General features: G+C 53.2%; 54 protein-coding genes, 1 tRNA gene and 2 pseudogenes (1 of these 57 cut by a window edge). 33 read left to right on the forward strand and 24 right to left on the reverse strand.

Translation table 11 applies throughout. The features are described 5' to 3' along the window. Positions 1-234, forward strand: partial view of a sulfate adenylyltransferase gene (gene sat, locus L5470_RS03655; RefSeq protein WP_099798662.1) — the 3' end only. It extends 963 nt beyond the left edge of the window; the window shows 234 of its 1,197 coding nt (coding positions 964-1,197); its start codon lies off the left edge, out of view; its stop codon occupies positions 232-234. 616 nt (positions 235-850) lie between these two features. Beyond that, complete coding sequence (locus L5470_RS03660) at positions 851-1,384, forward strand: TolB family protein (protein ID WP_499498227.1); 534 nt, start codon at positions 851-853, stop codon at positions 1,382-1,384. A gap of 8 nt (positions 1,385-1,392) precedes the next feature. Here the strand turns inward: L5470_RS03660 and L5470_RS03665 are convergent, their stop codons facing one another. Continuing rightward, entirely contained in the window at positions 1,393-1,536 is a 144-nt protein-coding gene (locus L5470_RS03665) for a nicotinate phosphoribosyltransferase (RefSeq protein WP_099798664.1), read from the reverse strand. 231 nt (positions 1,537-1,767) lie between these two features. On the opposite strand from L5470_RS03665, the gene L5470_RS03670 reads away from it, so the two are divergent. After that, positions 1,768-3,321 (forward strand): glycoside hydrolase family 3 N-terminal domain-containing protein, encoded by a 1,554-nt coding sequence (locus L5470_RS03670; protein WP_099798665.1) that lies wholly within the window; start codon positions 1,768-1,770, stop codon positions 3,319-3,321. Between the two features lie 247 nt (positions 3,322-3,568). Further along, complete coding sequence (locus tag L5470_RS03675; RefSeq protein ID WP_099798666.1) at positions 3,569-4,903, forward strand: hemolysin family protein; 1,335 nt, start codon at positions 3,569-3,571, stop codon at positions 4,901-4,903. 9 nt (positions 4,904-4,912) lie between these two features. Here L5470_RS03675 and L5470_RS03680 read toward each other — a convergent pair whose 3' ends face one another. From L5470_RS03680 to L5470_RS03700, 5 genes are all read right to left on the reverse strand, one after another. Then, a complete protein-coding gene (locus tag L5470_RS03680) occupies positions 4,913-6,742 on the reverse strand; it encodes a protein kinase domain-containing protein (RefSeq protein ID WP_499498230.1) in 1,830 nt (609 codons plus the stop codon). A 61-nt stretch (positions 6,743-6,803) separates the two neighbouring features. Next, positions 6,804-8,111 (reverse strand): RNA-guided endonuclease InsQ/TnpB family protein, encoded by a 1,308-nt coding sequence (locus tag L5470_RS03685; RefSeq protein WP_499498232.1) that lies wholly within the window; start codon positions 8,109-8,111, stop codon positions 6,804-6,806. Positions 8,112-8,664: 553 nt separating this feature from the next. After that, the gene (locus tag L5470_RS03690) at positions 8,665-9,123 is read right to left on the reverse strand and encodes a S4 domain-containing protein (protein WP_499498234.1); all 459 of its coding nucleotides are present in this window, start codon (positions 9,121-9,123) and stop codon (positions 8,665-8,667) included. A gap of 12 nt (positions 9,124-9,135) precedes the next feature. Further along, entirely contained in the window at positions 9,136-9,453 is a 318-nt protein-coding gene (locus tag L5470_RS03695; protein WP_499498236.1) for a bacterial transcriptional activator domain-containing protein, read from the reverse strand. Positions 9,454-9,703: 250 nt separating this feature from the next. Next, positions 9,704-10,936, reverse strand: coding sequence for an OFA family MFS transporter (locus L5470_RS03700; RefSeq protein ID WP_499498238.1), 1,233 nt, complete (start codon positions 10,934-10,936; stop codon positions 9,704-9,706). Positions 10,937-11,241: 305 nt separating this feature from the next. On the opposite strand from L5470_RS03700, the gene cysH reads away from it, so the two are divergent. From cysH to L5470_RS03715, 3 genes are read left to right on the forward strand one after another with little or no spacing between them, the layout of a single operon-like run. Then, positions 11,242-11,952, forward strand: coding sequence for a phosphoadenosine phosphosulfate reductase (cysH, locus tag L5470_RS03705; RefSeq protein WP_499498240.1), 711 nt, complete (start codon positions 11,242-11,244; stop codon positions 11,950-11,952). Positions 11,953-11,956: 4 nt separating this feature from the next. Next, complete coding sequence (gene glyQ / locus L5470_RS03710; RefSeq protein WP_198405918.1) at positions 11,957-12,838, forward strand: glycine--tRNA ligase subunit alpha; 882 nt, start codon at positions 11,957-11,959, stop codon at positions 12,836-12,838. 20 nt (positions 12,839-12,858) lie between these two features. After that, positions 12,859-13,713 carry a polysaccharide deacetylase family protein gene (locus L5470_RS03715; RefSeq protein WP_099798832.1) on the forward strand — a complete coding sequence of 285 codons (855 nt, stop codon included), beginning with the start codon at positions 12,859-12,861 and terminating at the stop codon, positions 13,711-13,713. Between the two features lie 301 nt (positions 13,714-14,014). On the opposite strand, the gene L5470_RS03720 is transcribed toward L5470_RS03715, so the two are convergent. The 5 genes from L5470_RS03720 to L5470_RS03740 are packed head-to-tail and all read right to left on the reverse strand — an operon-like array spanning position 14,015 to position 19,596. Then, positions 14,015-15,190 (reverse strand): glycoside hydrolase family 10-like protein, encoded by a 1,176-nt coding sequence (locus L5470_RS03720; RefSeq protein WP_499498243.1) that lies wholly within the window; start codon positions 15,188-15,190, stop codon positions 14,015-14,017. A gap of 4 nt (positions 15,191-15,194) precedes the next feature. Further along, positions 15,195-15,842, reverse strand: coding sequence for an energy-coupling factor ABC transporter ATP-binding protein (locus tag L5470_RS03725; RefSeq protein ID WP_099798834.1), 648 nt, complete (start codon positions 15,840-15,842; stop codon positions 15,195-15,197). Between the two features lie 21 nt (positions 15,843-15,863). Then, the gene (locus L5470_RS03730; protein ID WP_099798835.1) at positions 15,864-17,108 is read right to left on the reverse strand and encodes a dihydrolipoamide acetyltransferase family protein; all 1,245 of its coding nucleotides are present in this window, start codon (positions 17,106-17,108) and stop codon (positions 15,864-15,866) included. A 59-nt stretch (positions 17,109-17,167) separates the two neighbouring features. Then, positions 17,168-17,602: a YlqD family protein gene (locus tag L5470_RS03735; RefSeq protein WP_227517288.1), complete on the reverse strand. Its 435-nt coding sequence runs from the start codon at positions 17,600-17,602 to the stop codon at positions 17,168-17,170. Positions 17,603-17,619: 17 nt separating this feature from the next. Further along, a complete protein-coding gene (locus L5470_RS03740; protein ID WP_499498246.1) occupies positions 17,620-19,596 on the reverse strand; it encodes a long-chain fatty acid--CoA ligase in 1,977 nt (658 codons plus the stop codon). 118 nt (positions 19,597-19,714) lie between these two features. Between L5470_RS03740 and L5470_RS03745 the strand changes: the two genes are divergently transcribed. The 3 genes from L5470_RS03745 (at position 19,715) to L5470_RS03755 (ending at position 20,816) form a co-directional block, all read left to right on the forward strand. Further along, the gene (locus L5470_RS03745) at positions 19,715-20,314 is read left to right on the forward strand and encodes a Maf family protein (protein WP_499498248.1); all 600 of its coding nucleotides are present in this window, start codon (positions 19,715-19,717) and stop codon (positions 20,312-20,314) included. A 52-nt stretch (positions 20,315-20,366) separates the two neighbouring features. Continuing rightward, positions 20,367-20,729 carry a 50S ribosomal protein L19 gene (gene rplS / locus L5470_RS03750; RefSeq protein WP_099798839.1) on the forward strand — a complete coding sequence of 121 codons (363 nt, stop codon included), beginning with the start codon at positions 20,367-20,369 and terminating at the stop codon, positions 20,727-20,729. A gap of 14 nt (positions 20,730-20,743) precedes the next feature. After that, positions 20,744-20,816 (forward strand) — tRNA-Trp (locus tag L5470_RS03755). Here L5470_RS03755 and L5470_RS03760 read toward each other — a convergent pair. From L5470_RS03760 to glcD, 3 genes are read right to left on the reverse strand one after another with little or no spacing between them, the layout of a single operon-like run. Further along, positions 20,817-23,156 (reverse strand): NAD-binding protein, encoded by a 2,340-nt coding sequence (locus L5470_RS03760; protein ID WP_499498250.1) that lies wholly within the window; start codon positions 23,154-23,156, stop codon positions 20,817-20,819. Positions 23,157-23,171: 15 nt separating this feature from the next. Further along, a complete protein-coding gene (gene cobW, locus L5470_RS03765; RefSeq protein WP_499498252.1) occupies positions 23,172-24,188 on the reverse strand; it encodes a cobalamin biosynthesis protein CobW in 1,017 nt (338 codons plus the stop codon). Continuing rightward, positions 24,188-25,651, reverse strand: coding sequence for a glycolate oxidase subunit GlcD (gene glcD, locus L5470_RS03770; RefSeq protein WP_499498254.1), 1,464 nt, complete (start codon positions 25,649-25,651; stop codon positions 24,188-24,190). The genes cobW and glcD overlap by 1 nt, the downstream gene beginning before the upstream one ends. Before the next feature lie 270 nt (positions 25,652-25,921). Here glcD and L5470_RS03775 point away from each other — a divergent pair, with 270 nt between their 5' ends. Continuing rightward, a complete protein-coding gene (locus L5470_RS03775) occupies positions 25,922-26,197 on the forward strand; it encodes a hypothetical protein (protein ID WP_499498256.1) in 276 nt (91 codons plus the stop codon). Between the two features lie 125 nt (positions 26,198-26,322). On the opposite strand, the gene L5470_RS03780 is transcribed toward L5470_RS03775, so the two are convergent. Then, positions 26,323-26,658: a carbon dioxide-concentrating mechanism protein CcmK gene (locus tag L5470_RS03780; protein WP_099798844.1), complete on the reverse strand. Its 336-nt coding sequence runs from the start codon at positions 26,656-26,658 to the stop codon at positions 26,323-26,325. A gap of 250 nt (positions 26,659-26,908) precedes the next feature. Between L5470_RS03780 and L5470_RS03785 the strand changes: the two genes are divergently transcribed. Beyond that, positions 26,909-27,628, forward strand: coding sequence for a peptidylprolyl isomerase (locus L5470_RS03785; protein ID WP_099798845.1), 720 nt, complete (start codon positions 26,909-26,911; stop codon positions 27,626-27,628). Here the strand turns inward: L5470_RS03785 and L5470_RS03790 are convergent. Further along, a complete protein-coding gene (locus tag L5470_RS03790) occupies positions 27,588-28,124 on the reverse strand; it encodes a DUF2062 domain-containing protein (protein WP_099798846.1) in 537 nt (178 codons plus the stop codon). The two genes, L5470_RS03785 and L5470_RS03790, sit on opposite strands and share 41 nt — an antisense overlap. Before the next feature lie 458 nt (positions 28,125-28,582). Between L5470_RS03790 and rpoB the strand changes: the two genes are divergently transcribed. The 12 genes from rpoB (at position 28,583) to L5470_RS03850 (ending at position 45,113) form a co-directional block, all read left to right on the forward strand. Then, on the forward strand, positions 28,583-31,915 hold the full coding sequence (gene rpoB / locus L5470_RS03795; protein ID WP_099798848.1) for a DNA-directed RNA polymerase subunit beta: 3,333 nt from the start codon (positions 28,583-28,585) through the stop codon (positions 31,913-31,915). A 71-nt stretch (positions 31,916-31,986) separates the two neighbouring features. Beyond that, on the forward strand, positions 31,987-33,855 hold the full coding sequence (locus L5470_RS03800; protein WP_099798849.1) for a DNA-directed RNA polymerase subunit gamma: 1,869 nt from the start codon (positions 31,987-31,989) through the stop codon (positions 33,853-33,855). Between the two features lie 13 nt (positions 33,856-33,868). Continuing rightward, positions 33,869-37,867 (forward strand): DNA-directed RNA polymerase subunit beta'', encoded by a 3,999-nt coding sequence (locus L5470_RS03805; RefSeq protein ID WP_499498338.1) that lies wholly within the window; start codon positions 33,869-33,871, stop codon positions 37,865-37,867. Positions 37,868-38,264: 397 nt separating this feature from the next. Further along, positions 38,265-38,846 carry a thioredoxin family protein gene (locus L5470_RS03810; protein ID WP_099798851.1) on the forward strand — a complete coding sequence of 194 codons (582 nt, stop codon included), beginning with the start codon at positions 38,265-38,267 and terminating at the stop codon, positions 38,844-38,846. Positions 38,847-38,995: 149 nt separating this feature from the next. Continuing rightward, positions 38,996-41,020: a BamA/TamA family outer membrane protein gene (locus tag L5470_RS03815; protein ID WP_499498259.1), complete on the forward strand. Its 2,025-nt coding sequence runs from the start codon at positions 38,996-38,998 to the stop codon at positions 41,018-41,020. A gap of 11 nt (positions 41,021-41,031) precedes the next feature. Next, positions 41,032-41,913, forward strand: a complete 882-nt coding sequence (gene lpxC, locus L5470_RS03820) for a UDP-3-O-acyl-N-acetylglucosamine deacetylase (protein ID WP_448527719.1) — start codon at positions 41,032-41,034, stop codon at positions 41,911-41,913. A 33-nt stretch (positions 41,914-41,946) separates the two neighbouring features. After that, positions 41,947-42,411, forward strand: a complete 465-nt coding sequence (gene fabZ, locus L5470_RS03825; RefSeq protein WP_099798853.1) for a 3-hydroxyacyl-ACP dehydratase FabZ — start codon at positions 41,947-41,949, stop codon at positions 42,409-42,411. A gap of 12 nt (positions 42,412-42,423) precedes the next feature. Continuing rightward, positions 42,424-43,230: an acyl-ACP--UDP-N-acetylglucosamine O-acyltransferase gene (lpxA, locus tag L5470_RS03830; protein WP_499498340.1), complete on the forward strand. Its 807-nt coding sequence runs from the start codon at positions 42,424-42,426 to the stop codon at positions 43,228-43,230. A 22-nt stretch (positions 43,231-43,252) separates the two neighbouring features. Continuing rightward, positions 43,253-43,747, forward strand: a complete 495-nt coding sequence (locus tag L5470_RS03835; protein WP_448514127.1) for a tRNA (cytidine(34)-2'-O)-methyltransferase — start codon at positions 43,253-43,255, stop codon at positions 43,745-43,747. Positions 43,748-43,780: 33 nt separating this feature from the next. Beyond that, positions 43,781-43,936 (forward strand): DUF3285 domain-containing protein, encoded by a 156-nt coding sequence (locus tag L5470_RS03840; protein ID WP_099798855.1) that lies wholly within the window; start codon positions 43,781-43,783, stop codon positions 43,934-43,936. A 2-nt stretch (positions 43,937-43,938) separates the two neighbouring features. After that, complete coding sequence (gene ybeY / locus L5470_RS03845; RefSeq protein WP_499498263.1) at positions 43,939-44,460, forward strand: rRNA maturation RNase YbeY; 522 nt, start codon at positions 43,939-43,941, stop codon at positions 44,458-44,460. A gap of 200 nt (positions 44,461-44,660) precedes the next feature. Further along, a complete protein-coding gene (locus L5470_RS03850) occupies positions 44,661-45,113 on the forward strand; it encodes a diacylglycerol kinase family protein (protein WP_448525890.1) in 453 nt (150 codons plus the stop codon). A 54-nt stretch (positions 45,114-45,167) separates the two neighbouring features. Here the strand turns inward: L5470_RS03850 and L5470_RS03855 are convergent, their stop codons facing one another. Genes L5470_RS03855 through L5470_RS03865 form a run of 3 tightly spaced genes read right to left on the reverse strand, consistent with a single transcriptional unit; the run spans position 45,168 to position 46,158 of the window. Further along, positions 45,168-45,380: a zinc ribbon domain-containing protein gene (locus L5470_RS03855; protein WP_227517514.1), complete on the reverse strand. Its 213-nt coding sequence runs from the start codon at positions 45,378-45,380 to the stop codon at positions 45,168-45,170. Continuing rightward, a complete protein-coding gene (locus tag L5470_RS03860) occupies positions 45,313-45,918 on the reverse strand; it encodes an RNA-guided endonuclease InsQ/TnpB family protein (protein WP_499498266.1) in 606 nt (201 codons plus the stop codon). Before L5470_RS03860 ends, L5470_RS03855 begins: the two co-directional genes overlap by 68 nt. Positions 45,919-45,924: 6 nt before the next feature. Further along, positions 45,925-46,158 carry a helix-turn-helix domain-containing protein gene (locus L5470_RS03865; protein WP_227517516.1) on the reverse strand — a complete coding sequence of 78 codons (234 nt, stop codon included), beginning with the start codon at positions 46,156-46,158 and terminating at the stop codon, positions 45,925-45,927. Between the two features lie 144 nt (positions 46,159-46,302). Between L5470_RS03865 and L5470_RS03870 the strand changes: the two genes are divergently transcribed. The 7 genes from L5470_RS03870 (at position 46,303) to L5470_RS03900 (ending at position 52,002) form a co-directional block, all read left to right on the forward strand. After that, positions 46,303-46,455, forward strand: coding sequence for a CAB/ELIP/HLIP family chlorophyll-binding protein (locus L5470_RS03870; RefSeq protein WP_448527112.1), 153 nt, complete (start codon positions 46,303-46,305; stop codon positions 46,453-46,455). Between the two features lie 52 nt (positions 46,456-46,507). Continuing rightward, the gene (locus L5470_RS03875; protein ID WP_099798094.1) at positions 46,508-47,599 is read left to right on the forward strand and encodes an ABC transporter ATP-binding protein; all 1,092 of its coding nucleotides are present in this window, start codon (positions 46,508-46,510) and stop codon (positions 47,597-47,599) included. Between the two features lie 94 nt (positions 47,600-47,693). After that, complete coding sequence (sds, locus tag L5470_RS03880) at positions 47,694-48,665, forward strand: solanesyl diphosphate synthase (RefSeq protein WP_099798096.1); 972 nt, start codon at positions 47,694-47,696, stop codon at positions 48,663-48,665. A 94-nt stretch (positions 48,666-48,759) separates the two neighbouring features. Then, a complete protein-coding gene (gene lepB / locus L5470_RS03885) occupies positions 48,760-49,323 on the forward strand; it encodes a signal peptidase I (RefSeq protein ID WP_099798098.1) in 564 nt (187 codons plus the stop codon). 80 nt (positions 49,324-49,403) lie between these two features. Further along, positions 49,404-50,126 carry a DUF4079 domain-containing protein gene (locus tag L5470_RS03890; RefSeq protein WP_499498270.1) on the forward strand — a complete coding sequence of 241 codons (723 nt, stop codon included), beginning with the start codon at positions 49,404-49,406 and terminating at the stop codon, positions 50,124-50,126. 64 nt (positions 50,127-50,190) lie between these two features. Then, positions 50,191-51,021, forward strand: coding sequence for an undecaprenyl-diphosphate phosphatase (locus L5470_RS03895; protein ID WP_099798102.1), 831 nt, complete (start codon positions 50,191-50,193; stop codon positions 51,019-51,021). A gap of 189 nt (positions 51,022-51,210) precedes the next feature. Then, positions 51,211-52,002, forward strand: a complete 792-nt coding sequence (locus L5470_RS03900) for an RNA polymerase sigma factor SigF (RefSeq protein WP_499498273.1) — start codon at positions 51,211-51,213, stop codon at positions 52,000-52,002. A gap of 336 nt (positions 52,003-52,338) precedes the next feature. On the opposite strand, the pseudogene L5470_RS03905 reads toward L5470_RS03900, so the two are convergent. From L5470_RS03905 to L5470_RS03925, 5 genes and pseudogenes are all read right to left on the reverse strand, one after another. Continuing rightward, positions 52,339-52,519, reverse strand: a pseudogene (locus L5470_RS03905) (DUF502 domain-containing protein); the annotation flags it as partial. A 55-nt stretch (positions 52,520-52,574) separates the two neighbouring features. Further along, entirely contained in the window at positions 52,575-53,672 is a 1,098-nt protein-coding gene (locus L5470_RS03910; RefSeq protein ID WP_499498275.1) for a tetratricopeptide repeat protein, read from the reverse strand. Positions 53,673-53,745: 73 nt separating this feature from the next. Further along, positions 53,746-54,207 (reverse strand): transposase, encoded by a 462-nt coding sequence (locus L5470_RS03915; protein WP_099798942.1) that lies wholly within the window; start codon positions 54,205-54,207, stop codon positions 53,746-53,748. Positions 54,208-54,223: 16 nt separating this feature from the next. Beyond that, a complete protein-coding gene (gene bioF / locus L5470_RS03920; protein ID WP_499498277.1) occupies positions 54,224-55,393 on the reverse strand; it encodes an 8-amino-7-oxononanoate synthase in 1,170 nt (389 codons plus the stop codon). Positions 55,394-55,417: 24 nt separating this feature from the next. After that, positions 55,418-55,888, reverse strand: coding sequence for a hypothetical protein (locus L5470_RS03925; RefSeq protein WP_499498279.1), 471 nt, complete (start codon positions 55,886-55,888; stop codon positions 55,418-55,420). A gap of 217 nt (positions 55,889-56,105) precedes the next feature. Between L5470_RS03925 and rph the strand changes: the two are divergent. Both rph and L5470_RS03935 read left to right on the forward strand, forming a co-directional pair. After that, positions 56,106-56,768, forward strand: a pseudogene (gene rph / locus L5470_RS03930) (ribonuclease PH); the annotation flags it as partial. After that, positions 56,761-57,372: a DUF8166 family protein gene (locus tag L5470_RS03935; RefSeq protein WP_499498281.1), complete on the forward strand. Its 612-nt coding sequence runs from the start codon at positions 56,761-56,763 to the stop codon at positions 57,370-57,372. The pseudogene rph and the gene L5470_RS03935, both read left to right, overlap by 8 nt. Positions 57,373-57,671: the final 299 nt, after the last annotated feature.

Genomic DNA, 57,671 nt, shown 5'->3' on the forward strand with positions numbered 1-57,671 from the left:
GCTCTTGGCATTGTCCCCTTAAAATTTGAGCACGCCTTCTACTGCACCCGCACCCAGTCTATGGCCACAAGCAAAACCAGTCCTAGTAAACCAGAGGAGCGGATCCATCTGTCTGGCACTAAAGTGCGAGAAATGTTACGCCGGGGTGAACTGCCGCCTCCAGAATTTTCTCGCCCTGAGGTGGCTGCTGAACTGGCTCGGGCAATGCGACAACCGCACCTGAGCGCTCTGTGATCTAGCACAGGGGGTGGGGGACACTGCCTCCGTCTCTGACATTAGCAAAACGAGGGGGTCAAGTTGACGGCAACCTGACCCCTACAGCTGTTAGCAACGATAGTTTTTACTCAACAACTAGTGTGGACAAAATGTGGCTTTTTGTAACAACTCAGACCCCTCTTCGCATCTTAACCGATTAGGCTTGGAGTCGTGCACTCTTGGCTGTCTTTCAGCGTACTCTCTGTGTCAACGTTGACGGTACTTTAATGTGCTAGCAACTATTATTAACTGAAAGTTAGCTAAGCTTGCCTTAACCTCCCTGTTTGCAACAACGTGGGGACTTCGACAACAACCACTAAACGACAAGGCTGGACAAAGCATGAAAAGAAACAGTGATCGCGGACATGAACTACATGGGTTGAACACTACTCTCAAGACAGAACTCTCAAGATAGAGCTGAATTATCTTGCAGTAGCCTTGCTTTATCCTGAACCCAAGAGCGAGGCGGCACAAGCTCTAAGTTCACTCTTGTCGTTAACTTGTTATTTACTGTGCCTACTTTTAAGTTAGCATAGCCGTTTTGAATCTGCCAAACGTTAAGTTGAAATTAAATATCTGTTATATTCCTTAACCTATGCTGCAACATGGTGTTAACCTGCTCTTTTACGGGCTATTGCTGGTATTATTAGGCGGCTGTTGGGGCGGTAGCTATCTATTACTCCCCACGGAACCTTTGGGTGGTGGCTTGAATTCCTTGGCACGCGAAGAATCACCACAGCTTTCCTATGATGGCCGTTATCTCGTCTTTGTGAGCGATCGCCCCGGGTATCGTGCCATTTTTCTATTTGATGTAGCGCAGCGGCAACTGATCCCCTTGCCCGGCTTAAACCGCCCGGGCATTGTCCAAGATCAACCAAGTATTAGTGGTGATGGTCGCTATATTGCGTTTCGCTCAGAAGCCCGCGGCAGGTCAGATATTGTGGTGTACGATCGCCTGACGCGGCAGMAAGACATTATTACCGCCACATGGCAAGGAGAGGTACAATTTCCGGCAATTAGCGGTGATGGCCGCTTTGTGAGCTTCCAATCTGACCGTAATGGCCAATGGAATATTGAAATTTATGATCGCGGTGTACGCTCTCCGCTACCTGTGGCACCGGATAATTGAGACATTAACTAGCTTTTGCGGGGACGAGTTCCCGAAAAGGGTTGCACCCCAGTGGAGGGATAATGGTCATTGCGAGGGGTAAAGATCCGCCCAAAGGCTTCCATCAAGAACTCCATCATCCCCTGTAGTTTTTGTCGTAATGATTTCAACATAGGTCAACTCCTAAGCAAGCAATTCACGCTCTACTTTTACTATAGAAAATTGATCCCCGTTGCTGAGAAGGGCTGAGATAATTGTTGATAAGTTCCCTAAGGAAGGTATTGATATGTAAAAGAAGGTATTGATATGTAAAAGAGTATTGTGTTATGTTTCGTGCGGCTCGGCGGTAGAATAAAACAGCGGTTGTACGCTAGGAGTCCAACATTGATTGAGTGCCATCCTACATGACAAATTTGAACGTATGGGATCATCTCTCCCTTGCCCAGCAGGTTGCGCAAATGGTGGTGGTGCGAGCCAGTGGTTATCGCTACGATCGCCAGATTCAGTATCCGGCTTGGGAACCCGATGCCACCACCCTCCAGACATGGGTGCAAGAGTTAGGGGTAGGGGGTGTGATCCTTTTGGGGGGCAGTGCAGTTGAAGTGGCCGAGCGCTGTCGTCAATTGCAAGGATGGGCCAACCTACCGCTGTTGCTAGCAGCTGATATTGAAGAAGGCGTGGGTCAACGTTTTAGTGGTGCCACGGAATTCCCGCCCCCAGCGGCATTAGGGGCAATTGCGCAGCGAGATCTAAATCGCGCCATTGAACTGGCAACGGCCATGGGAGCCTCTACCGCAGCGGAAGCCCTTGCCTTGGGGCTGAACTGGGTGTTAGCGCCGGTGGTGGATGTCAATAATAATCCGGCTAATCCGGTCATTAATGTCCGCGCCTTTGCGGAAACCCCAGCCTTGGTGAGTGCCCTTGCCCAAGCCTTTATTCGTGGTGCCCGTCAGTTCCCAGTTCTCACGGCGGCGAAGCATTTTCCGGGGCATGGCGATACCGCCACCGATTCCCACTTAGAACTGCCAGTTCTCCCCCACGATCGCGATCGCCTTGACGTCATTGAATGGCCTCCCTTTCAAGCAGCCATTACCGCCGGGGTAGATAGTGTTATGAGTGCCCATGTGCTCTTACCCGCCTTGGATGCAGAGTATCCAGCCACACTCTCATCTGCCATCTTGACGGGAATTCTGCGCCAAAAGATGGGGTTTGAGGGGTTAATTGTCACCGATGCGCTGGTGATGGGGGCGATCGCCAATACCTATGGCACCGCCGCCGCTGCCGTCAAAGCCGTGGAAGCGGGTGCCGATATTTTACTGATGCCCCCAGATCCGCCTGCCGCCATTGCGGCGGTGGTAGCAGCAGTGGAGTCGGGGCGGATCTCCCCAGACAGGATTCAGGCCTCGCTGCAGCGCATCCAAAAGGCAAAAGCTCGTTTGCATAACCTAGCGATTGATTTAGACTACTGCCAGACTACGCCTGCGGTGGCCATTGCAACCGCCATCCAAGAGGAAAGCTTACAGCGCGCCGGCAAAGAACTCTTAGCGGTGCCCCTTGGGGTGAACTGCCTGATTGTGGATGATGCCCTGCGAAGCAGTTTTTTACCCCGCACCTGCCCTGCCCTCACCCTTCCCCCCCAGTGGGGCTTTCAAGAACGACTGGTCATCGATCAATTCACGCCCGTGGATGCCATTACCGCCCTAGCGGCTAAACCTACCCTTGTGCAAGTATTTAGTCGCGGCAATCCCTTTCGCGGCAACGCTGGACTCAGCACGAGCGCGATCGCCACTCTCCAGCATTTGCAACAGCAAGGGGCAGTGGCAGCGTTAGTAGTCTATGGCAGCCCCTATGTCTATAGAGAACTCACTGGTGCATTGCCAGCCAACCTGCCAAGGGTGTTTAGCTATGGTCACTCACCCGCTGCCCAAGCCATCGCCCTGCCAGCTCTTGCAGGCTAGTGGGGCAGCCTTCTGCACTGGAATGTTACATCGCAGCCACACTGAACTGGCTTGAAAGTACCCCTTGTAGAGACTCGAAGATTCCAGTATCCTGACTGCTATAGCAAATCTGGCAGAGGAGATCCCCTTAGAGCATCATGGAGATAGACATCGGCAGCAGATGTAGCAGTGCCTCAAGTCCTCCTGAGCACCAACAATGCTGTAGAGGAACGTTTACTCTGGTGGTATCTCTAGAAGAGTAACTGGGATGTCTGCCGCTGGCCTTGAAGTATTGTTCGTGCTGCTGCTCATCATTGCGAATGGCGTGTTTGCAGGGGCTGAAATTGCCGTTGTCTCCGCTCGTAAAATCCGTCTTGAACAGTTGGCAAAGCGCGGCAAACGCAAAGCTAAAGTTGCTCTGAAGCTGGCCAATGCGCCCAATAGTTTTCTCTCGGCAGTGCAAATTGGCATTACCCTCATTGGCATTCTCAGTGGTGCAGTGGGAGGGGCAACCCTTGCCCAGCGGTTAGAGGGGGCACTGGCTCCGGTGCCATGGCTGGGGCAGTACAGTCAGCCCTTGAGCATTGCCATTGTGGTAACGGGCATTACCTATCTTTCGTTGGTGATTGGCGAGCTAGTCCCCAAGCGCATTGCCATGACCTATCCCGAAGTGATTGCCTGTAACATTGCCAAGCCAATGATGTGGCTCACGAAATTGGCTGCCCCGATTGTCCATCTCCTGAGTGTATCTACCGACGGTATTCTGCAAGTGTTGGGAATTTCCACAACCGCAGAACAAACCGTCACCGAAGATGAAATTAAGGTGTTGATTGAGCAAGGCGCACAGGCGGGGTTGTTTGAAGTGGCGGAACAGGATATGGTGGCGCGCATTTTCAACCTCGGCGATCGCCCTATTCAATCCATGATGACCCCACGCACCGATATTGTCTGGTTAGATATTGAGTCCCCGATTGAGGAAATTGAAGCAGAGATTCTGGGGACGTTTCACTCCCGCTTTCCAGTGGCCGAGGAAACGATTGACCAGTGCCTTGGTATTATTTCTGCAAAGGATTTCCTAGCGGCACGGCTCACCCAGCAGGAGGTGAACCTGAAGGAACTGTTGCAGCCTGCCCTGTTTGTGCCTGAAAGTCGTCGCGCGCTTGATGTCCTCGAGTTATTTCGCCAGTCTAGTCAGCACATGGCTCTGATCACCGATGAGTACGGCGGCATTGAGGGACTAGTGACCCTGAATGACTTGATTGAAGCAATTGTCGGCAGCCTCCGCCATGAGGAAGGGGAAGAACCCCAGATTATTCAACGCGAAGATGGCTCGTGGTTGTTGGATGGCTTGCTCTCGGCCTATGAACTGAAGGAACTCCTGCGGCGAGAGACGTTGCCAGAAGAAGAGAGTGCTAATTACCACACCCTTGGGGGGTTGATTATTACCCTCTTTGGCCGTATCCCCCAATCTGGGGATTACATCGAAACCGATGGACTACGGTTTGAAGTGGTGGATATGGACGGCAACCGCGTTGATAAGGTGTTGGTGAGCGAACTGCTGGGGGAGGACGACCCACAGGATGAACAGGATCATCAGGATTAGGGCGGCAAGTTAGCGCAACTGCTCCCATACAGCTACAGTTCCCTGCGCTGTTGCGATCGCGATCGCAGTTCCCTGAACAGCCATACAGGTGATGTCGGTGCAGCCTGTGTCCCAAGCCTCCTGTAGTGTGTTAGCGGCATAGCGATACACCACCCCTTGGCGATCGCCGCGCAATATCCCACGATCGCACCACACCCCCACCCCCTTAAAGGTATCCTCCAGTGGTTCCAACTCGGCCAGTTGTGTTGGCGGGTTCACTTGCCAGTGTTGCCAGCGGCCATCCCCTAATTCAAGGAGCACTTCTGTGCCCTGGGGTGCCCAGCATAGGGTTTGTACATTGGGAATAGGCAGTTCCCACCCCGCGAGAAAACMCCCTGCCACTGCGTTAACGAAGAGAACGCTTTGGGGGGTGGCGATCGCTAGAAGTGCGGCATCCTCCGACCAGCCTATCGCTTGCGGGATGTGGCTTAATTCGTCTAACGCTACCGAGCGTTGGGGGCTATTTTTGTGCACAGCCCACTCTAGGAGTTGGCGATCGCTGCCAAAACTGCGTAGCCCTTGCCCATCCGGCGTAAACTGTATCCCTAAAACGGGTGCGGTGTGCCCCCGTAAGGTTCGCAACAGCTTGCCAGTGGCCACCTCCCACAGGTGAATCAGTGGGTCGCTCCCGGCACTAGCCAGATAGCCGCTCTCAGGGTGGGTTGCGAGATGCTTGACAACCGTTGGCTCTGCCATGGCCATACGCGGTACCCATGCTGGGGCGTGCCGACTCTGCCACACCACGTCACCTGTGTTGGCGGCAAAGGCCACCACATCGGCGCGATCGCTACCGGCGACTAGGCATCCTCGCGCCCAGCCTAAGGATCGCACAGCACTAGGTACCCCTTGAACACGCCAACGGCAACACCATCCCCCCGTCCTTAGGGGTAGGGGCTGCTTGTTGAACCATGGCCGCAGCATTGGTTCAAGCTCTTGTAGCCGCTGCAATACCGTAACAGCACTGTCAAAGCGCAGCTTTAGCGAGGGAGCTACCAGCCGATCTAAGACCTCCCCTAGGGCAGCAGGCACTTGGAACCCATTCCCGTGGCTGCGCCAGTCAACGGTCTCTGTGGTTGGATCGTAGAGCAGATGGGGCGCAATTCCCGTCAGTAAGTACAGACACGTCGCCCCCAAACTGTAGAGATCACTGGCAAACACTGCCTTCCCCATCAACTGTTCCGGTGCTGTAAAGCCCAAGCTGCCGATGCGGGTTCCCGGCAGTCCCTCTGTGCCAGTGGCGGCCAGCTTCGCAGCACCAAAGTCCACCAGCAGCAGCAAGCCATCGGAGCGCCGTTGTAGAATATTTTCTGGTTTGATGTCGCGGTGAATGACCTGCCCTTGGTGGATAAACGCTAGAACCGGGAGCAAACTCTTGAGGCACTCAAGAATTTCTAGGGGGGTAAAACACCCTTGCCGCGCTAACCGAGCCGCCAGATCCTCACCATCAATAAACTCTTGCACAATGTACTGTCGCTGCTCCTGTTGGCAGTAGGCGTAAAGATCCGGAATTTGGGGATGGGGACCCAGTTCTTCGAGGCGGTGTGCCTCTTGGGCAAATAACTCCACCGCTTTTGGCGACAGGTTCCCCCCTTCGGGATGCAATTGCTTAATGACGCAGGGCGGGTGAGAGGGCTTCTGACGATCCACCCCCAGAAACGTCCGCCCAAAGCCCCCGCGTCCTAGGAGTCGCTGTGCCACGTAGCGATTGCTTAAGGCTAAGGTTGTGCCGCAAGCAAGACAGAAATGCCCTGTATCCGGATTTTGGGGGCGCGGACATTCTGGGTTTAAGCAATAGGCCACAGGCGCTGCCGACAGATACTACGTGACACTCCCCGCTGTGGAACGGCGAGGCTTCTCTAAGTTAGGCTAGAGCAAAACCAATCTGCCCTAACTTGACCTTAGAAGGAGCTGCCACAGCCCCTCTACACACTCCACTCAAATCGATATTGAGCTTTGTGCTTACCTTTCTCATGATATTGCAGGCTCCATTACAGTCTGCATTGATAAGCCATCCTTGCGCAGTTCGGTACAGCCCTCTAAGAATTCGTTTTCCTGATGCCTTCCACCCTTCAGGTTTTTCGCCGAACGTAGGCAAGAAGTCATTATCAAAAAACGAGGCTTGAGACGTATACGATTCTTCGGTTTCGACTAATCGAATCCCGAAAATTAAACAAAGCTGCTCAATTCGTCTAAACAGCTTGTAGTGCGGAATTTGCACGAACTCCTGATTCGTTTTTGCACCCAAATTGATTTCATCTTTCTGCCCGTTGTTTCGACCGTAGATGATCGTATCGATGTCGTTTTCCAAGCAGAAGTTGACGACCCACCGTGCTGCTTTGTTGATGTAGTCTCGCACGTAGCAATTTCGCTTATGGGTAATAAGTTGGATTCGCTTCGAGGTCGCGCCCTTCATAGATGGCTTGCCATGAGTCAGAATCGATTTGAATTTGGCAACCTGCTTATTGAACCATTGGTTTCGAGATTTCAACCCTCTACCATCTAGCACAAAGGCAAGTCCAGTATTTGTCACGCCGGTCAAGAGGTTATTCAGTCCTGAGTCAAGCGCTAAAACGTTCTCAGGACACAATTTGCAGCATTGAGCAGTCTTGTCCATCGTGAAGTGAACATACTCAACAACCCACTGCCCATTCGTCGGAATGAATCGCAGTTCTCGAATCTGCACATCCTTTAATCGTTCTGGTAACGGGATGTAGAACGCATCTCTTCCAACTGCAGCTTTTCCACCGTTGCCCAAAGGAACTCGAATCAAGCCTTTCTCTACTTTCAGGGATTGCCCCGTGAATACGACCTGATACAACCCGCCTTTGGTGCGGTATCGCGGCAATTTTGGTTCATGTTCGAACTGCCCCAGTTTGAACAGTTTTGAGAGTGATTTGAAGCTTTTGAACGCCTCATTCACAGATTTCAAGACTTGCTGTGCAGCCTGAGAATGTAACAGCTTCCCGTTTTCACTCTCCTTCAGTTTTGCGTAGAGGTTGACATACTTCAGAACCTTGAACGGTTTCCGTCCTTGCGCAAAGAAGTATTGCCGAGACTCATACACGCCTTGGTTGTAGAGATTGTTGGCAAGACGCGCTAACTCAGTAAGCAACTGAGCAAGCTGCTTGTCAGGTTGAAAAATATCTTTTTGGACGGCTAAAAACATCATTGGGTTAAGATGGTATGCAGTTATTATAGATGCCGATTTACGCGAATAGCAACCGTATGAGAGAAGATGGCATACAGCTAAAATCGACTCGTCATTGCACGTATCAGCCAAGACATCACTTCGCCTGGAGAAGAATGTCAAGACTGATTCTGCTTACTGCTGTAGGCGCGGGAACCGTTCTGTATCCCCGTCGGGAACGAGCGAGGTTTTATCCGGTTCCCGAACCCTCCGGTTTCTATAAAAGCAGACCAATCGCTGCCAGTAAAATGCTGGCATGATTCAGAGACCAAATAAACTCAAGCACCACAGGAGATAGGCAACCCATACCTTCAAGAAGTGAGGCTGGGGCACCCCTTGACTTGATTGCGGTGTGTTTTGGTAGTGCAGTGTTTGCGGCATTTTTACGTCACTGATGCATCCATAAACTATCTTAACGACTTAGCTAAATCGGCGGGAAGTTCCGTACTGTATGTGTGAATTGTGTTTACTCAACGAAGATGAGTGTCGGGGGTAGGTGACACCGGACATCCCCATCCTCAGAACAGAAGCCGGATCAACGGCTGCGCTCCATTTCAAGACGATAGCGATTTTTCTTTGTAGTTTGAATCTCTTGGATCACGAGTCTGCCTTTACCTCGAATGGTGATGAGGTCGTTCACTTTGACGGCATACCGGGGGTGCTGCACAACGTGCCAGTTGACGCGCACCATACCACTGCTAATCCATTCACTTATTTTGCTGCGGGAGAGGCCAAATCCGGCTGAGGCAACGACATCGAGGCGCAGAGAGGCTTCGACGGTGGTGAGATGCTTGGTTTGCGGCGGCGCAATGGCCAATTGATCCCAAGGACAGGGGGCAACGGTTACAGCTGCCTCTAGGGCTGACTCAAAATCGATATAGGTGGCGGGGTCAAACAGAAAGTTACCGCTAATGCGCACCAAGGCTAGGGGAGGACGTTGATCGTCTAGGGATAGCTCCGCAGGGGCGATCGCCATTGCTGAATAACTTCCCACTCTGTTACACGACTAATGAGGGGCAGGGGTTGCCGTAAAAGTTTGACGAACCGGTGGGGGCATCAGCACGGAATCAGAACCCACAGGTGGAACGATTTCCTCTTGGGCAACACAGGTAGGTGGCGATGATTCCTCTTGCGTAAGCAGTTCCTCATACAGCTTACAGGTTGTCGGACTGGGATTGACCCCCAGTTCTGCTTGCAAGGTCATCATGGACTGGTGATACACCCGTAGCACACTGGCAGGATCTCCCTCCTGAGCATGGAGGCGCATCAAATGGCAATAGGCGGGTTCATAGAAGGGGGTCAAGACGTTGTAGTTGTTCGGCATAGCGAATAGCAGAGCGAACTTTGCTATCGCTAGAAAGGAGGCTGATCAGCCAACCATGCCTTGTTCCTCTGCCAAGTAACCTGCCCAAGGTGGCACTGGCGTCCCGTTCGGATACATGGCGATGGTTGAGGTGCACAAGTCCTTCAATACCTGCACACCTATAAAATTCCCGAGGTGGATCGTCGAGCAGCCTTTGTTAAGCGCTATGGCGATCGCCCTGTTGCGGCACACGCTTCCTAGTCTAAGAAGGCTAAGAACCTGAACTAGGGCGATCGGGTTTGAGCGCGGTCGCGGCAATGAGAATGCCAAGGACAGCCAGTGCCGCCATCAGGTAAAAAAGCGGTGTGTAGCTGCCTAGCGCATCCCGCAGTTGGCCACTAACTAAGGTTCCTAGCAGTGCTCCAACCCCATAGGCAGTAAAGACTAAGCCATAATTTTTGGCGTAGTCTGCAGGGTTAAAAAGGCGCAGTGTAAAGGTTGGTGCCATGGCTAGCCACGCTCCTAAAGAAAACCATAGCAACGAAAAAGCGCTCCAAAACAACCATTGATGACCTGTCTCGGCGCGAGTCATCATCACAGAGGCGGCCAACGTACAACCAAAAGTAACCATAGCTACATAGCTAGGGCGAAAGTGATCCGCAAGCCACCCCATCAAGGGACGGCTAAGACCGTTAAACACAGCGAACAGCGATACACTGGCAGCGGCTGCCGTTGGGCTTAACCCAATTACTTCTTGGGCGATCGCCCCAGAAATGCCAATACTACTAAGGCCAATAAAAGTTCCCAAGGCATAGCAACTCCATAATCCGTAGAAAGACGGACTTTTGAGCACCCGTGTGGGGTAGGAAGTCTCAACAGCAGTTGCATAAGCTGGGGCTACGCGTCCTTGCCATGCAGGCGGTGGAAACACCATCCAGAGGGCACAAACAGCAATAATGAGACCAAAGATTACCCCAAGAAGCTGGAGGGCAGTGCGAACGCCGAGTGCTTGAATCAGGCTATTGGCCAAGGGAGCCGTAATCAGAGGAGATAAGCCAAACCCCACAATGGTTGACCCCACCGCTAACCCCTTGCGATCTGGGCACCATGCAGCCACCACTGCCATGGGCACCCCATAGACGATACCCACGCCTGTACCTGCAATCACCCCATAGCTAAGGGTCAGCGTGAGGGCTGAGTTGGCCACACTGGCACCAACATATCCAAGCGCCACCAAGATGCCGCCAATAAACGTAATGACACGACTTCCCCATCGAAGTAAATAACAACCGGTAATGGGCATAAAGGTGGCATAAAACACTAGGGTAGTGGCGTAAGGTAATAAACTGGCAGTCGTATTCAGTTGTAGTTCCTGAGCTAGGGGTGCACGGAAAATGCTCCAGCTATAGACAGTGCCCAGACACAGCAGGATTAGCATCCCCATGGGAATTAGGAACCAGCGACCCCGTTGCGCAGGCAGGCCAAAAAGTTTCACAGAAGACATTGACACCTCACAAAAGAACAAGCTGAAACTCTCCCACTTTAGTGCCAGGAGGAAAGCTCTTTGGTCAACTTTAGTTGTGTTTAGTTGTGCGCTGGAACTGCCAACAACAGAAACCGCCTAGCGTTGCTGAATAGACGTATGACTTTCGGGTTTGAGTCTTTTGCCGCCCTCACCCTAGCCCTCTCCCAAAGGAGAGGGAACAAGACTCTTAGCATAACTATTTGGTATTCCGTGGCTAGGTGGTTGCCTAGAGGCCTCTCCCAATTTGGTAAGCTAGGGAATGCCCTTTAAGATCCACCGATGCTATGGCCACCTCCACTAGCTTTGATCTCGATGCCCTCAATCAACAGTTCGAGGGCGCACACCCCCGTGACATTCTGGCTTGGGCTGTGGCGGCCATTCCCCAGGGATTGGTACAAACCAGTGCGTTTAATGTCGATGATGTCATGATCACAGACTTGCTGTACCGCGAGTTGCAGCCTMCCCCCGCCGTGCCTGTGCTCTTTTTAGATACGCTCCACCACTTTCCGGAAACCCTTGAGTTTGTCCAAAAAGCTAAGGACACCTACCAGCTTGACCTGCATACCTACAAAATTCGCGAGGTGGATAGTCGAGCAGCCTTTGCTGAGCGCTATGGCGATCGCCTGTGGGAAACCAATGTAGAGCAATTCCATTACCTAACAAAAATTGAACCTTTGCAGCGGGGCCTAGCTGAACTGAACACCGTTGCTTGGATTACCGGGCGGCGCCGCGATCAGGCCGTGACCCGGGCTGACATGCCCTACGTGGAACGGGATAAAGACGGTCGCCTCAAAATCAATCCATTGGCTGCTTGGACACGCAAGCAAACTTGGGCTTACGTGGCAGAGCACCATGTCATCTACAATCCTCTGCATGATCGTGGCTATGCCAGTATTGGCGATGAACCCTTAACCACACCGGTAGGGGAAGGGGAAGACGAGCGCGCTGGCCGCTGGCGCGGCATGGGCAAAACGGAGTGTGGTATTCACATCTAGCCCTATGTACTTTCAGGATATTATTGCTACCCTGCATCAATTTTGGGCAGCTCAGGGATGCCTGATTGTGCAGCCCTACGATGTGGAAAAAGGGGCGGGCACCAAAAGCCCCCACACATTTCTGCGCGCCCTTGGCCCTGAGCCGTGGTCGGTGGCTTACGTTGAACCCTGCCGACGACCGGCAGATGGTCGCTATGGCCAAAATCCTAACCGCTATCAATACTACTATCAGTACCAAGTGCTGATTAAACCTTCTCCCGATCGCATCCAAGAGATCTATTTAGACTCCCTGCGCGCCCTTGGTATTCGCCCGGAAGATCACGATATTCGCTTTGTGGAAGACAACTGGGAAGATGCGGCAGTTGGCGCGTGGGGGGTGGGCTGGGAGGTGTGGCTAGACGGCATGGAAGTGACCCAGTTTACCTATTTTCAGCAGTGTGGCGGCCTCGATTGTCGGCCGGTTTCCATTGAAATTACCTACGGGCTGGAACGGTTGACAATGTACCTGCAGGAGGTGGATGCGATCGCCGACATTCGCTGGAATGAAACCCTTACCTATGGTGATGTTCATCTCCAGGGGGAAATTGAACAGTCCACCTATAACTTTGAAGCGGCGGATCCGGAACGCCTATTTGCGCTATTTAGTCTTTACCAGCAGGAGGCAGAGCAATTACTGGACAAGCAGTTGGTGCTACCGAGCCTAGACTACGTGCTGAAGTGTTCCCATACCTTTAACCTCTTAGATGCTCGGGGGGTGATTTCGGTGGCGGAACGCACCCGCTATATTGGCCGTATTCGTAGTTTGGCGCGACGGGTTGCCCAAGCCTATGTTCAACAACGGGAGGCCTTAGGATTTCCACTGCTCAGACAGGCTGCCGCCGCTTAACCTGCTCAGGAGAGACTCCCATGGGTCAATCGTTGCTGCGCTGGCACCCCCTAGGGCTGTGTGCCTGTTTAGTTGTGCTTTTACCGGCTTTGGCGGCGGATGTACCCCGCTTTTTGAGTCCGCGCCAGTTTTGGGGACAGTTAGTGTATCGAGTCACCCCCGTCAAACCTGAGAAAGTGGTGGCGCTCACCTTTGATGATGGTCCGTGGGGCGACTCCACCCGCAAGCTGCTCAGCATTCTCAAAGAGCATAATGTCAAAGCCACGTTTTTTGTGGTGGGTAAGCATTTACTGATGTATCCTGATCTGACTGCGGAGATTGTCAAGGCGGGGCATGCGGTGGGCAACCACAGTTGGAGCCACGCCTACACCCCTATTGCTCCAGAGGTGGCAAAACAGGAAATTGAAAATACCTCTGCCCTAATTGCTAAACAAAGTACCGCCCAAACCCGTTTATTTCGCCCTCCGGGGGGGCATCTGGAAACGGGGTTAGTGGCCTATGCCAAATCCAAGAACTATGCCATCATCATGTGGTCAGTGGATACCCACGATACTAAGCCGAATACAACCGCCGCACAGATTGTTGAGCGCACCCTAAACGACGTGAAACCCGGTGCCATTATTTTGCTCCATGATGGCGGGGGCGATCGCGCCGTTACCCGTGCAGCTCTCCCCACCCTGATTCGCCGCCTCAAAGCGCAGGGCTATCGCTTTGTCACGGTGCCGGAACTGCTGGAATTAGCTGTTAAAGCGCCGCCACCTCCCCCTCAACCGACAGTCCCACCGGAGTTCAGCCCCCCATTGCCCCAAAAGCCACCCCCAGATCCGGCGGTTAGTGAAAATCCACCGACCCAGACCCCGCCTGTTACCCCCTAGGGAGAGGATTGCTTGATACTCCCCATGCCTAAAGGCAGGGAATTCTTGAGCGAGTCCACAAAGAAACCCTCAAAGGCGTTATCCATGCACCCCTACCAACTCCCCTAAGACATACTCCCAAGGTTGTTGCTACTTTTCTGAGGATGTTAGCCGCTCCATTACAGTCGGCATTGATATACAGGTTTTGACCAGTCCTATACAACCCTCTCTTAACTCTTTTGCCTGATGCACTCCACGTTTGCCGACATGACGACACTAGTCACTACATTCCCACGGAGGAACGGCAAACCACCCTCGATTGTTAGCCCCGGGTGCAGGCTTGGCCAAAGGTGCGGCGCGGCATGGGATGTCGAAAGTGAAATAGAAAGGCATTTTGACGCAGATCCCGTGGCTCGGGGGTACGCTCCCAAAGGGTTTCATAAAAGAAAAAGGAAACGCCAAAGCCTGACTGTTGAGCTGCCTCCACCTTCGCATCTACCAGTTGAATGGGGACGGGGTTCGTGCGCAACCCCGTAAGCACGCCCACCGCCGTGGGAATTTTCGCCTGTGCTTGGAGCAGTTCCGGTTGAGCCAGTTGCTGGACAAAGCTCGGGAGATTGTAACGATAGACTTGTACTACTACTTCATCGGGAATCCCTTGAGCAACCCACTGCGGCCAGTCCTGTAGAAAACTCTGGTAAGCCGTAGGCAAGGTGGTGGGCGATACTGAGAAAATGGCATAGGGAAACTCCTGCTTCACTCGCTGGCGCAGGCTTTTGACAAAGGCGGTGAGTTTATCGGCACGCCAGCGCATCCATGCCTCATCGCGGGGGTTTGCTGGGACTGGTTTTTTAGTTTCCTGTTCGTAGAGACGGCGGGTGTAGGCATCATAGCCGAATTCCGTCGGCAGACTCAGGTGATCGTCAAACTGAATACCATCCACAGGGTACTGACGCAACACTTCTAGGACAATATTGGTGAGAAATGACTGCACTTCAGGATGTAGCGGGTTGAGCCAAGCCACCTCCCCTGCAGCAGTGAGGCGGGKGGTCTCGCCATTGACCCCTTGGGTCAGCCAATCGGGGTGGGCGATCGCCAGCTCTGAGGTTTCCGGCACCATGAAGCCAAATTCAAACCACGGAATCACTAAGAGATTGCGGCAATGGGCTTGTTCTGTGAGTTCCCGAAGAATGTCGTAGCCCTGTACCCCTTGCAGCACAAAGGGTTGAATCCCTAAATGAGTGGCCGTTGCGCTTGGAAAGCTGACATAGCCGGAATTCCAAACCACTGGATAGAGGGTATTAAAATTCAGGCGTTGCAAATCGTTGAGCGCCGCTTCGAGACGGGGGCGATCGCGCAACATGGGCATATCGTTGGCGGTTAACCACACGCCACGAATTGGTGCCATGCCCTGAGCCTGTAGGGGGAGGAGCCTCCAGCACAGACCAAGGCAAAGCAGACAGAGGAACAGCCAAAGCCGATAGCGACGACGCACCATAGGGTTACAGCGCAAGGGGGCGTAGCTGCCCTGCCTCCAGTGCCATGATTTGGGTGCAAACGCTCTGCAAGAAGGGGACATCGTGACTGATAATCATTCCTGGTGTCTCATTCTGCTGCAAAAAGGCTGTTAGGGCTTGACAACTCCGACGATCTAAAAAGGCGGTGGGTTCATCGTACAAGATGACGTGGGGGCGCATGGCCAATATACCGGCGATCGCTACCATCCGTTTTTCGCCACCCGAGAGTTGATGGGGCACGCGCTGCGCTAAATGAGTGGTCTGGGTAGCCGCTAATGCCTCTGCAACCTGCCTGTGCACCGCTGCTGGAGGGACACCTAAATTTTGCGGACCAAAGGCCACATCCTCCGCCACGGTTGCACCAATGAGTTGATCCGCAGGATTTTGCAGCACCACCCCCAACTGTGGCTGAAATTGACCGGCAACGACAGGATGGCCGCAACAGTGAATACTTCCCTGCTGCGGGGACAGCACCCCCGCACACAGCAGCAACAGGGTTGTTTTACCGCAGCCATTATCGCCAATAATCCCGAGGCGATCGCCAGCCGTAATTTGCAAATTCAGCCCTTGCAGCAACGGCTCAGCGGCAGTGTAGGCAAAATGCAAATTCCTGATCTCTAGGAGGGCAGCCACCCGAGTTACCTTGCAATGGGTTTAGAGGGTCAAGGCTTGGGGGTTTGTTTCAATTAGCTTTGCTAAATCCCGTAGAAAGGCCGCTGCATCGGCACCGTAAATCACCCGATGATCACAGGTGATATTCACCTTCATTTGCCGCTTCACCCCCAACAGACCCTCCTCGGTGGCCACGACCGTGGGTTGCGAGGCACCCACCGCCATAATTGCGCCTTGCCCAGGCGTGAGAATGGCATCAAAACTATCAACTCCAAACATCCCTAAGTTAGAGAGGCTGAAGGTACCGCTGTTGTACTCCTCGGGTTGCAGTTGCTTAGCCCGAGCGCGCTCCACAAGGTCTTTCCAAGTGCGCGAAAGGGTATAAATATCAATCTGATCGGCATTTTTCAGCACAGGAGTAATCAAACCGCCACCGGGCATGGCCACCGCCACCGCTACGTTAATGTCCTGCCGGTATTGAATCCCTTGCTCGGTATAGTACGCATTCATAATGGGGTGCTTTTGCAGCGTTAGGGCGATCGCCTTGGCCAAGAGTGCTGTCATCGTCACCCCCTTGGACTTAATCTGCTGGTAGAGCCGATCCAAGGCATCGGTGGTAATGGTGTAAGCCACATGGAAGTCTGGAATCGCCAAGCTGGCAACCATATTCCGCACGACCGCATTTTGCAGTGTGGTCAGGGGCACCAGATCCTCCTTGGCCACCACAGGGGCGGTGGGAGCAGCCATAGGCGATGAGGTCACCGCAGGCGCAACAACGGGTGCAGGTGCTGTACCGATGAGTGCTTCCACATCTGCTGCGGTAATCCGCCCCCTGGGACCTGTGCCCTTCAGGGTTTTTAGATCAATGTTATGCTCTTTCGCCAACTTGCGGGCACGGGGGGAAGCCACAACCCGCGCCGCAGGGACAGTGGCAACCGCTACAGGGGCTGAACTGGTCTGCGGGCTGCCATTACTCACGGCGGCTGCTGTGGGAGTGCTGGCCGGAGTGGCGGAGTGTGCCTTCGCTTTTGCCTCTGCAATTTCCGCTTCTGTTTCCGCCACTAAACCAATTGTGGAGCCAACAGGAGCGGTCTCACCAGCGGGCACTGTAATCACCGCCAAGTAGCCGTCATAGAACGACTCCACATCCATATCAGCCTTGTCAGATTCAACAATTAAGACCGTTTCGCCCTTGGCTACCTTATCGCCCGGGGACTTGAGCCACGAGACAATTTTGCCTTCTGTCATGGTGGAGCTTAAAGCGGGCATAAACAGTTCACGAATCATAGAGGCTGTATCCTTGTTCTTCGGCAATGATGGGTGATGACTCAAACATTAAGCTTAGGCTAGAGGGTGCCGCGAATCTCTTCAATGACACCATCGCGCATCAAAATTTCCACTTGCATTTTTTGGATCAGGTTATCCCCTTTGGTGACGTAAAAGAAATTATCGACTTGACCCTGATCGACTTCCTGCCCGTCTTCTAGGCGTTGTACTTGATCCAATTGCTGTAGGATAGTATTTTTCTGCTGCAAGAGTTGGGCTTTCTGGTTGTTGGCTTGGGCCTGTACCTCTTGGATGCGGGCATTGACTAAATCTTGGGCTTCCCCAGTTTTGCGCAGCTCGCCTATCACTTGCTGCAACTGCAAGTCTAATTGTTGAATTTGAATGTCAACTTGATTGAGTTGCGCCTGTAATTGCCGCTGGGCATCTTCTTTCCAAAGGGGGGTTACGACTGCTTTGACTGAAATTTGCCGCCGCAGGAGCAGTTTAGTGTCCATAGGATCTGTCATGTACGTCACTCAAACATGCCGTTAATCATATCGTGGTAGCGATCGCTCACGACATGTCGGCGAATTTTTAGGGTTTGGGTTAACAGGCCATTCTCTATAGTAAAGGGTTCGAGAATAAAGCGAAATGTGGCGATGCGATCATCAGGGCGGTAGCCCGGACGGTTTTGCACTTCCCGCAGCAGTTCGTGGCGGTACAGGTCTTGAACCACTTTWCTCTCAAGGGTGATGAGTTCACCGACTCCTTGGGGACTGGGGCGATCGGGAAGTTGCAGGCGGTACCCTTTGGCGGTGGCCCACTGCTCTAGGGCATCTAGATTCGGGACAATCAAGGCACCTAAGGCTTTTTGGTCTTGCCCCACTAACATAATCTGATCAATGTAGGCACTGCGCAGGCAGGCATCCTCCACCGGTTGAGGCTCAATATTTTCACCGTTGCTCAGAACAATTGTGTCTTTTTGCCACCCGGTTAGCACCAGATCGCCATTGGGCGTCAGATACCCCAGATCCCCCGTATCAAACCAGCCCTCGCTGTCTAGAACCTTGGCAGTTGCCTCAGGTTTGTTGTAGTAGCCTTTCATCACCTGCGGCCCTTTGGCCAGTACTAACCCCTTTTGGCCAAATGCCATCTGAGCTTTGGTGTCTGGGTCAACAATTTTAATGGCGGTATCGGGAATGGGGCGACCCGCCGACCCCCGCAGGTTAGCCCAATAACGCCGCGCTGTTAAGACAACGGCTGTTTCAGTGAGGCCGTAGCCAACCAAAACCTCTAGACCAATGACTTCATAAAAGGTATCCAAGTGGGGAGCCAAGGCACCCCCACCACTAATGATTTGCTTAATTTCACCGCCGGTGGCCTCACGGATTTTGCGGTACACCTTCGCTTCGCCAAGCCGGTATAGGGGCTTCAGCAGCGCTGTTTGCAGCCGTGCGACAAATTTTTCCCAGCCGGTTGGGTTGGGGTTGGTTAAACTCAGTCCCGTAAGGAGTCGCCGTTGTAGAACGTATTGGCGACCCACACTGAGGAAAAACTGCGCCAGTCGCCGCTTCTTGGCGGGGGCATCCCGCAGTTGTTTTTGCACCCCTTCGTAAAACCCTTCCCAGATGCGGGGCACGGCAATCATGTAGTGGGGTTTACAACGTTTGAGGTCATTTTTGAAGTGGCGCAAGTTGGTGTAGGTTTGGGTACAACCCGCTGCAAATAAAAAATACTCTGCCACCCGCTCGTAGGCGTGCCAGATGGGCAAAATACTCAAGGTGCGATCGCCAACATTGGGTTGCACAACAGCCCAGAGGTTCACAATCTGACTCAGCAGTCCACCGTGGGTGACCATAACCCCCTTGGGTTGACCTGTGGTGCCGGAGGTGTACATCAGGGTTGCCAGATCCGTCGGGGCGATCGCCACCGCCCGCACCGTACCGTACTGCCCTTCATTAAACACTTGGCTAAAGTTTAATAGCCGTAGGGCGAACCCCTCCAGTTCTGGGGATTCTGTACTGAGCAGCACAACCGTTCTAACCATTGTTTCCGCTAACCCCGCCTGCAACTTTTGCAGGGTGGCAAGGTTTTCCACTAACAGCAGGGTTGAGCCACTATCGCGCAAAATGTAAAGGAGTTCCTGCACTTCGGCGGTGCCACTGCGGACGACGTTAATGGCACCGGCCATCATACTCCCCTGATCGGCAATCAGCCAGCGGGGGCTATTGTCGGCAAACAGGGCAACGCGATCGCCGTGTATAACCCCTAGGGCTTGCAGTCCTGCCGCAAAGCGTTGAATGCGTTGATAGAGTTCACTGTAGGTAATGCAGGTTGCGGGATCTTCGTAGGGGGCATTGAGGGCAATCACGTCTCCATGGCGCTGTGCCAACAATGGCCAGAGTTCCGGCAGGGCTTGGAGAGTTTTGTAGGGTAAAAAGTGATCCGGTAGCGAGGCATCCCCCACTAATCCCGTCACCGGAGTATAAGTATAGGCTGCCGTCGTCATCTCCCTCCCTCCAGATGCCTCATAAAGATAATAAATCGTCAATGCCGTAGCTAACGCAGTTTCAGGAATTTCAATGCGAAACTATACATGTTGGTGTGCCTTGCTTTACTGAAGAACTATGCTGCCCTTTGTGCTTGCCTCTGCTTCCCCGGCTCGCCGTCAACTGTTGCAACAAATTGGCATCGAGCCGATTGTCCAGCCCAGCCATTTTGATGAATCAGTGATTCAGGCAACAACCCCCACAGAACTGGTGCGCCTGTTGGCACGCTGTAAAGCGGAGACCATTGCCCACACCTACCCACCCCCTGCGGTGGTTCTAGGCTGTGACTCCGTGCTGGTGATGGATGGCAACATTTATGGTAAGCCCGCTTCAGCGGCAGAGGCGATCGCCCGTTGGCAGCGAATGCGCGGTCAAACTGGCGAGCTATTAACGGGGCATGCCCTCATCGATGTAACTCACGGATACACTAGCGTTGACGTGGAAACGACCCAGGTCACCTTTGCGCAGGTGAGCGATGCGGAAATTACGGACTATGTGATGTCCGGTGAACCCTTGGCCTGTGCTGGTTGCTTTGCCTTGGATGGCCGAGGGGGAGCCTTTGTGGAAAAAATCATTGGCACCCCTAGTAACGTCATTGGCCTGAGCTTGCCCTTGCTGCGGCGGATGCTGGCTCGTATGGGGKATGCCCTGACGGATTTTCGCCCCCCATGCATCTAGACAATGCTGTCGAATTGACCTATGCTAAGAGATTGCGAGTTAAGGAACTGTCATGAACGCCCAAGACATTATTCGCTCAATTGAAGCGGAGCAACTAAAAGATGACTTGCCCGTGATTCATGTGGGCGATCGCGTCCGGGTTGGGGTGAAAATTCAAGAAGGTGGCAAAGAGCGGGTTCAGCCCTACGAGGGGGATGTCATTGCCATGCGCAATAGTGGCATCAACCGCTCTATCACGGTTCGGCGCGTTTTTCAAGGCGTGGGTGTTGAGCGGGTTTTTTTACTGCACTCACCGCGAATTGATAGTATTAAGGTAGTGCAGCGGGGTAAAGTTCGGCGGGCGAAGCTCTACTACCTGCGCAATTTGGTGGGTAAAGCAGCGCGGATCAAAGCACGATTTGATCGGCCACTTTAAATACCTTTAGTCTTGCGTCCTTAGTTCAGTTGGTAGAACGTCGGTCTCCAAAACCGGATGTCGGGGGTTCGAGTCCTCCAGGGCGCGTTAATTTTTTACGCAGGGGTATAAGCGTAAGGTAACAAGGTTCTGTAACTGCTGAGCGAGGCGATAGGCTTGCTGCTCATACAGTTCTAACGTCGTAGCGGCAGGGAGTTGCTCAATAAAGGCACGCGATCGCGGCAGGGGTAGGCCAGTAATTTTAGTAATTAAGTTGCCGATTTCTAAGGCAACTTCAGTATTGCGAGGGGCCTCTAGCCAGAGTCGCCACGATCGCCGCGGTGCTAATGCTCCCTGTTCAATCCGCCGCAGTCCTTGAATCGTTGCTAAAATCACCAAGCGATCGCCCACGGTGAGTTGGAGCATATCACTGGGTAAACATTGCTGAGTGCCCTCACCACCGAGGAGTTGTTCGTGGCGATTGTAAAACACGGGTACCACGCCGTAGCCGTAGGCAACCTCGCCGATGAGTTTGCCCACTAAGGTATCTCCGGCCGTCACAGTATAGTCAGCAATTAAAACTGTTTGTTGCTCAATTTGAAACAAGCCCAACATCGTTTCGCCAAAGGCCGCGCCAGCAAAGGCTTCGGCAGCAAGGGCATAGGCGCACAGCGGCTGAGCATGGGGCAATAAATCGTGGAGATCGCTACTGAGAATGGGGTCGTAAATGCCAACCACTAACCCTAGGGGAGGGCTTCGTGTTTCGGTGATTTGCCGCGCAATGAGAGCCGCTTCCAAGTTCAGCATTTGATCCGCCGTGGTGAGCACTATACTTTTGGCCGTCTCAAGACGGGTGTCGGAGAGTTTTTCGATGGGGCTGCCTAGGACAACGGGTAACTCTGGAAAAGCTTTGGCCTCCTCTGCGTGCTCGACTAAGAGGAGCAAGGGCTGCTGAAAGGTTTGTAGCAAGCGAACAACTGCTTCACCAATTTTGCCTAGCCCTACCACAATCACATGGTTGGCGGTGGGTAAGGGTGGCCGTGGCCGCAGAAAGTCAAAGCGAGCCTGCAGCAGTTTTTCGGCTAGCAGACCTAAAACGCCCAAAATAAAGAGTAAACTAACAATGGCAATGAGAATACAGATTAGCAACAGCCATGGCGGAATGGGATCATCCTCTAGGCCGCCAAAGACATCGCTAAACCCCCCTAGCAACAGAATAAACCCAGCGGTAAATGCCTTCTGCCAACTGATACCTTCAACGTTATAACGCAGCAACAGAGTGGTTAGCAGCCACAGGCCACTGCCAATACACAGGCCGCTAAAGATGAGTTGGCGGGAGCGATCGCCGTGAATCCACTGCCAAGACTGCCTTAAGCGCGTTGGCAAAGAGTGAACCTGCTCAATCCACCGTTGCCATTGAGACTGGGGTGGTGGAGCCGGGGGCTTGATGCTCTCTACCCGCTCAATCCAAATGGGGCGATCGCCCAGTTGCAATACCTGATCCGGTGGCCAATGGTAAAACAGACGGTTAGGGCAAAGGGGCTGAAACACTGAAGGAGAGGGATGACTGGCCTTGATAGCAATTAAGCGTTGTTGGCGTTTGTGGAAGCGATAGGTAGGAAATCCGTAGAAGCGATCCGCTGGGGTGGCAATCTGATGCTGTAACACCCGAAATTGCTGCCCCTCGATCGTAAACGCTGCCAGAATCTCGTCTTCAAGGGCAGCAAGGGCAAAGGCAGGTGCAGGGAGCTCCGTGGGGTTCAATGCCACAAAGCTACCTAACTTTTGCTGGAGTAGCGCATTCAGGTTATCCCGACCAGAGCGAACGACTAAATGCACCGTCGGATTCAATCGCCGCGCCACAATGGCGGTGGCAATATTCGTGGCCTCATCGCTGGTCACGGCCAACAGCGCACGGCACTGATCAATGCCCGCTGCGCGGAGCACCTCGTCTTGGCGGCAATCACCCGTCAGGATAGTATCGCGCAACCGCTCGCGCAGATGGGGAATATCCCATTCAATGGTTGCGTGACGCTCAACCGCACAAACCTCAATGGCGAGGCGATCGCCCGCAAACTGCAACAAACTCTGAATGCAAAACTGCCCTAGGGTACCCAAACCACAGACAATAAAGCGATCTGGTGGCACGGCTGCTGCCATTTGAGCAGGGGGAGCTGATGCTTCTGTAGCAGAGGTCGCTGACCACGCCTGAGCCCAGTAGGGAAAAGGCTGGCTAGGTGCAGCCACAACAATCCCCAGAGACGTGATGCTAGACTCCGACCACTGCCCCCAAACGCGATCGCCCCATGCCCGAATCGCCGCCAGATCTAGATTTAGCCCCTCAATCCATACACCGAGGTGGCGATCGCCCTCATCAATGAACCACACTGCCCGCTGCCCCAACAGGTGTTGCAGTTGCTGATCGATGATCTGGGGCAAACTTGCCATAGCCCGTTTACACGCTTACATCAGCCGCGAGACCAAGTCTTGGCGATCAATCCCCTTGCCAATCACCACCAATCGCGTGTGCTGGGATTCGTGGGGCTGCCACAGGCGATCGTAGAACACCTCCAACCGCTGACCCACCCCCTGCACCACCAGTCGCATCGGCTTCCCCTCAATTGCCGCAAAGCCCTTGATGCGGTAGATGTCGGGTTCCTTTAACAGGCGCTCAAGGGACTGGCGTAAACCATTGAGGTCGCAACATCCCATCTCTAGGCAAACCGCCGCAATCTCCTCATCATGATCATGCTCCGCCTCACCATCGTGGTGGCTAGGTCGCTGCCCTAAATCCTCCTCAACCGCTGCATTAAACCCAAGAAGTAACTCTGTAGGCACCTGCCCGTGGCTAGCCGCAATGACCTTAATGCGCGAGGGCAGTTGGGCTTGCAGGCTCTCAACAAGGTGCTGAGGTTGACCTGCCGCCAGTTGATCGGTCTTGGTCAGGATCACTAAATCCGCACAGGCCAGCTGATCGTTAAAGAGTTCTTCGAGAGGCGTGTCATCGTGCTGCAGACTCTCATCTGCGGCCTTTTGGGCAAACAGTGCCTCCACATCGGCACTCACTTGTCCAGCGGCGAAGGCGAGTCCATCCACCACCGTCACCACGCCATCTACCGTGGCAGCATGGCGTACCTCTGGCCAACGAAACGCCATCACCAAGGGTTTGGGTAATGCCAAACCGGAGGTTTCAATGACAATGTGGTCAATTTGCTGCCGCCGTTGCAGCAACGCCTGCATCGTTGGCAGAAACTCATCCTGTACCGTGCAGCACAGACAGCCGTTAGTCAGCTCCCAGATCCCAGCCGTTTCAGTACAGCACGACTCTAGCAGGTCGCCATCAATCCCCACATCCCCAAACTCATTGACAATCACCGCAATCCGTCTGCCCTGGGCATGGCTGAGCAGATGACGAATCAGAGTGGTTTTGCCGCTACCTAAAAAGCCAGTAATGATCGTTACAGGAATCTTTGCCGCCATTAAAAGACCTCAACCTGTGGGTAGGCGTTGACGTGGTGTGCCCCTTCGCCACAGGTGCGCGGGGTTGGAAACAGTTTTTCCGGATTGGCGAGCCGCTTCGGATCAAAGGCTGAGCGCACCTGCTGCATGGTTTCTAGATCCGCTGGGCTGAACATTTCAGGCATGAAACAGGCTTTGTCACTACCAATGCCATGCTCGCCGGAAATACTTCCTCCCAAGCGCACACAGAGCTTGAGAATTTCCCCTCCAAGAGCTTCGACCTCAGCAAGGGCACCGGGCACGGCTTGATCGTAAAGAATCAGAGGATGCAAGTTGCCATCCCCCGCATGGAAGACGTTGGCAATGCGGTAGCCGCTGCGCTGACTCAGTTGCTCAATTTCCTTAAGAACGGTGGCTAATTGACTGCGGGGAATCACGCCATCCTGGACAAAATAGTTCGGACTCAGGCGACCAGCGGCAGCAAAGGCGGCTTTGCGGCCTTTCCAGAGGCGTAGGCGTTCCTCGGCGGCGGTAGCAATCCTGACGTGGCGCGCCCCTTGAGCATAACAAATCTGTGACACTCGCTCTTGGAGGACGGGCACTTCTGCCTCTAGGCCATCCACTTCCACCAAAAGCACCGCCCCAGCATCCCGGGGATAGCAATTGGTCGCCACTACGTCTTCAACCGCATTGATGCTGAGGTTATCCATAATTTCCATCCCAGCGGGGATAATGCCAGCACGGATAATGGCAGAGACCGTTTCCCCTGCTGCTTCAATTGTGGTGAAATCTGCCAATAGGACGGCGATCGCCTCCGCTTGCTTCAGAACCCGCAGGCGAACTTCCGTGGCAATTCCCAAGGTTCCCTCAGAGCCGACAAACACCCCCATCAGATCGTAACCGGGCATCTCTGGCACTGCCCCGCCCAGTTCAACAATCTCACCATTGGGCAAGACGACCGTTAGTCCCAAAACATGGTTAGTGGTTACGCCATATTTTAAGCAGTGAACCCCGCCAGAGTTTTCTGCGACATTGCCGCCAATGGAGCAAATAATCTGACTTGAGGGATCCGGTGCGTAGTAGTAGCCCTGATCGGCAACAGCTTGGGTAACCCAAGCGTTAATGACCCCAGGCTGGACAACAACTTGCTGATTCGCTAGATCCACGTCCAGAATTTGGTTCATGCGGGCGGTAACAATCAGGATGCCATCGGCCAGCGGTAAGGCACCACCCGATAGCCCCGTTCCTGAACCGCGAGCCACAAAGGGTACACGGTAGCGATCGCATACCTTAAGAATAGCCGCCACCTGCTCGGTAGTGGTGGGCAGAACCACTAACTTTGGCCGTTGGCGATATATGGCTAGGCCATCGCATTCATACACCAAGCTTTCCGACTCATCAGTGATTAGTCCGCTACTGCCGACAATGAGCAGCAGTTCCTCTGTAATGCGTTGCCATGGAGTGGTTTGCACCAGTGTGTTCATTGGCATCCCAGCGTTGGCTGACCCTATCTATTGTGCCAGAAGCCCCAGACATCCTCAATGAGTCTCAATGAGTGCTCTGAGGTGGCTGGCCTCGGAACGTCCCTTGCTAAGTGGCTGTGACGGGAGACATCCCCTCAAGAGCGTAAAAATTTATCACCCTTGGTTCCGCTCACTGTTAAGAGTTGCTGAATTTCTCTAAAGCTGCCAATTTTCAAGTGATACATTACAACCTATACCCCCTATACCCTCCATGTAGCGAGCTTTTAGAACATGAGCCAACACCTCACCCATCCCCTCATGCCGATCTTAGTGATTTTGAGCACTGCTTCAGCGGCATCTGCTTTGCCACGCGGTGGTTTTGGTGGTGGGCTTGGCGGAGTTCGTGCTCCATCCGTTGGTGCTGAGCGCAACTTCAGTAATCGTTTTGTAGATGTTCACCCCACTGCCAACTGGGATAACCGCGTCAACACGATTGATCCAGACGATGCGCAACGGTCACTGCTTGCTGTTAACTACGCCTTTGCGCATATCACTGACGTGGTCTAACTGACTGTGCCCGTCGCTATCGGGGTTATAGAGGCGCCAATCAATCACCCAGAACTGTCCAGTTGGCCTGTTACACACAAGCCCAGTCTCGATCGCCAGCACTCGTTCCTCTGTCGGTTACTGCATTAGACTAGAAACTGCTCCCAACCATCCCCAAACTGAAAACACATCGTTGGAAAAATCGCTTCCAGATTTGGATCCGGTCGCGGAATCACTGTTGAAGACAGATACAGAGTTTTCTCCTTAGGGCTTTCGGCAGGAATCCGTTTGGCTGCTTCTACMCCAGCCGCAACCGCAATTTGCACCTCTGACACATCGCCACGAACAATAATTGTCAGCCGCGCCCCACTCACACGCTCATACCCTACAAGGGTGACCCGGGCAGCCTTGACCATCACATCAGCAACAGCCAACGCGGGAGGATGACCTAGCACTTCCACCATCCCAACGGCAATGGGCATGAATGCAGCTCCTACACAAAAAAGACGGTTACACTCGCTTGTGAGGTGCCTGACCCCAAGACTAGGCCAGCCTCGTCAGGTATTAAGGGGATGGACTGAACGAGACGCCCCCTCTTATACGTGCGATGTCTTAGGGTTTAGGCGCGGCAGTGTAAGCTCAGCATACCATTTCCTCTGTACCCACACAATCTGCCAAGACGTGTCCCCTCAGCCCCATAATGAACTAAGGTTAGCAATTTGTGGTTTAACGATGAGATATTTGCATCTAAGCACACTCTTTCCACGGCTAGTTGCATTGCTGGCAGTTATATTCCTCGTGAGTTGTGCCTCTCTCTCTTCGGTTGCTGACACTAGTTCGATTCCTGGAGCACAAAGTAATACATCTATGGCAAATTTACCTCGACTGAATGGTGATGCCACCGTAGTGATCACCGTTAATGATCGCCCAATTACCATTCAGGTCAATGGTGCCGCAGCACCCATTACGGCTGGCAACTTCGTTGATCTTGTCAATCGCGGTGTTTACGATGGCACTGTGTTTCACCGCGTGGTGCGCGAGCCACAGCCGTTTGTGGTGCAAGGGGGAGACCCGCAAAGCACTGATCCGACTGTGTCACCCCAACTGTACGGCACTGGCTCATTTATTGATCCAAAGACAAATCGCCCCCGTTACATTCCCCTTGAAATTTTAGGCAAAGGCAGTAGCACTCCTACCTATAGTCAGGCAGGCAAGGTATCACCGCAACTCAATCACACCCGCGGCGCAGTGGCGATGGCGCGATCGCAATTGCCGGATTCCGCCTCGGCGCAATTTTACATTGCGCTGCAACAACTCGATTTTCTGGATGGCAACTATGCTGTCTTTGGTTATGTTACAGAGGGGATGGATGTGGTGGACAGTATCCAAATGGGCGATCGCATCCAGTCTGCTAAAGTCGTGGCGGGGCTGGAGCATCTACAGCAGCCATAAGCGATCGCCGGCGAAAGCGTTGGCGGAGGGTGGGCAACAGCCGCAAGCAAAGGCTATAGGTGAGCAAGCCAGCAACAACCCCCACCCAAACACTGCCAAACATCAGAATAGTAGCCATTTGTCCCCCCTGCTCAAGCACTGATGCCCAAGAGTCCACGCCTGTTAACACTAGGGATGGCTGACCCAACAGCCACCAGCCCACTTGAAAGTTGAACCAAAACAGGGGCACATAGGTAAAGGGATTACTGACCCAAGTTGCAAGTGCTGCGAGGGGCTTGTTCCCCCGCAGGAGCAGTGCCAAGCCAACAGCAATAATCATTTGGCCACCAAACAGAGGCAACATACCAGCAAACACACCGGCTGCCAGCCCCCGTGCCACATGTTCAGTACTCCCATGGGAGCGCATCAGACGTAAATAGTAATAACGAACCGACCGTCGTAAGTTTTGCTGCCAGCGGAAGCGGCGTGGATGCTCAAACAAGGGCAACGGCACCATAAGGTTCTCGGTAGAGCTTGAAATGAACTAACTACCCCGCTGTGTAGGCGGTACGGGTTTACGAAACCCCACTTTCCACCATAGCAGAGAATTTCTTTCTCTTCTTGTGCCCTAGGCGCTTGATTGATCCCGTCTGCTTGCACGCCTCTGAAGTAGCGCCAAGACAGCCAAGACTACGTCCAGTTGCTGATTCGTCGCCACTGTACATTACAATCTCGTCAACAATAACCCTTAAGCCCATTTGCCGTACACTTCTGTGCTATGCTCGTAGGTAAGCGGCTTGCCAGCGCAATAGTGACACGTGTCAACGTCTTTTTCGCCCCCCTTAGTCATGACACCAATTCTCCAGCAGCACAAGGGCTGTGTGGAGACTTTTTGCTGTCTGTTATTGACAGCGTTACCACAAATGTCTTAGGATGCAAGATCCGCGTTTTAGCGATACCCTCTAGAGGATATACATGGCTAGTAACCAGACTTACACGCCACCCGCTTTTACCTTGCCAGACCTTGTCGAGATTCAGCGGGCCAGCTTCCGATGGTTTCTTGAAGAAGGGCTAATTGAAGAACTAGAGAGTTTCTCACCTATTACGGATTATACGGGCAAAATTGAGCTGCACTTCTTAGCCAAAGACTACAAACTGAAGCAGCCCAAGTATGAAGTAGATGAGGCCAAACGTCGGGATGCCACCTATTCAATGCAAATGTACGTCCCGACCCGTTTGATTAACAAAGAAAACGGCAACATTATTGATCAGGATGTCTTCATTGGGGATCTGCCCCTGATGACCGACCGTGGCACATTTATTATCAATGGTGCTGAGCGGGTCATTGTCAACCAAATTGTGCGCAGCCCCGGTGTCTATTACAAGTCTGAAACGGACAAAAATGGGCGCCGCACCTATAATGCCAGCCTTATTCCTAACCGCGGAGCATGGCTAAAATTTGAGACCGATAAAAATGACCTCCTGTGGGTGCGCATTGACAAAACCCGTAAACTATCGGCTCACGTGCTTCTCAAAGCCTTGGGCTTAAGTGACAGCGAAATTAGCGAACGGCTACGTCACCCTGAGTACTACCAAAAAACCGTTGAAAAAGAGGGTAAATTCACCGAAGAAGATGCCCTCATTGAGCTATACAAAAAACTGCGCCCCGGGGAGCCACCCACCGTTTCTGGCGGTCAGCAGTTACTTGAGTCCCGTTTCTTTGACCCCAAGCGCTACGATCTTGGCCGTGTGGGTCGCTACAAGCTCAACCGCAAGCTGCAACTGAATATCCCTGACTCGGTGCGGATTCTCACGCCAGAGGATATTTTGGCGGCCATTGACTATCTCATTAACTTGGAATTTGACCTTGGTAGTATTGACGACATTGACCACTTAGGGAACCGTCGGGTTCGCTCGGTGGGAGAACTGCTCCAGAACCAAGTGCGGGTGGGCTTGAACCGCCTCGAGCGGATTATTCGCGAACGGATGACGGTTTCCGATACCGATTCCTTGACCCCTGCTTCCTTGGTGAATCCCAAGCCCCTAGTGGCGGCAATTAAGGAGTTCTTTGGCTCCAGTCAACTGTCGCAGTTCATGGATCAAACCAATCCCCTCGCAGAGCTAACCCACAAACGGCGCTTGAGTGCCCTAGGTCCAGGTGGGCTGACACGGGAGCGCGCTGGTTTTGCGGTACGGGATATTCACCCCAGCCACTATGGTCGCATCTGCCCGATTGAAACCCCGGAAGGCCCTAACGCTGGCCTCATCGGCTCCTTGGCCACCCATGCCCGGGTCAATGAGTACGGGTTTATTGAAACGCCCTTCTATCCGGTGAAAGAGGGACGAGTCCTCAAAGATCAGCCCCCCATTTACATGACGGCAGACGAAGAGGATGATAAGCGGGTGGCACCCGGAGATGTCTCCACCGACGAAAACGGCTACATCCTTGGGGATGTGGTACCTGTGCGCTATCGCCAAGACTTTACCACCACCACACCCGATCAGGTGGACTATGTGGCAGTCTCGCCAGTGCAAATTATTTCGGTGGCCACTTCCCTGATTCCCTTCCTTGAGCACGATGACGCCAACCGCGCTCTGATGGGGTCTAACATGCAGCGGCAAGCGGTTCCCCTGCTGCGATCGCACCGTCCCTTGGTGGGTACCGGCTTGGAGGCGCAAGCTGCCCGTGACTCGGGGATGGTCATCCTCAGTCAAACGGATGGGGTCGTGACCTATGTGGATGCCAACCAAATCCGCATCAAAACCGACAACGGCGGCGAGCTAACCTACACCTTGCAAAAATACCAACGCTCCAACCAAGACACCTGTTTGAATCAACGCCCCATTGTCTTCATGGGCGATCGCGTCCGTGCAGGTCAAGTCATTGCCGATGGATCAGCCACCGAGGGAGGCGAGCTGGCCTTGGGGCAAAACATTCTTGTGGCCTACATGCCATGGGAAGGCTACAACTACGAAGATGCCATCCTCATCAGCGAGCGGTTGGTGCAGGAGGATGTCTATACCTCCATTCACATTGAAAAATACGAAATCGAGGCGCGGCAAACCAAACTTGGCCCCGAAGAAATTACCCGCGAAGTCCCCAATGTCTCAGAAGATGCCCTGCGGCAACTGGACGAAAACGGCATTATCCGCGTCGGCGCGTTTGTTGAAGCGGGGGATATTCTGGTGGGCAAAGTTACCCCCAAAGGCGAGTCGGATCAACCACCGGAGGAAAAACTGCTGCGAGCCATTTTTGGTGAAAAAGCACGGGATGTCCGGGATAACTCCCTACGGGTACCCAACGGTGAAAAAGGCCGTGTCGTTGATGTGCGCGTCTTTACCCGCGAGCAGGGAGATGAACTGCCCCCGGGCGCCAATATGGTGGTGCGGGTCTATGTGGCTCAAAAACGCAAAATCCAAGTCGGCGATAAGATGGCGGGTCGCCACGGTAACAAAGGGATTATTTCTCGAATTCTACCGGTGCAAGATATGCCCTTTTTACCAGATGGTCGCCCGGTAGATATTGTCCTCAATCCCTTGGGGGTGCCCTCGCGGATGAACGTCGGCCAAGTTTATGAGTGCTTGCTGGGCTGGGCGGGTGAATGTTTAGGGCGGCGCTTTAAGATCACCCCCTTTGACGAAATGCACGGCAAGGAAAAATCTCGCGAAACCGTGCATGCCAAACTGCAAGAAGCCAAAGAAAAAGTAGGTCAAGATTGGGTCTTTAATCCTGCGGATCCGGGCAAAATGGTGGTCTATGATGGCCGCACCGGTGAACCCTTCGATCGCCCCGTCACGGTGGGGATGGCCTACATGCTCAAGCTAGTGCACTTAGTCGATGACAAGATTCATGCCCGCTCAACTGGCCCCTACTCCCTCGTGACCCAGCAACCCCTTGGTGGCAAAGCACAGCAGGGAGGGCAACGCTTTGGCGAAATGGAAGTATGGGCACTGGAAGCCTACGGCGCCGCCTATATTCTGCAAGAACTGCTCACCGTTAAATCTGACGATATGCAGGGGCGCAATGAAGCCCTCAACGCCATCGTCAAAGGTCAATCCATTCCGCGACCGGGCACCCCAGAGTCCTTTAAGGTGCTGATGCGGGAGTTGCAATCCCTGTGTCTGGATATTTCTGTGCGTAAGTCCAGTATTCCCAGCTTTGATGACGATGGCGAGACCAAGCCAGACCCCGAAGTGGATCTGATGGTGGATGTCAGTCCACGGCGTACCCCTGTGCGTCCCACAATCGAATTTGAGTCCTTGCAAGGGGATGACTTTGAAGAAAAAGACAGTGTCACCACTCCCTAGATCAACAGCTACGTGGGGGGAGTTTTTGCCTCTCCCTTTAACCTATTTATTGCCAGAGGATTCGTGAGTTTATGCCCAGAATCGAGCAACGCTTTGACTATGTAAAAGTGTCTCTCGCCTCACCGGAACGCATTATCCAGTGGGGAGAGCGCACCTTGCCCAACGGTCAAGTCGTGGGTGAAGTCACAAAGCCAGAAACCATTAACTACCGCACCCTCAAGCCAGAAATGGACGGTCTCTTTTGTGAGCGCATTTTTGGGCCAGCAAAAGATTGGGAGTGTCACTGCGGTAAATACAAGCGCGTGCGGCATCGCGGCATTGTCTGCGAACGCTGTGGTGTGGAAGTCACGGAATCTCGGGTACGGCGGCACCGCATGGGCTACATTAAGCTGGCCGCCCCTGTGACCCATGTTTGGTATCTCAAGGGAATTCCCAGTTACATGGCCATTCTCCTTGACATTCCACTGCGGGATGTAGAGCAAATTGTTTATTTCAACTCCTATGTGGTGCTTAACCCCGGCAATCATCCCAACTTGACCTATAAGCAACTGCTCAGCGAAGACCAGTGGCAAGAGATCGAAGAGCAGATCTACAGCGAAGATTCCGAACTTGAAGATATTGAGGTCGGTATTGGTGCTGAGGCCATTCAACGTCTTTTACAGGATTTGGATCTGCCCGCAGAAGCAGAGCAATTGCGGGAAGAAATTCTTAACTGTAAAGGCCAGAAACGCGCCAAGCTCATTAAGCGCCTGCGGGTGATTGACAACTTTATTGCCACAGGAGCTAAGCCGGAGTGGATGGTGCTCACGGTCATTCCAGTGATTCCGCCGGATTTGCGCCCCATGGTGCAGTTAGATGGTGGACGCTTTGCCACCTCTGACCTCAATGATCTCTACCGGCGTGTGATTAACCGTAATAATCGCCTTGCCCGCTTGCAGGAAATTCTGGCACCAGAAATTATTGTCCGGAATGAAAAGCGGATGCTCCAGGAAGCCGTGGATGCACTGATTGACAATGGCCGCCGGGGTCGCACGGTGGTGGGTGCCAATAATCGCCCCCTCAAGTCCCTCTCCGATATTATTGAGGGCAAACAGGGACGCTTTCGTCAAAACCTGCTTGGAAAACGGGTGGACTACTCTGGTCGCTCGGTGATTGTGGTGGGGCCAAATCTGCAAATGCACCAGTGTGGCTTGCCCCGGGAAATGGCCATTGAATTATTCCAGCCCTTCGTGATTCATCGGCTGATTCGCCAGCAGATTGTCAATAACATTAAGGCCGCCAAGCGCATGATCCAGCGCAATGATCCGGTGATTTGGGATGTGCTCGAAGAAGTCATTGATGGGCATCCGGTGCTGCTGAACCGCGCCCCAACACTTCACCGCTTAGGGATTCAAGCCTTTGAGCCGATTCTGGTGGAGGGTCGGGCGATTCAACTGCATCCACTGGTGTGTCCGGCCTTTAACGCTGACTTTGACGGCGACCAGATGGCGGTTCACGTTCCCCTCTCCATTGAAGCCCAAGCGGAAGCACGGATGCTGATGTTGGCGTCTAACAATATCCTCTCGCCAGCAACGGGTAAGCCCATTATTACGCCTAGCCAAGATATGGTGCTCGGCTGCTATTACTTGACGGCGGAAAATCCAAAGCTACCGGACTATGGCGATCGCTACTATGCCAACTTTCAAGACGTTGTCATGGCCTACGAACAAGGCAAGTTACCGCTACACGCCTTTGTCTGGGTTCGCTACGACGGCGCTGTGGATGATGGCGATACCAGTGAGCCAACGGTGACCACCCACAGTGACGGCTCACGATTACTGGAGTACGCCCTGCGGCGGGTCAAGGAAGATGCCAATGGTCAACTCATTTCTCAGTACATCCGCACCACCCCCGGTCGTATTATCTACAACCAAACCATTCAAGAAGCCCTAGCCAGTTAATTTGGGAGACCCCATCACCATGACTGAGACGACCCCTGTTTTCTTTAACCGCATCATTGACAAAAAAGGATTGCGGAATTTAATTTCGTGGTCTTTCAGCCACTTTGGCACTGCCCGCACAGCGGAAATGGCTGACAAGATCAAGGATTTGGGTTTTCGCTATGCCACCCGCGCAGGTGTCTCCATCAGCGTTGATGACCTCTTGGTGCCGCCGAAAAAACAAGAGTTGCTCCAAGCTGCCGAAAAAGAAATCAAAACCGCTCAGGATCGCTACTCTCGCGGGGAAATTACCGAAGTAGAGCGCTTCCAAAAGGTCATTGACACTTGGAATACCACCAATGAAGAACTCAAAAACGAGGTGGTGCGTCACTTCCGGAATACAGATGTGCTCAATTCCGTCTATATGATGGCCTTTTCGGGAGCACGGGGAAATCTTTCCCAAGTCCGACAGTTGGTGGGGATGCGTGGTCTAATGGCTAACCCTCAAGGGGAAATCATTGACTTGCCGATTAAAACGAACTTTCGAGAAGGGTTGACGGTTACGGAGTACATTATCTCCTCCTACGGTGCCCGTAAGGGGCTGGTGGATACGGCTCTGCGCACGGCAGACTCAGGTTACCTGACGCGGCGACTGGTGGATGTTTCTCAGGATGTCATTATCCGTGAAGAGGACTGCGAGACTGAGCGCGGTATTACCCTGCGCAGTATGACTGTAGGCGACAAGGTGCTGGCTCTTGAAGATCGCTTGCTGGGGCGAGTGGCTCTTAAGGATGTGTGCCATCCAGAAACCGGTGAGGTTCTTGTAGCTAAAAATCAACCCATTTCTGCTGAATTAGCCAAAATTATTGTCAAAGCAGGCATTGAAGAGGTTGCGGTGCGATCGCCCCTGACCTGTGAAGCCACCGGCTCCGTCTGCCGTCTGTGCTACGGTTGGAGCCTCGCCCACGCGCAACTGGTGGATATGGGGGAAGCCGTCGGGATTATTGCCGCTCAGTCGATTGGGGAGCCTGGCACGCAGTTAACGATGCGCACGTTCCACACCGGCGGTGTATTTACTGGCGAAGTGGCGCGGCAAGAGCGATCTCCCTTTGCCGGAACGGTAGAGTATGGCAAAAAACTCCGCGTGCGTCCCTTCCGCACCCGCCATGGAGAGGATGCCTTCTTAGTGGAAACCTCCGGCAAGTTGAGTGTCAAAGCTGGACAGCGCAGCCAAGAGTTTGACCTTTCCCAAGGGTCAGTTCTCTTAGTCAAAGATGGCGAACAGGTGGCAGCGGGGCAATTGCTAGCGGAAGTTGCCCAGACCTCCCGCAGTGTGCGCAAGTCCACCGAAAAAGTCACCAAGGACGTGGCCTCTGACCTCGCAGGTCAAGTGAAGTTTGTCAATCTTGAGGCAGAAGAGAAGCGCGATCGCCAAGGCACAACCACTCGGGTTGCCCCCAAAGGAGGATTAATCTGGGTATTGTCCGGCGAAGTGTATAACCTTCCTCCCGGAGCCGAGCCTGTCGTCAAAAATGGCGACTCTATTCAGGCGGGGGCGGTGCTTGCGGAAACTACTGTTAAAACTGAACACGGTGGGGTTGTCCGCCTGCCAGAGCAGCAGGAAAGTAAAAGTGGCCGTGAAGTTGAAATTATTACCGCCTCGGTGATGCTGGACAAAGCCAAAGTGCTGAAGGAAACGCACCAAGGCCGCGAGCACTACATCATTGAAACGGCTGCGGGTCAACGCTTTTCCCTAAAGGCGGCTCCGGGTACAAAGGTGGCCAATGGCCAAGTTGTCGCGGAACTGATTGACGATCGCTACCATACGCCGACTGGCGGTATTCTCAAGTACGCCGACATTKAAGTGGCGAAAAAAGGGAAAGCCAAACAAGGCTACGAAGTGCTCAAGGGCGGCACACTCCTGTGGGTGCCCGAGGAAACCCACGAAGTGAACAAGGATATTTCCCTGCTGTTAGTGGAGGACAGCCAGTACGTAGAAGCGGGCACCGAAGTCGTCAAGGACATCTTCTGCCAAAACAGCGGCGTTGTGGAAGTCATCCAAAAAAATGACATTTTACGGGAAATTATCATTAAGCCTGGAGACCTCCACTTGGTGGATGATCCTGAAGCAGCACGACTGAAGCACGGCACCCTTGCCTATCCGGGAACTGAAATTTTGCCGGGGTTGGTTGCCGAGTTCCTCTGTCAAGTGGACTACCTTGAAGATAGCCCTGAAGGACCGGCAGTGCTCCTGCGCCCTGTGCAAGAGTTTAGCGTGCCTGATGAGCCATCGGTGCCTAGCCAAGATTCCAGTGATGCCTCTGGTCAATCTATTCGCCTGCGGGCAGTCCAACGCCTTCCCTATAAGCATGATGAGCGGGTCAAATCCGTCGACGGGGTCGATCTGCTGCGGACACAACTCGTCCTTGAAATTGGCAGCGAAGCACCACAGTTGGCGGCAGACATTGAAATTGTTGCTGACGAGTCCGACAGTGGGGCACAACGGCTACAACTGGTTATTTTGGAATCCTTGGTGATTCGGCGGGATGTGTCTGCTGACCAAACCCAAGGCAGCACCCTCACCTCCCTGCTAGTAAAAGACGGCGATCATATCGAGCCGGGGGCTGTCATTGCCCGTACGGCCATCAACGCCAAGCAGGCGGGGCAGGTACAGGGAATTCTCCGCAGTGGTGAGTCAGTCCGCCGTATTTTAGTCATTACCGAGGACGATCTCCTCCGCATTGATACCAACGGGAACCCCGTCAGCGTGCAGGTTGGCGATCTCTTACGTCCGGGAGATGAAATTGCCAAAGGGGTTGAGTGTCCTGAAACCGCTGCCGTCATGGAGGTTGCCAGCGATCACGTTGTGCTGCGGTTAGCACGCCCCTACCTTGTTTCACCGGGGGCAGTCTTGCAGATCGAAGACGGTGACTTGGTGCAGCGGGGAGATAACCTTGCCCTCTTGGTCTTTGAGCGGGCGAAAACCGGCGATATTATCCAAGGTCTGCCACGGATTGAGGAACTGTTGGAGGCTCGCCATCCCAAGGAAAAATGCATTCTAGCCATCCGCCCAGGCACCTGCCAAGTGACCTACAACAACGATGACACCGTTGATCTCAAGGTTATCGAAGAAGATGGTGCTATCCAAGAGTACCCAATGCTGCCGGGGCAAAACCCAATTGTCGTGGATGGGCAAAAAGTCAATGTTGGCGATCCGCTCACCGATGGCCCAATTGATCCCCATGACATCCTCTCTATTTACTTCGAATACTACAAACCCGAAGGCCTATTGAAAGCAGCCCAAATTAGCTTGGAAAAAGTTCAAGCCTTCTTAGTCAACGAAGTACAGTCGGTGTACCTTACCCAAGGGATTGAAATTTCCGACAAACACATCGAAGTGGTGGTGCGGCAAATGACCGCCAAGGTGCGCATCGATGATGCCGGAGATACCATCCTCATTGCTGGGGAAATGATGAGCCTGCGTCAAGCCGAGCAGGCCAATGAACCCATGGCGCTAACCGGCGGTGCCCCTGCCCAATACACCCCTGTTCTATTGGGCATTACCAAAGCCTCGCTGAATACCGATAGCTTCATTTCCGCCGCCAGTTTCCAAGAAACAACGCGGGTACTGACTGAAGCTGCCATTGAGGGTAAATCGGATTGGCTACGGGGTCTCAAGGAAAATGTGATTATTGGTCGTCTTATTCCGGCTGGCACGGGCTTCAATAGCTATGAAGACACTGCCAATGGCGAGGAAGAAGGTTTTGAGGAGAGTGAAGATCGCTCTGGTCGTAGCCACATCGTAACCCTTGAGCCTGAACCTGAACCAGTGCCGCGCCCTAGCGCAGACTTGAGCGAAGATGTGTTAATCGACGATGAAACGGCATCTCACGTTGTCCAGCAATTTACTGGCTCCCGTTCCAGTCGTGTGGCATCTAGCTACGACCTCGATGATGAGGATGAGCTGATCGGGGATGACCTCGATGACGATGACTTTGAGGATGATTATGAGGATGACGAAGACGACGATTGATGCTCATTCAGCCAAGCCGCCACGTCCCATCGGAGTAGGAAGCAATTCACGTGCGATCATTGTGGCTGGCAGGGTGGCGCTGATTCCAACGGCGCGAAAAACGCCCAAGCAGTGGCAGCGCTTGTAAACTGCCCTAGTGGTTCTTGCTTGTTCAAGTAATGGAGACTCCTTGCGGTGCAGGGAGTCTCAACATATTAGTAACTTCCCTAGCCGAGAGTTATAAACGAGAGTTCAGGACAAGGACGCGCAGGTAGGCTAGCCCTGCGTTGCTCAAACTGGCAATCAACACCCCCTGATTGCAACCACAAAAGAGTACACTAGGGACGATATTACTAATTTGTAAAACTTTACAATTTGTCACGCTTTCGCCATTGACAGGCGATCTTCAGGAGGTTCTATGGCACGAACAGAATCCACAATGCTGGCCTTGGGTACCCCAGCACCCGACTTTCAACTCCCCGATGTGGTGACCGGACAAACCATTTCCCTGGGTACCTTTGCCGAGAAAAAGGCGCTCTTGGTGATGTTTATCTGCCGCCATTGCCCCTATGTCAAACATGTCGAAAAGGAACTGGCTCGACTGGGACAGGACTACAAAGACAGTGACTTGGGTATTGTGGCGATCAGCGCCAATGATGCAGCCGCTTACCCAGATGATGCCCCCGACTCCCTCAAGGCCATGGCAATGGAATTGGGGTTTACCTTTCCCCTGTGCTACGACGAGAGTCAAGAAACTGCTAAGGCCTATACCGCGGCGTGCACCCCAGACTTCTTCCTCTTCGATGGCGATCGCAAACTAGTTTACCGTGGGCAATTAGACGATAGCCGCCCCCGCAACGATGCACCAGTGACCGGCAAAGACCTGCGGCAGGCAATTGACACTGTTTTAAGCGGTGGCACCCCCAGCGAAGATCAAAAACCAAGCCTGGGCTGTAATATCAAGTGGAAACCGGGGAACGAACCAGCCTACTACGGTTAACACTGGCGTTAGTTGATGAATGCTGGTTTGGGCATGATGAAATAGACAACGGTGGCACTTTTACACCAGCTTGTCAGTCATCACCCTACTGGTATTATCAATGCCAAGGGTTCTGCTGTGTTGACGCGACTAATTTTTGGGTGTGTGTAGTGAAAAAGCAACCTTCTCCCCTTTTGCCAATGCTGCCCGTTGAGGCTGCCCTAAAAACCGTGGCCATGGCCATCACGGCGGGGGCAATTGCCCTTGGCACCGTTGGTCTGACCGCTGCACGCGCCCAAGATACGCCCGCGCCACCAGCAGTCACCCCACCACCTGAGCCAACCCCTACCCCAGAAGCAGAACCTCCCGCCACTACGCCCACACCGGCAGTGCCACCGCCCTCTGTGAGCCAACCTGCCGCTGACGAACCCCAAGTTCTCATTGCTGAAGTGGTGGTGGAAGGGGCAACCCCCGAACTCGAGCAACTGGTCTATCAGGTGATCACCACCCGTCCGGGAGGCACTGCCACTCGCAGTCAACTCCAGCAGGACACCAACGCCATTTTTGCAACCGGTTTCTTTGCGGATGTCAATGCCCAGCCCAGCGACACACCTCTTGGGGTACGCATTACATTTGTGGTGCGCCCCTATCCTATTTTGCGTGCTGTTCAGGTAGCCGGGAACCAAGTCCTCAGCCAAGAGCGCGTCAGTGAAATTTTTGCCCCTCAAGTGGGTCGCAATATTAACCTGAAGCAATTGCAAGAAGGCATTGAGCAAATTAATGCCTTTTACAAAGACAATGGCTATATTTTGGGTCAGGTCGTGGGTACCCCCCAAGTGGATCCCGATGGCGTCGTCACGCTACAGGTGGCCGAAGGGGTGGTCGAAGCAGTAACCTACCGCTTTCTGAATAAAGATGGCGAACCCACACGCCAGCACACCCGAGATTTTGTCATCAGCCGCGAAATGGACACCCAGCCCGGTGTGGTTTTGAACCAAAATGTTGTCCAAGGGGATTTGCGCCGTTTATTTGAACTCGGCTTATTTGAAGATGTACAGGTTGCTCTCGAGCCTGGTCAAGACCCGCGCAAAGTTAATCTGATCCTCAACTTCAAAGAACGCAACACCGGTAGCATTTCCGCTGGGGCAGGCTATAGTTCAGCATCGGGGTTGTTTGGTACCGTAGCCTTCCAGCAAAATAACCTCTTTGGCCGCAACTGGAAGTTTAGCGTTGAGGCACAGGGGGGTACCGAAGGGGAATTCCTGTTTGATGTGAATTTTACCGATCCTTGGATTAAAGGGGATCCCTATCGCACCTCCTATACCGTTAGTGCCTTCAACCGCTTAACTGTTCCCTATACCTTTAGTAATGGCCCAATTAATGTCCCTCTGTCCAACGGTGATCTTCCCCGAATTAACCGTTTGGGGTCAGCCATCTTCTTTACTCGCCCCTTTACTAAGGATCGGGATTTGGTGCGCACCGCTTGGACTGGCTCGGTGGGGCTACAGTACCAGCGGGTCACCTCGATGGATGGGGGCTTCGTTCGCTTTGACACAGATACGTTGGGAAATTGCTTAACCTTTCCGGATAATGGGGTTTGCCGCGGCTTTAACGACCTCTTTACAGTGCAAGCAGCCATTTTGCGAGATTTACGCAATGACGTGCTGCGACCCACCAGTGGCCAAGTCATTCGCTTGGGGGTAGATCAGTCGCTGCCGCTGGGGGCAGGCAATATTTTGATGAGCCGTGTCCGTGGTAGCTACAGCTTTTATATTCCTGTGAATTTCTTGAGAATTGAGGGGCCGCAAACCCTCGCATTTAACATCCAAGCAGGGAATATCTTCGGTGATTTACCCCCCTACGAGTCCTTTACGATTGGTGGGGCAAACTCGGTGCGTGGCTGGGAAGAGGGAGCCATTGGATCGGGGCGTGCCTTTGTGCAGGGCACCGTGGAGTATCGCTTTCCCATTTTCAATATTGTGGGTGGTGCCCTATTTTTTGATGGTGCCAGTTTGCTAGGCACCCAGTCCAGTGTGCCCGGTCAACCCGGCATTGTGCGGGGCAAACCCGGTGAAGGCTTAGGCTATGGTGCAGGTCTGCGGGTCAACACTCCCTTGGGGAATGTGCGGGTGGACTTCGGCTGGAACAATGAAGGGGGAAATGCGTTTAGTTTCGGCATTGGTGAACGCTTCTAGGAGGAATGAAGATGCACACTGCACCATTGCCAACTGCGGTTGACTCGTCCTGCCAACACACCTTGGCGGCACCCCAGCACTGGTCAGGGGTTGGCTTGCACTCTGGGTGTGAGGTTAGCGTCACCCTGCAGCCAGCCCCAGCCAACAGCGGTCGCTGCTTTGTACGGGTAGATTTACCTCAGCACCCCAAGATTCCTGCCCGGATTGACCACGTACAATCGACACAATTGGCCACAGAGCTGGTAGGCGCTGGCGCAAGTGTTCGCACGGTGGAGCACTTACTCGCAGCACTGGCGATCGCCGGTGTGGACAACGTCGTCATTGAAGTGTCAGGGGCGGAAGTTCCTGTCCTCGATGGCTCAGCGCAACCATGGCTGGATGGCATACTCGCTGTGGGGCTGGCGGCACAGGAGGCACAGCGTCCCTGTGGTGCGCTCAGAGAACCCATTACCCTTTACGAGGGCGACGCCTTTGTCAGTGCTGTGCCTGCTCCCGCAACCCGGGTAAGCTACGGGATTGACTTTGCCTATGCAGCCATTGGTCGTCAGTGGTGTAGCTTTAGCCCTGCCGAGCTAGCAACAGAGATTGCCCCCGCGCGTACCTTTGGCTTTGCTGAGCAGGTGGAGTATTTGCGTGCCCAAGGCTTGATTCAAGGCGGGAGTTTAGACAATGCCCTTGTGTGCAGTGCAACAGGATGGCTCAATCCACCACTACGGTTTGCCGATGAGCCAGTGCGTCACAAGCTACTAGACTTCTGGGGAGATTTGGCTCTTTTGGGGGTTCCCCCCACTGCCCATTACGTAGCCTACAAAGCCAGCCATCACCTGCATACTCAACTGGCAAGGGCGATCGCCCCCCGTCTGTCCCCAGCTAGCACCCATTCTCGCCTATGATTTGTTTATCCCTCATTGCCAATCCGACTGTCTATGGCCACCTTGACCGAATTGCCTCCCACCTCGCCCGTCCTGAGTGTTACCGACCTGCAACAGTTACTCCCCCACCGTTATCCCTTTCTCCTTGTGGATCGGGTGATTGACTATGTCCCCCAAAAGTATGCCGTGGGGCTGAAGAACGTAACCATCAACGAACCATTTTTTCAGGGGCATTTTCCGGGTCGCCCTATTATGCCGGGGGTGTTAATTGTCGAAGCCCTTGCCCAAGTGGGGGGGGTGGTGCTGATGCAAATGGACTGGGCGAAAGATAAGCTCTCAGTCTTCGCGGGAATTGATAAGGTGCGTTTTCGGCGACCGGTTGTGCCGGGGGATCAGTTAATTCTGCGCGCAGACTTGCTCGTGGTGAAGCAGCAGCGTATCGGCAAAATGCAAGGCCGTGCTGAAGTCAATGGCCAATTGGTATGTGAAGGCGAGATGATGTTCTCCCTTGTGGACTAGTCAGAACAAATGATGCAAACGCTGATCCATCCTACTGCCGTTATTCACCCCAACGCTGAACTGGATCCTACCGTCCAAGTGGGTCCCTATGCGGTTATTGGCGAGCAGGTGCGAGTGGGGGCGCATACGCAAATTGGCGCGCACGTGATTATTGAAGGCCCAACGGATGTAGGGGTGGGAAACCGCATCTTTCCGGGGGCAGTGATTGGCACTATCTCGCAGGATCAAAAATATACTGGCGCAAACAGTGCCCTGCGGATTGGGGATTACAACACGATTCGCGAGTATGTGACCATTAACCGTGCCAATGGCGAGGGGGATGCAACGATCATTGGCAATCATAACTTGCTGTTGGCCTACGTTCATGTCGCCCACGACTGCGTCATTGAAGATCAGGTCGTGATTACCAACGCAGCCTCTATCGCTGGTCACGTCTGCATTGAATCCAAAGCCCGCATTGGTGGCATGGTGGGGATTCATCAGTTTGTCCACATTGGCCGGTTGGCGATGGTGGGAGCAATGGCACGGGTAGATCGGGATGTCCCCCCCTATATGCTTGTGGAGGGTCACCCTGCCCGGGTGCGTGCCCTCAACCAAGTGGGACTGCGGCGGTCTGGGGKGAGTGACAGTGAGATGCGAGATCTCAAAGAGGCGTTTCGTATTCTTTACCGTCGGGATTTACCCTTGACAGAGGCGATCGCCCAGTTAGGGATGCTCCCACCCTCTGAACACTTAGATCATTTGCAGCGGTTTTTAACCTATGCCCGCGAAGAAGGGCGGCGCGGCTTAACCCCCAGTGGGCGCTCCACCCTAGACTAGCTGGATGCTGTTTGCTGATCCCATGCCCGCTGTTGTCCTTGTCCATCCGCAAATTCCACCAAATACAGGTAATATTGCCCGCACCTGCGCAGCGACTCAGACCCCCTTGCACCTGATTGAGCCGTTGGGGTTTGAACTGAGCGATCGCTACCTCAAGCGTGCCGGTCTCGACTATTGGCCCTACGTGGAACTCTATTGCCACACGGGTTGGGACACCTTTTTGCAAACACATCAATCCTCCATGGGCGGGCGACTCATCGCCTTTGAACCGGCGGCGGAAACCCTCTACTGGGATTTTCGGTTTGCTCCCACCGATTGGCTGGTGTTTGGCAGCGAACCCGATGGCATTCCTGAAGCCGTCTTGCAGACCTGCGATGCCTATCTCACGATTCCCATGTGGCAATCTGCCGTGCGAAGCTTAAACCTCTCTGCCTCGGTGGCGATCGCCTTGATGGAAGCCTACCGCCAACTCCATCAGCACCACGCAGGGAATTTCCCCCCCAAGTCGCTACACTAATCCTTGAGTCCTCATATCTATAGAAAATACCCCATGACCAACTCTCCTACCCCAGATGCCAAGCCGAGCTACGTCAAATTAGCCATGCGCAATATGGTACGCAAGGGCGGTAAATCTCTGACCCACTTTGCCCTTACGAGCTTGGGGTTACTGGCAGTGCTCGTCAGCTTATCCTATCTCACCCGCTAAGCATGAGCGTAACCGTCTATGTAGAAGTGCATCAGCCCCTGCCGGGGATTGATCTGGCGGCATTGCCTTGGCAGCAGTGGCTACAGATATGGCTACACATGGTGGAACCCGCGAGTGCCCGCAGCTATGAACTAACACTGCGCTTTACATCGGATCAAGCAATTCAACGCCTCAACCACCAGTTTCGCCATCGCGACCAACCCACCGATGTTCTGGCCTTTGCCACAAGGGATGAGGGGGTATCCCTCGCCCCTGGGGAACCTGAGTACCTCGGAGATGTCATTATTTCTGTGGAGACTGCTATCCAACAGGCTCAGGTAGGTCAGCMCCCGCCACTTAGCGAAGTGGCATGGTTGGCCTCTCATGGTTTGTTACACCTCTTAGGCTGGGATCACCCAGATGCAACACAGTTAGCAGCCATGCTGGCACAACAAGCGCAGTGCTTGCAGGCAGTGGGTTTAGCGCCTCCACCCTTGATCTTCTCTGGAGATTACGTTCATGATGATCAAACGAAAGGGGGATGAGTGTGCTTAAATAGTTAGCGTTTACATAGCAGGTTTTTAACTTTTTTTTGTTAGGGTGTGTGAACTATGGCCTGTTTCCCTGTTGTCCTAGAGAGCATCCTAGAGTGAGAGGGGTATGGTGAGTACCTCTGTCAGCTTCTGTTCTTGCTGCCATAGGCTGTGGGGTTGGTTTCTTTAGCACCGGTGTGATGGATAAGGGTATGACACAAAAATTACTTGCGGCCTACGCAGAAAAAACGAGTGGAACACTACACCTGCGACAGCGCTCCTATCGGGTGGCTACGTCTTTAATGAGTAGTTTCCGCTATGCGTGGGCAGGGGTGCAGTATGCATTCCAAACTCAGCGGAATTTCCGGATTCACACCGCTATTGCCGTGACGGCGATCGCCCTTGGTAGCCTTCTAAGGTTGTCACCGGTGGAACTGGCAGTCATTATCCTCACAATTGCCGTTGTGATGGGCTTAGAACTCATCAATACCGCCCTAGAGGCAGTGGTGGATCTCACGGTTGGCAAGGAGTACCATGACCTCGCCCGTATTGCCAAAGACTGTGCTGCAGGTGCTGTCCTTGTGGGCGCTACCGCCGCACTAGCGGTTGCCGCCGCCTTAATTTTACCGCCCTTGGTCTATCCTGTTTTGGGAACGCTGTTTTAGGGTTGAACTCTCGTTGACATCCTCCCCGCCATAAGCAGCGGGGATTCCCAAGCCTCACGACTTAGGTTTCTGCTTCTTTCCATTGCTGGACTTGCGCAACTGCCCTTTGAGCGTGTGCTCATCAGGTCTTACGTTAGCTCCACAGACTGACACCGTGTGTCCCACGGCCAACATGTTTATCGCTGCATTCATATCTCGGTCATGGTGGACTCCACAGTTGGGACAATCCCACTCCCGCACAGGCAACGGCAATCGTTTGGTTTTCACGGATGAGCCGCGTCGTTACCCTGTGCAGATGGTCTTGTCTGGCGTTGGCAATCTGTTGGTGGATTCGAGCAAGGTTAAGTCGTGCTTTTTCTCGATTGCGAGACCCCTTTTGCTTGCGACTCAATGCCTTTTGTGCCCGTCGCAGTTGTTTGTCTCGCTGGTCAAGATGCTTGGGATTGGCAACCTTTTCGACTGTACTCAGGGTGATGAGGCTGCTAATCCCTGCATCCAAGCCTACAGCGTTAGTGGAAGGTGGCAAGGTCAAATCGCGCGGGTCGTCAAACGGCAGGCTGATGTACCACTGCCCCGCAGCATTCAATCGGATGGTAACGGTGGATGGCTCAACACCGTCTGGTAATGACCTAGACCACGGGATATTCAATGGCTCGGAGCACTTTGCCAGAACCACCTTGCCGTCTTTCCACCTGAAGGCAGACTTAGTAAATTCTGCACTACCGCCGTTGCGCTTCTTTTTGAAGTTGGGATATTTCGCCCGCCCTGCAAAGAAGTTGCTGAAAGCGGATTGCAGATGCCTCAATCCTTGCTACAAAGGAACGCTGCTGACCTCGTTGAGAAATTGCAGGTCATCCTGCTTTTTCCACGCCGTCAACAAAGCAGAGCTTTGAACATAATCAATTCGCTCTTGTCGTTCATACCAAGCTTCAGTCCTTGCCGCTAGCGCACGGTGATACATCAAGCGCACACAACCCAGCGTTCGACGCAGGAGCGATTCCTGTTCGGCAGTGGGATAGAAGCGGTAGCTGTAAGCTTTTTCCATGTCCTACATTCATTATATTGTAAAATATTGTAAACTCTGTGAGACTAGTACCCCTGTACGGCAACTTCGGAGGCATCGAGCCTCGCTCAGTTGCCGCTCCTGTCCCTCCCTGCCCTAAAACGGCAGGGTTTCTTGGAGGTAGTGATGAACGAGCCTGAGGAATTGTCCCCCCAGTTTGGTTGGTCTCGCTACGCAGAGCGAATGAACGGACGCTTTGCTATGGTAGGGTTTGTGGCACTATTAGTGCTGGAACTGCTGACACGCCAAGATTTTTTTACGTGGTTAGGCCTGCGTTAGATCAGGTGAGCCGCTGCTTGCCATTGGCCATGGGAAACTGCTGGAGGAGGGCATGACGGCAACGCTGCGCTTAAGTGAGGTCTGCCGGCGATTTCACCCATCCGGAGGTATTGGGCCTATTTCCTTAACCGTTCCTGCGGGGGAACTATGGGTGATTGTGGGTCCCTCTGGCTGTGGTAAGTCCACTCTTTTGCGCCTAATTGCGGGTCTTGAGCAGCCCACCAGCGGTCAGATCTATATTGGCGATCGCTGCGTGAATGACCTCAGTGGTCGCGATCGCGATGTGGCGATGGTGTTCCAGAACTATGCGCTTTATCCCCACATGAGCGTCGCTGAAAACCTTGGCTTTGGCCTAAAGATGCGGGGCGCAGACGCAACGACGCGGCAGCAGCGGGTGCAGCAGGTGGCCACAATGCTGGGCATTGACTCACTCTTGCAGCGCAAACCCCGTCAACTTTCCGGCGGCCAACAACAGCGGGTCGCTTTAGGTCGAGCACTGGCGCGATCGCCCCAAATTTTTTTACTGGATGAACCGCTTTCTAATCTTGATGCCCAACTGCGGGAGGACACCCGCGCTGAGTTAAAGCAGTTGCACCAGCGGCTGGGGATTACCACCCTGTACGTCACCCATGACCAAGTGGAAGCCATGACCTTGGGGGATCAGCTAGTTGTCCTAGATCGCGGACAGATACAGCAGATTGGCACTGCCGCCAGCCTGTACGAACAACCCGCCAATACGATGGTGGCGCGGTTCTTGGGCAGTCCACCCATGAATTTGTTGTCGGCGCGTTGGCATGACCAAACCCTGTGGGTTAAGGATCAACAATTGCCGTGCCCCGCCCTCTATAAACCACTGCTTCAGCCCAACCAAGCCCTCGTGGTTGGCCTACGCCCAGAGCACTTGCAGCCTCAGCCCTTTGAGCACAAAGAAGGTCTAGGGGCGATCGCCACCCTTGTTGAACCCTTAGGACGAGAAGCAATTGTTCGCTGCCAACTGCTAGAAAGCGAGTTGGAGCTACTGTGGCTTGCCCCTAGGGGGTGGATTCCCCAACTGGGCGATCGCCTGCGCTTTACGGTTGCCGACCCCCACCTATACCTCTTTGATGCCACCACTGGTAGGTCACTCAATCGGACAACTCCCTGAAAATTGAGCCTGACCCTTACCCAAGATTGGACGGTTCGCTTAGAATACAACTAGGATTCTGTAAAATTTCGTAACTTATGCGGCCACCCCGTCCATGACTTCGGTAACTTCTCTTTTTTCGCCCGTTGAAGCAGACCTCTGTGTACTGACACAGAACCTCAAAGCACTTATTGGGGCGCAACACGCTGTACTGTCCGCCGCCGCCGAACACCTCTTTGCTGCCAATGGGAAGCGAATCCGTCCTGCCATTGTCTTTTTGGTTTCGCGCGCCACCCTACCGGATCACACCATTACGGCGCGTCACTGCCGCCTTGCGGAAATTACAGAAATGATCCACACCGCCAGCCTATTTCATGACGATGTTGTCGATCAGGCACAACTGCGGCGAGGGGTACCCACGGTCAACAGTGTCTTTGGCAATCGGGTTGCCATTCAAGCCGGAGACTTCCTCTTTGCCCAAGCCTCATGGTACCTTGCTGACCTCGATAACCTAGAAGTTGTGAAACTGCTGTCACAGGTGATCAAAGACTTTGCTGAAGGGGAAATTCGCCAAGGGTTTAACCGTTTTGATACGAGCCTCACCTTTGACGACTATCTTCTAAAGACCTACTACAAAACCGCCTCCCTCATTGCCAACAGTGCCAAAGCAGCAGCCGTACTGAGTGAAGCACCCGCCGCCACCATCGAAGCCATGTACACCTACGGCAAAAACTTGGGATTAGCCTTCCAAATTGTGGATGACATTCTTGACTTTACCCGCTCCACCACAGAGCTGGGGAAACCCGCTGGCTCCGATTTGCGGGACGGTAACTTGACAGCACCCGTTTTATTTGCCCTGCCGCGGGCACCTTACCTACACACCCTCATTGAGCGCGAATTTAGTGAAGAGGGGGATCTCGATACCGCCCTTACCCTAGTGCGCCAAAGTGGTGCCATTGAAGAAGCTCGCGACCTCGCCAAACAGTACGCTAAGGCTGCCCTGCCTGCCCTTGAGGTGCTGCCCCCGTCTGAACCGCGTCACGCCCTTAGTCAGTTAACCGACTATGTGCTGGAGCGGTTGTACTAAGGTTGCAGGGATCTAGAGCTAGCCAAGGCCTGTTTTCAGGGCAGGGGCGAAAGCTAATCCGATACAATAGGGAGTGCCCTCTCACCGTTAGCCCATGGGTTCCTCCATCACTGAACCATCCCCCCCATCTCGTTGGCAGTCCCTAAAGGCCAATATTCTGATCATTGTGATGGCTGTACTGCTGACCCTACTGGTGCGTTTTTTTGTGGCGGAGTCGCGGTTTATTCCCTCGGAGTCAATGGAGCCAACCCTCTGGCCAGGCGATCGCATTGTGGTTGAAAAAATTACTTACCGCCACCGACCGCCCCAGATAGGGGATATTGTTGTCTTTTATGCGCCACCTTTATTGCAAACTATGGGCTACAGTCGCGATCAAGCCCTCATTAAGCGAGTTATTGCCACGGCGGGGGATACAGTCGCGGTAGAGAATGGTCAAGTATGGGTGAACCATCAGCCCCTGCAAGAACCCTACATCGCAGAGCCGCCCGTTTATACCATGCCCCCCCTCACTGTGCCAGCCAACACCCTCTTCGTCATGGGTGATAATCGCAATCATAGTAATGACTCGCACATCTGGGGGGTTTTACCTGTCGAGAATGTCATTGGTCGGGCGATCGCCTGCTACTGGCCGTTCAACCACGCGGGAGCCCTGTCCTAGCGCAGCGCTCCAACGCCACCATCGAGCGGCAACAGTGATGCTACCGATTTGTTTGTTGCACACTCAACGGCTTCAGGACAATGTTTCTCAACCTCAAAGATATTATTCTGCTGCTGCACCCCATCCTTGCCTGCACCTTTGTCTTTCCGGTGATTGGCATCACCACCTTCTTTGCCTTGCAAACGCGTGAGCGGCGGCTGGCCACGAAATCAACAATTCCACCGACCGTGGGGTCGCTCCACGTTCAGTTGGGCAATCTGTTGGCGGCTGGAGTTGTCGGGATCACCCTCGTGGCTCTAGCCTACTCGGTGATCTTTGGCTTTCAGGGCTTTTTGATGCAAGCAAAAACTAATACCCTGCAGCCCCTCTCAGTCATCTTAGTCGCCTTAATGTTTATCGTCACCATTGGGGCAACGGCGCTGCTGTACCGGGCGCAGTCGACGCTATGGCGGGGTGTGTTTGCCACCCTTTCCGGCATGGGGGTGGTGGTTCTAGCCTTCCAGCCCGGGGTGTTCCGGCGGGATGATGAGTGGTGGGCATCCCACTTTTACTTTGGTTTAGTGGCCGTTATGCTAATGATTTTTTCGGTGGCGATTGTCCGTGACATTTATCAAGATAGAACCCTAACGTGGCGACGCATTCACATGAGCCTGAATACCGTTGCCTTAGTGTTGTTTCTTTTGCAAGGCATTACCGGCACTCGCGATCTGCTGGAAATTCCCTTAAGCTGGCAAGCGCCAGTGGTGTATCAGTGTAATTTTGATGTCAATTCACCGGACTTTAAGACCTGTCCGTCCCCCTAATGCCGATACAATACTACGGGTTGGCATCCTCCCGCTGTCTAAAAGGGGATGACCGGAGGTATGGATGGCAGATTGGGTAACATGGCTGCAAGCAATTGTTTTGGGACTGGTTCAGGGCATCACGGAGTTTTTGCCCATCAGCAGTACCGCTCATTTAATTCTGTTTAGTGATGTATTGGGCTGGAAGGGCGTTTGGCACAAGACAGCACTGGATGCCATGCAGTTTGGTAGTGTCATTGCTGTGTTCTGGTACTTTTGGCCTGACCTTCGCCAAATTGTCATGGGTGCGTGGCAGGCATGGCAGCAAAAGGACTGGCAGCGGGATGAGTGGAAGCTCTTGATCGGCATTACTGTTGGTACGCTCCCTGCCTTAGGGGTGGGATTTATTTTGAAGCAAGCGAAGGTGGTGCTGGATACTCCAGAGATTATTGCCACCATGGCGATCACCATGGCAGTTCTGCTGGGGTTAGCCGAAAAATTCGGATCTCGCAAGCGCGCCTATCAGGACATTGGCATTTGGGATGGCATTCTGGTGGGCTGTGGCCAAGTCATCGCCCTGTTGCCGGGGGCATCGCGATCGGGGTCAACCTTAACGACGGCGCTCTTTTTGGGGCTGAATCGGGAAACGGCGGCTCGTTTTTCTTTTTTACTGGGCATTCCCACCTTGACGATCGCGACGTTGGTACAGGCCAAAGATGTGTTTGAGGAGGGCACCTTGTTTATTCCCCTACTGGTGGCCATTGTATCAAGCATGGTGTTTTCCTATTTAGCGATTGCTTGGCTCTTAAAATTTTTGCAGCGGCACTCAACGTGGGTGTTTATCTGGTACCGCATTGGGTTGGGGGTGGCCCTCTGGGGGGCGATCGCCCTCGGATCGCTACAGGCTGCCACTTAGGAGGGGTTAATAAAAATTTAATTTAGCCTGTGGTCAAGATCACAGCAGAATCACGGATGTGTACTCATACTAAGGTACGGGATCGTGGAGTATGGACTTAATATGCTGAGAGGCAGCGATCGGGTGTGCCATTTACCTCAGCACTGCTGGGGTTGTTAACTGTAAGATTAACAAGAGATTGTGTAGCCTATGCCACTGCATACCCTCAACAGCGATAATGCCGAGTTAAAAACTTCGACCCTATCCTTACTACAGACCTATCAAGCAACACCAACACTAGAACTGCGCAATCAACTGGTGCAGCTTAACCTAGGGTTAGTCCGCAAAGAAGCCTATCGCTGGGTGCAGTTCTCTCAGGAGAGCTTTGAGGACTTAATGCAAATTGGCTGTATGGGCTTAATTCGGGCGATCGAGCGCTTTGACCCCAGTAAAGGGGTAGCTTTTAGCTCGTTTGCCATGCCCTATATCCGCGGTGAAATCCAGCACTACCTGCGGGATAAAAGCCCACAAATTCGTGTACCACGGCGATGGTACACCTTGCAGTACCAAGCCAAGCGCGTTAGCCAAGACCTGCGGCAACAACTCAACCGCTGTCCTACCGACAGTGAAATTGCCCATGCCCTTGAGGTACCCCTTGAAGAATGGGAAGCTGCCAAGTTAGCTACCTACCATGCCACCCCTATCAGCTTGGATGCTCCCACGGTTGAAGGCGAGGACGAAGGAGCGTCCCTTGGCGATATTGTCCCTGACCAACGGTACCAAAGCTTTCAGTTAGCCCAAGAAGATCGGTTGCGTTTGCAGCAGTGCCTCCAGAAACTCGAAAGCCGCACCTGTCAGATTTTAGAGTTTGTCTTTCTCCACGATTTAAGCCAGAAAGAAACTGCTGAGCTACTCGGTTTAAGTGCCGTAACCGTATCTCGGCAAATTAAAAAAGGCCTGCGTGCGCTCCAGCAAATGATGGCAGTAGATGATAAAGATTGACATACTCCCCATGCCTAAAGGCAGGGGATTCTTGTTCTTGGTTCTGCGACAGCACTTATCGCATCAGGTTGCCCTGCTACAACAGCGGTGCTTATCTCCCCAAGCGTTCCCCCTTGCGGGGCAGTTCCCTTTTGCCCAAAGGTACTGTTAAACCAACCAAAAAAAACTTAGGTTGTTTTCTAGCCGTTAGGCTATTGGGTTTTTAGAGAGGTTGATTACCCTTACCTCTGGTTTTAGTTTAAACTAAAACCACTCTAAAAGACGAGTTTTTAGGCCTAAAATTTTCGATAACACAACATGCGCCTTATATCCCCATGCCTGAAGGCAGGGGCTTTACAGCGTTTTCGGTAAGGGGTGCCATGTTTTGAAGGGGTTGATGTGCTTGGGAATCCGTGTGAGTAGCTAACACCCAACTGGATACTGAAATTGACAACCAGATTGTAGTTGCTAGGGGAATAACCACTAGCAGGCCAGCAATTAAGTCATTTTTAATCGCTTGTTTGAGTCGATGGAGCACAACAAACTCAGAACGGGGAGTGTACTTATAGCTTAACGGTTGTGGGGACGGCTGATTAGGGAGGCGGGCGGTGAAAGGCTAAACTACTATACAGCATGAAAGCAGCATCCCAAGGGCTATCTTCACGGCGAAAGAGGTTGAGATGGGGGGGAATTTTACTGAGCAACTCGCTAAATTCGAGAGCTGTTTCAGCAAAGCTACTAAAGTCGTTCCAGACGGGGCGATCGCCACAGTTATGCTGCCATAGACTAGACAACTGCCGCCATTTTGCCCAAGATGTATGGTGATCCAGTTCGATTTCTGGTGCTGTCGCAATATCAAGGGTTCCTAGATCAAGCCCCTGATTAAACTGATAGCCGCCGCGATAAAAGCGCAGAATCTGGTTTTTTTCGGTTAAGTGTAGGTCACAGCACTGGGCGTGATCTTGGATTTGCTGTTTGCGGCTGACTTTGCCTTGGCGATCGCGATCAAACACCAGCTCAAAAATTGGCAGTAGCCCCTCCACCCGCTGCGTGACCTCTGCCCACTGAAAGGTCAGTGTAAAGGGCTGGGGATGCAGGGCACTGGTACACACCACCTGAGGCTGGGGGGAAAGTGCTTGAAAATAGCGAACTTCAAGGACAGGGGTCTGGGTTAATGCCGCCATGGGGACACAAAACAACGGCAAGCCCACGGCCTGTAGCTCTTGCCGATATACCATCAGCTCTGCAAAATTACCGCAGCGGATCAACCGCCATCCGCGGGTGGGAATTAACAAGCGGGCGGCATAGGGATCAATTTTTAGAATGCTTGCCAGATGACGCGCTAGGGGAGCCTTCGCCTCTGGATTGGCAACGCCTTCCAGTACCAGTACCCCCTGTTCTTCAACGCCGACTACTGCATGGGCTTGGGCGATCGCCTGCTGTCGCTGCTGCTGCCGCACCTGCTCAATCGTCTGCAACCCTTGCCGTGCGGCTTGGGTGAGCTTAGGACCACAATTCAGTCGCAGCAGGTTCCGAAACGTTGTTTCTGCTTCGGCGAGGCGATCGGTCTTGAGGTACAACCGTCCTTGACAGAGCAACACCCGCGGATCCTCCGCAGGAAGTTGCCCTAGGAGCTGCTCTGCCTGCTGATAGTTACCCCGATCCAGTGCTGCCAATATCTCAGTAATCATGCATAGACTACCCCGCTGCTCTGGGTCTATTTTAGGCATCTATTTTAGCACTCATCTCCAAGCCCTCAATTGTTTATGAAAATAGCTCTCCCGTTAGTATGGTGATAACTATTACTAACTTAGAGAAGCAAACTAATAACCTTTCTCGAAAATTGTTGAAGTTTACAAAGCTATGCGCTTGTCGTTTAATCAACTTAATACGATTATTGATTCCCGCCGTTAATCCGCTCGTAGTGCGGTTTCTAAAGTAGTTTATAATTCCATCTAAAGGGTTCCCAATCATTATGATTGCTGGATTACAAACGGCTCCTGTCTGATATAGCCATTCTTGAATTCGATGCTTCCCTTCCTCAATTATCAACAACTTCTCATCAATTCCACACAATTCTTGTTTCCATCGGTACGCTTTTTCTAATCGCTTTGAGCGTTGCAAAAGCTGCTCTAATTTGACCGTTTCTTCTAGCATTAAATCTGGATCATTCCTCAATAAAATAAACTTGCTGCCTCGATCTAATACACCCGCTTGCTTGCGAATTTTATTTAATTCTTCATTAGATGTGCAGCGACAGTAATGCCGTCAATAATTGGTCAATGTGCTGCGGTGTGTGATCGGCACGCAGGGTAATCCGCAGCCGACTGTAGGGCACGGTGGGCGGACGGACAGCAGCCACCCAACAGCCCTGAGCCTGTAACTGCTGTCCCCATGCTTGGACGGTGGCCACATCAGGGGCAGGGAGGCAAAAAATGGGGGTCGGCACGGAACGAGGCAGCACCTGCACTCCTCCCTTAGCCAGTCCTATGGCCAACTGCTGAATGCGATCGTGTAGAGCTTGGCGGTGTTGGGGTTCAGATTGCACCATCTGAATCGCAGCTAAGGCAGCGGCGGTATCAGCGGGGGAGAGGCCAGTACTATAAACCCACGTACTGGCGCGGTGGCGGAGGTAGGTAATGAGGGACTGATCGCCTGCGATATACCCCCCTAAGCTCCCCAGCGCTTTACTGAGGGTTCCCATCTGAATCACCCCAGTGTTGGACTGGCCTAGGGCTTCTAGGGTGCCTGCCCCCGTTGCCCCTAATACGCCTGTGCCGTGGGCATCATCCACCAAAACCATGGCAGTAAATTCTGCCCCAAGCTGACGGATGTCTGGCAGTGGGGCAACATCCCCATCCATACTGAACACTCCGTCGCTGAGAATCAGGCAACGGCGGTACTGGTGACGGKATTTTTTTAAGTAGTGCCGCAACTGTTCCACATCATTGTGGTGGTACTCGTAGTAGGTTGCCCGGCTTAGGCGTGCTCCTTTTTTAAGACAAGCGTGATTATAGCTATCTGCGAGAATGAGATCCCGTGGATCCACTAAAGCGGCAATGGTACCAATATTGGCGGCGGTGCCAGAGCTAAAGACAAGGGCGGCTTCGGTTCCTTTCCAATGGGCGATCGCGCTTTCAAGCTCTGCGTGCAAAGGGCGCTCACCACTGAGTAAGCGGGAGCCTGTTGCACCAGTGCCCCACTCCTGAATAGCTTGAATGGCAGCAGCTTTGACGGCTGGATGAGTGGCTAAGCCGAGGTAATCATTACTGCAAAAGTTAATTAGTGGCTGCCCCCCATCTTCGAGGGTCACAAGGGCAGCCGGTGCACTACTGGCTCTTGGCTGCCGCCACCAGTGGGCTCGCTGAAGTGCACCTAAGGCGGGTTCTAACCATGCAAAAGCTTGAGACATTGTGGCTAGGAAATCAGAATCGGTTCACAGCTGGGGTCTGCTTGTAAGGTGGGGTGGTGGGCAATGAGGTAGGCGATCGCCCTCAGCATTAATGTAGGTGACAGCAAAATTCATGTGGTGAAAATTCACCAAAGTGTCAAGGCGATCGTCAAAGGCTGCCATGTGTGATTGCAAGTGACGGTAGGCAACATCGTTGGCGCACAGGGAATAGTAGCTGTTAAAAAAGTGACAATACCACTGGCTAGCAATAGCTGGAGAGATGTCAAATAATGCTTTGACGCTATATCGTGGTGAATTGCGAGCAGAGTAAAGCGTTAGCAGCTTCACGAAATTATTTTTTTGCTGCTCGAGCAGGGCAAGGTAGGGATCCGTTGTTTTGAAGTGGGAGATGGCCACAAGATTGGAAATTAACCCTGCTGCTGCCAAAAATGGCTCCACATAGCGATCGCCAATAATGTAATCCTCTTGGCTAAAGAGATAAAGAAAGTGTTTCACATCGGGTATGGCTGGAAGCCCCGTACTTCAGTGCGGGGAGGAAAGCTCCTTTAGCAACTTTAGTTGCCTTAGGTTATAATTGTACTGCGGACACCAGAAACGGTTGTTTAAGGCACTGGTAACGGTCGATTGGGGGTGTTGTAAACCACCCCAGAGGCTCGTGGTTGGCTTGCTAACTGCAGGGCTACTAAAAGCTCCCTGCTTTAGCTGGGAGTAGTTTACACAATTTCCCCTCGGATCGGTGCTAGCCCAAGCCGAACAAACCCACGTTTTGTGTACCGTGAGTGTGCGCGAAGGGGTACCCAAGTTTTTGGAGGGCAGTGGCCGTGGCTGGTTAACCGCCGAATACCGCATGCTTCCCGGTGCCACGCGCCAACGGCAGGAGCGGGAAGTGTTAACACTCTCTGGCCGCACCCAAGAAATTCAACGCTTGATTGGTCGCAGCTTACGCGCCGCCCTAGACTTTAGCCGTTTGGGGGAGCGCACGCTCATTGTGGATGCCGATGTGTTACAAGCGGATGCCGGCACCCGTTCTGTGGCCATCACTGGTGGCTATATTGCCTTAGTCGATGCGGTGAGTCAACTCGTAAAGACGGGTGTCCTAGCAGAATCGCCCCTGATTCAGCAGGTGGCCGCCGTTTCCGTGGGACTCATCGACGGGACGGCTTACTTGGATCTCACCTATGCCGAAGATGTCGCGGCTAGCGTTGACTTTAATGTAGTGATGACCAGTGACGGTCAATTTCTTGAGGTACAAGGCACTGCCGAGGCCGGAGTCTTTAGCCGCAGTGACCTCAATACCATGCTCGATGCCGCCGCCCATGGGATTCACCAGCTTGTTTTAGCCCAACAACAAGCCCTAGCAGAGCATTATGACTAATACTGCCATTTACCTCGGACACATTGTTAAATCCAACTCCCACTGTGATTACATTGCCCAGCTGGTGGATCAGTTTGATGTAGCCACCCCACCGCAACCGGAAGACTATGGTTTTGGCCGCTTTGTGCAACTCGCGGATGAGCAGCGGCACTGGGCCGTTGGTGTCATTTATAACTCCCAATTGCTCAACCCGCAGTTTAATCAACTTAGCCCGCGCTTAACAACCACGGCAGACACCTTCCTCAGCCCGGATTTGGTGAGTGAAACCCGCACCCTGCTGTGGATTGCCCTCATTGGCCACCTTGAGCAAGCTCAGGGACACGCCTACGGTCAACAGGGAATCCCAACCTTGGTGGTGCCTGTGAATACGCCAGTGTGGCAGCTAACCCCAAAAGAGATCGCGACCTTTCATCGCAGCCACAACGGACACGCCCAGTTTCGCTACTATGCCCATCTATTGCGCTCAACGGGGAACTATGCTGCTCCCCTGCTTGCCCATATTCTGGAAACCATTACCCCCTTATTTGAGGGCAAAGAGCGGCGATCGCTAGAAATTCTAAGCAAGGAGTTGGCATGGCGGCACACCCTTGGTAGTTTGCGCTAGGCAGCGCCATTGCTATACATATAGCCCAGCTTCGCAATCAAAATTCATGAAAAATCGTGTGCAATAGTGACAAAACTGCGGAGTTTCTGCTAAGGTCTTTAAGTGTGTGAGGAGCGAACCAGTTAAGGGCACCGAGACGAAACACGGCCAGTCGTCGGTGCTCTTTCTGATTTTTGCAACTACAGAGATATGGAGGCGATCGCCAGTGAAGAGGAATGCCCCCACTGTACGCAGAGTAGCAGCCTTGGGGACTCTAGGTGTAAGCGTTTTCCAGATCAGCAGAGCTGCTGCCACTGACA

It is taken from the genome of Synechococcus sp. PCC 6717 (assembly GCF_022698185.1).
Taxonomy (GTDB): Bacteria; Cyanobacteriota; Cyanobacteriia; order Thermosynechococcales; family Thermosynechococcaceae; genus Thermosynechococcus; species Thermosynechococcus lividus.

Coding starts and splice junctions, on each gene's coding strand:
- L5470_RS03800 (WP_099798849.1), top strand. CDS start 31,987: ATGCCCAGAATCGAGCAACGCTTTGACTATGTAAAAGTGTCTCTCGCC.
- L5470_RS03730 (WP_099798835.1), bottom strand. CDS start 17,108: ATGATTCGTGAACTGTTTATGCCCGCTTTAAGCTCCACCATGACAGAA.
- L5470_RS03895 (WP_099798102.1), top strand. CDS start 50,191: ATGGCAGATTGGGTAACATGGCTGCAAGCAATTGTTTTGGGACTGGTT.
- L5470_RS03865 (WP_227517516.1), bottom strand. CDS start 46,158: ATGGAAAAAGCTTACAGCTACCGCTTCTATCCCACTGCCGAACAGGAA.
- L5470_RS03870 (WP_448527112.1), top strand. CDS start 46,303: ATGAACGAGCCTGAGGAATTGTCCCCCCAGTTTGGTTGGTCTCGCTAC.
- L5470_RS03775 (WP_499498256.1), top strand. CDS start 25,922: ATGAGCCAACACCTCACCCATCCCCTCATGCCGATCTTAGTGATTTTG.
- L5470_RS03935 (WP_499498281.1), top strand. CDS start 56,761: ATGACTAATACTGCCATTTACCTCGGACACATTGTTAAATCCAACTCC.
- rpoB (WP_099798848.1), top strand. CDS start 28,583: ATGGCTAGTAACCAGACTTACACGCCACCCGCTTTTACCTTGCCAGAC.
- L5470_RS03875 (WP_099798094.1), top strand. CDS start 46,508: ATGACGGCAACGCTGCGCTTAAGTGAGGTCTGCCGGCGATTTCACCCA.
- L5470_RS03790 (WP_099798846.1), bottom strand. CDS start 28,124: ATGGTGCCGTTGCCCTTGTTTGAGCATCCACGCCGCTTCCGCTGGCAG.
- L5470_RS03810 (WP_099798851.1), top strand. CDS start 38,265: ATGGCACGAACAGAATCCACAATGCTGGCCTTGGGTACCCCAGCACCC.
- rplS (WP_099798839.1), top strand. CDS start 20,367: ATGAACGCCCAAGACATTATTCGCTCAATTGAAGCGGAGCAACTAAAA.
- L5470_RS03695 (WP_499498236.1), bottom strand. CDS start 9,453: ATGCCGAACAACTACAACGTCTTGACCCCCTTCTATGAACCCGCCTAT.
- L5470_RS03715 (WP_099798832.1), top strand. CDS start 12,859: ATGGGTCAATCGTTGCTGCGCTGGCACCCCCTAGGGCTGTGTGCCTGT.
- glcD (WP_499498254.1), bottom strand. CDS start 25,651: ATGAACACACTGGTGCAAACCACTCCATGGCAACGCATTACAGAGGAA.
- sds (WP_099798096.1), top strand. CDS start 47,694: ATGACTTCGGTAACTTCTCTTTTTTCGCCCGTTGAAGCAGACCTCTGT.
- L5470_RS03835 (WP_448514127.1), top strand. CDS start 43,253: ATGCCCGCTGTTGTCCTTGTCCATCCGCAAATTCCACCAAATACAGGT.
- L5470_RS03840 (WP_099798855.1), top strand. CDS start 43,781: ATGACCAACTCTCCTACCCCAGATGCCAAGCCGAGCTACGTCAAATTA.
- lpxC (WP_448527719.1), top strand. CDS start 41,032: ATGCACACTGCACCATTGCCAACTGCGGTTGACTCGTCCTGCCAACAC.
- L5470_RS03700 (WP_499498238.1), bottom strand. CDS start 10,936: ATGTCTTCTGTGAAACTTTTTGGCCTGCCTGCGCAACGGGGTCGCTGG.
- L5470_RS03665 (WP_099798664.1), bottom strand. CDS start 1,536: ATGTTGAAATCATTACGACAAAAACTACAGGGGATGATGGAGTTCTTG.
- L5470_RS03785 (WP_099798845.1), top strand. CDS start 26,909: ATGAGATATTTGCATCTAAGCACACTCTTTCCACGGCTAGTTGCATTG.
- L5470_RS03675 (WP_099798666.1), top strand. CDS start 3,569: ATGTCTGCCGCTGGCCTTGAAGTATTGTTCGTGCTGCTGCTCATCATT.
- cobW (WP_499498252.1), bottom strand. CDS start 24,188: ATGGCGGCAAAGATTCCTGTAACGATCATTACTGGCTTTTTAGGTAGC.
- glyQ (WP_198405918.1), top strand. CDS start 11,957: ATGTACTTTCAGGATATTATTGCTACCCTGCATCAATTTTGGGCAGCT.
- L5470_RS03670 (WP_099798665.1), top strand. CDS start 1,768: ATGACAAATTTGAACGTATGGGATCATCTCTCCCTTGCCCAGCAGGTT.
- L5470_RS03685 (WP_499498232.1), bottom strand. CDS start 8,111: ATGATGTTTTTAGCCGTCCAAAAAGATATTTTTCAACCTGACAAGCAG.
- L5470_RS03900 (WP_499498273.1), top strand. CDS start 51,211: ATGCCACTGCATACCCTCAACAGCGATAATGCCGAGTTAAAAACTTCG.
- L5470_RS03910 (WP_499498275.1), bottom strand. CDS start 53,672: ATGATTACTGAGATATTGGCAGCACTGGATCGGGGTAACTATCAGCAG.
- L5470_RS03760 (WP_499498250.1), bottom strand. CDS start 23,156: ATGGCAAGTTTGCCCCAGATCATCGATCAGCAACTGCAACACCTGTTG.
- fabZ (WP_099798853.1), top strand. CDS start 41,947: ATGGCCACCTTGACCGAATTGCCTCCCACCTCGCCCGTCCTGAGTGTT.
- L5470_RS03890 (WP_499498270.1), top strand. CDS start 49,404: ATGTTTCTCAACCTCAAAGATATTATTCTGCTGCTGCACCCCATCCTT.
- L5470_RS03850 (WP_448525890.1), top strand. CDS start 44,661: ATGACACAAAAATTACTTGCGGCCTACGCAGAAAAAACGAGTGGAACA.
- lepB (WP_099798098.1), top strand. CDS start 48,760: ATGGGTTCCTCCATCACTGAACCATCCCCCCCATCTCGTTGGCAGTCC.
- L5470_RS03735 (WP_227517288.1), bottom strand. CDS start 17,602: ATGGACACTAAACTGCTCCTGCGGCGGCAAATTTCAGTCAAAGCAGTC.